The organism is Pseudoclavibacter sp. JSM 162008 (assembly GCF_041366455.1).
Taxonomy (GTDB): domain Bacteria; phylum Actinomycetota; class Actinomycetes; order Actinomycetales; family Microbacteriaceae; genus Pseudoclavibacter.
The window spans coordinates 57318-113696 of sequence record NZ_JBEWYX010000010.1; the positions used below are offsets into that span (position 1 = coordinate 57318).

55 protein-coding genes (2 of these 55 running past the window's edge) are annotated in these 56379 nt (G+C 67.8%); 18 read left to right on the top strand and 37 right to left on the bottom strand.

Features of this window, described 5'->3' with window-relative positions:
- Both typA and ABVF28_RS10110 read right to left on the bottom strand, forming a co-directional pair.
- Positions 1-1121 carry the 5' portion of a translational GTPase TypA gene (gene typA, locus ABVF28_RS10105; protein WP_179556474.1) on the bottom strand. It extends 796 nt beyond the left edge of the window, so the window shows 1121 of its 1917 coding nt (coding positions 1-1121); it begins with the start codon at positions 1119-1121; the stop codon falls past the left edge of the window.
- 107 nt (positions 1122-1228) lie between these two features.
- On the bottom strand, positions 1229-3022 hold the full coding sequence (locus ABVF28_RS10110; RefSeq protein ID WP_371030365.1) for an ABC transporter ATP-binding protein: 1794 nt from the start codon (positions 3020-3022) through the stop codon (positions 1229-1231).
- A 113-nt stretch (positions 3023-3135) separates the two neighbouring features.
- Between ABVF28_RS10110 and ABVF28_RS10115 the strand changes: the two genes are divergently transcribed.
- On the top strand, positions 3136-3741 hold the full coding sequence (locus tag ABVF28_RS10115) for a hypothetical protein (protein WP_179556472.1): 606 nt from the start codon (positions 3136-3138) through the stop codon (positions 3739-3741).
- 44 nt (positions 3742-3785) lie between these two features.
- Here the strand turns inward: ABVF28_RS10115 and ABVF28_RS10120 are convergent, their stop codons facing one another.
- From ABVF28_RS10120 to ABVF28_RS10130, 3 genes are all read right to left on the bottom strand, one after another.
- Positions 3786-4925: an ABC transporter permease gene (locus ABVF28_RS10120; protein ID WP_082805746.1), complete on the bottom strand. Its 1140-nt coding sequence runs from the start codon at positions 4923-4925 to the stop codon at positions 3786-3788.
- Positions 4926-4939: 14 nt separating this feature from the next.
- The gene (locus tag ABVF28_RS10125; protein ID WP_371030366.1) at positions 4940-6514 is read right to left on the bottom strand and encodes an ABC transporter permease; all 1575 of its coding nucleotides are present in this window, start codon (positions 6512-6514) and stop codon (positions 4940-4942) included.
- 154 nt (positions 6515-6668) lie between these two features.
- A complete protein-coding gene (locus ABVF28_RS10130; RefSeq protein ID WP_371030367.1) occupies positions 6669-8537 on the bottom strand; it encodes an ABC transporter family substrate-binding protein in 1869 nt (622 codons plus the stop codon).
- A 187-nt stretch (positions 8538-8724) separates the two neighbouring features.
- Here ABVF28_RS10130 and ABVF28_RS10135 point away from each other — a divergent pair, with 187 nt between their 5' ends.
- Positions 8725-9531, top strand: coding sequence for a CPBP family intramembrane glutamic endopeptidase (locus tag ABVF28_RS10135; RefSeq protein WP_104312306.1), 807 nt, complete (start codon positions 8725-8727; stop codon positions 9529-9531).
- Between the two features lie 22 nt (positions 9532-9553).
- Here the strand turns inward: ABVF28_RS10135 and ABVF28_RS10140 are convergent, their stop codons facing one another.
- The 7 genes from ABVF28_RS10140 to ABVF28_RS10170 all read right to left on the bottom strand — a co-directional run bounded on the left by ABVF28_RS10140 (position 9554) and on the right by ABVF28_RS10170 (position 17743).
- On the bottom strand, positions 9554-10234 hold the full coding sequence (locus ABVF28_RS10140; RefSeq protein ID WP_179556468.1) for a hypothetical protein: 681 nt from the start codon (positions 10232-10234) through the stop codon (positions 9554-9556).
- Between the two features lie 4 nt (positions 10235-10238).
- The gene (gene malQ, locus ABVF28_RS10145) at positions 10239-12371 is read right to left on the bottom strand and encodes a 4-alpha-glucanotransferase (RefSeq protein ID WP_371030368.1); all 2133 of its coding nucleotides are present in this window, start codon (positions 12369-12371) and stop codon (positions 10239-10241) included.
- Entirely contained in the window at positions 12368-12796 is a 429-nt protein-coding gene (locus tag ABVF28_RS10150; protein ID WP_179556466.1) for a Rieske (2Fe-2S) protein, read from the bottom strand. The genes malQ and ABVF28_RS10150 overlap by 4 nt, the downstream gene beginning before the upstream one ends.
- 65 nt (positions 12797-12861) lie before the next feature.
- Positions 12862-14262 carry an MFS transporter gene (locus ABVF28_RS10155; RefSeq protein ID WP_371030369.1) on the bottom strand — a complete coding sequence of 467 codons (1401 nt, stop codon included), beginning with the start codon at positions 14260-14262 and terminating at the stop codon, positions 12862-12864.
- A 119-nt stretch (positions 14263-14381) separates the two neighbouring features.
- Positions 14382-14792, bottom strand: coding sequence for a VOC family protein (locus ABVF28_RS10160; protein WP_371030370.1), 411 nt, complete (start codon positions 14790-14792; stop codon positions 14382-14384).
- A gap of 88 nt (positions 14793-14880) precedes the next feature.
- Positions 14881-16500 carry a cryptochrome/photolyase family protein gene (locus tag ABVF28_RS10165; protein WP_371030371.1) on the bottom strand — a complete coding sequence of 540 codons (1620 nt, stop codon included), beginning with the start codon at positions 16498-16500 and terminating at the stop codon, positions 14881-14883.
- On the bottom strand, positions 16493-17743 hold the full coding sequence (locus tag ABVF28_RS10170) for an NAD(P)/FAD-dependent oxidoreductase (protein ID WP_371030372.1): 1251 nt from the start codon (positions 17741-17743) through the stop codon (positions 16493-16495). The genes ABVF28_RS10165 and ABVF28_RS10170 overlap by 8 nt, the downstream gene beginning before the upstream one ends.
- A gap of 140 nt (positions 17744-17883) precedes the next feature.
- On the opposite strand from ABVF28_RS10170, the gene ABVF28_RS10175 reads away from it, so the two are divergent.
- Positions 17884-18279, top strand: coding sequence for a TraR/DksA C4-type zinc finger protein (locus ABVF28_RS10175; RefSeq protein WP_257023093.1), 396 nt, complete (start codon positions 17884-17886; stop codon positions 18277-18279).
- On the opposite strand, the gene ABVF28_RS10180 is transcribed toward ABVF28_RS10175, so the two are convergent.
- Positions 18273-18632 (bottom strand): DUF2695 domain-containing protein, encoded by a 360-nt coding sequence (locus tag ABVF28_RS10180; protein WP_371030373.1) that lies wholly within the window; start codon positions 18630-18632, stop codon positions 18273-18275. The genes ABVF28_RS10175 and ABVF28_RS10180 overlap by 7 nt on opposite strands.
- Positions 18633-18702: 70 nt before the next feature.
- The gene (locus ABVF28_RS10185; RefSeq protein ID WP_371030374.1) at positions 18703-19101 is read right to left on the bottom strand and encodes a VOC family protein; all 399 of its coding nucleotides are present in this window, start codon (positions 19099-19101) and stop codon (positions 18703-18705) included.
- A gap of 181 nt (positions 19102-19282) precedes the next feature.
- Here ABVF28_RS10185 and ABVF28_RS10190 point away from each other — a divergent pair, with 181 nt between their 5' ends.
- Positions 19283-19720, top strand: coding sequence for a hypothetical protein (locus ABVF28_RS10190; protein WP_371030375.1), 438 nt, complete (start codon positions 19283-19285; stop codon positions 19718-19720).
- Positions 19721-19774: 54 nt separating this feature from the next.
- On the opposite strand, the gene ABVF28_RS10195 is transcribed toward ABVF28_RS10190, so the two are convergent.
- From ABVF28_RS10195 to ABVF28_RS10210, 4 genes are all read right to left on the bottom strand, one after another.
- Positions 19775-20386 carry a dihydrofolate reductase family protein gene (locus tag ABVF28_RS10195; protein WP_371030376.1) on the bottom strand — a complete coding sequence of 204 codons (612 nt, stop codon included), beginning with the start codon at positions 20384-20386 and terminating at the stop codon, positions 19775-19777.
- Positions 20387-20454: 68 nt separating this feature from the next.
- Positions 20455-22224: an HSP90 family protein gene (locus ABVF28_RS10200; protein WP_371030377.1), complete on the bottom strand. Its 1770-nt coding sequence runs from the start codon at positions 22222-22224 to the stop codon at positions 20455-20457.
- Entirely contained in the window at positions 22221-24455 is a 2235-nt protein-coding gene (locus ABVF28_RS10205; RefSeq protein WP_371030378.1) for a hypothetical protein, read from the bottom strand. The genes ABVF28_RS10200 and ABVF28_RS10205 overlap by 4 nt, the downstream gene beginning before the upstream one ends.
- A gap of 126 nt (positions 24456-24581) precedes the next feature.
- Positions 24582-25619 (bottom strand): hypothetical protein, encoded by a 1038-nt coding sequence (locus tag ABVF28_RS10210; protein WP_371030379.1) that lies wholly within the window; start codon positions 25617-25619, stop codon positions 24582-24584.
- A 193-nt stretch (positions 25620-25812) separates the two neighbouring features.
- On the opposite strand from ABVF28_RS10210, the gene ABVF28_RS10215 reads away from it, so the two are divergent.
- Entirely contained in the window at positions 25813-27333 is a 1521-nt protein-coding gene (locus ABVF28_RS10215) for a hypothetical protein (RefSeq protein ID WP_371030380.1), read from the top strand.
- A gap of 213 nt (positions 27334-27546) precedes the next feature.
- Positions 27547-28110 (top strand): hypothetical protein, encoded by a 564-nt coding sequence (locus ABVF28_RS10220; RefSeq protein ID WP_371030381.1) that lies wholly within the window; start codon positions 27547-27549, stop codon positions 28108-28110.
- Between the two features lie 35 nt (positions 28111-28145).
- Here ABVF28_RS10220 and ABVF28_RS10225 read toward each other — a convergent pair whose 3' ends face one another.
- The 7 genes from ABVF28_RS10225 to ABVF28_RS10255 form a co-directional block, all read right to left on the bottom strand.
- The gene (locus ABVF28_RS10225) at positions 28146-28808 is read right to left on the bottom strand and encodes a mismatch-specific DNA-glycosylase (RefSeq protein ID WP_371030382.1); all 663 of its coding nucleotides are present in this window, start codon (positions 28806-28808) and stop codon (positions 28146-28148) included.
- A 65-nt stretch (positions 28809-28873) separates the two neighbouring features.
- Entirely contained in the window at positions 28874-29947 is a 1074-nt protein-coding gene (ychF, locus tag ABVF28_RS10230; RefSeq protein ID WP_371030383.1) for a redox-regulated ATPase YchF, read from the bottom strand.
- A gap of 26 nt (positions 29948-29973) precedes the next feature.
- On the bottom strand, positions 29974-31053 hold the full coding sequence (locus ABVF28_RS10235) for a hypothetical protein (protein ID WP_371030384.1): 1080 nt from the start codon (positions 31051-31053) through the stop codon (positions 29974-29976).
- 2 nt (positions 31054-31055) lie between these two features.
- Entirely contained in the window at positions 31056-32345 is a 1290-nt protein-coding gene (locus ABVF28_RS10240) for a glycosyltransferase family 2 protein (protein WP_371030385.1), read from the bottom strand.
- Positions 32342-33058, bottom strand: a complete 717-nt coding sequence (locus ABVF28_RS10245; protein WP_371030386.1) for an ATP-grasp domain-containing protein — start codon at positions 33056-33058, stop codon at positions 32342-32344. Before ABVF28_RS10245 ends, ABVF28_RS10240 begins: the two co-directional genes overlap by 4 nt.
- A 24-nt stretch (positions 33059-33082) precedes the next feature.
- On the bottom strand, positions 33083-33265 hold the full coding sequence (locus ABVF28_RS10250) for a hypothetical protein (protein ID WP_371030387.1): 183 nt from the start codon (positions 33263-33265) through the stop codon (positions 33083-33085).
- A complete protein-coding gene (locus ABVF28_RS10255; protein WP_104312327.1) occupies positions 33262-34182 on the bottom strand; it encodes a PIG-L deacetylase family protein in 921 nt (306 codons plus the stop codon). Before ABVF28_RS10255 ends, ABVF28_RS10250 begins: the two co-directional genes overlap by 4 nt.
- 201 nt (positions 34183-34383) lie before the next feature.
- Between ABVF28_RS10255 and ABVF28_RS10260 the strand changes: the two genes are divergently transcribed.
- Positions 34384-35013 carry a 3'-5' exonuclease gene (locus tag ABVF28_RS10260; RefSeq protein WP_371030388.1) on the top strand — a complete coding sequence of 210 codons (630 nt, stop codon included), beginning with the start codon at positions 34384-34386 and terminating at the stop codon, positions 35011-35013.
- A 30-nt stretch (positions 35014-35043) separates the two neighbouring features.
- Positions 35044-36276: a DNA recombination protein RmuC gene (locus tag ABVF28_RS10265; protein ID WP_371030389.1), complete on the top strand. Its 1233-nt coding sequence runs from the start codon at positions 35044-35046 to the stop codon at positions 36274-36276.
- Positions 36277-36386: 110 nt separating this feature from the next.
- Here ABVF28_RS10265 and glpX read toward each other — a convergent pair whose 3' ends face one another.
- Complete coding sequence (gene glpX, locus ABVF28_RS10270; RefSeq protein WP_244295971.1) at positions 36387-37319, bottom strand: class II fructose-bisphosphatase; 933 nt, start codon at positions 37317-37319, stop codon at positions 36387-36389.
- A gap of 232 nt (positions 37320-37551) precedes the next feature.
- Here glpX and fbaA point away from each other — a divergent pair, with 232 nt between their 5' ends.
- The 6 genes from fbaA to ABVF28_RS10300 all read left to right on the top strand — a co-directional run bounded on the left by fbaA (position 37552) and on the right by ABVF28_RS10300 (position 42813).
- Positions 37552-38577 (top strand): class II fructose-bisphosphate aldolase, encoded by a 1026-nt coding sequence (fbaA, locus tag ABVF28_RS10275; RefSeq protein WP_104312330.1) that lies wholly within the window; start codon positions 37552-37554, stop codon positions 38575-38577.
- On the top strand, positions 38574-39020 hold the full coding sequence (locus ABVF28_RS10280; protein WP_371030390.1) for a DUF6264 family protein: 447 nt from the start codon (positions 38574-38576) through the stop codon (positions 39018-39020). The genes fbaA and ABVF28_RS10280 overlap by 4 nt, the downstream gene beginning before the upstream one ends.
- A gap of 172 nt (positions 39021-39192) precedes the next feature.
- A complete protein-coding gene (xseA, locus tag ABVF28_RS10285) occupies positions 39193-40473 on the top strand; it encodes an exodeoxyribonuclease VII large subunit (protein ID WP_308807286.1) in 1281 nt (426 codons plus the stop codon).
- A gap of 5 nt (positions 40474-40478) precedes the next feature.
- Positions 40479-40703, top strand: a complete 225-nt coding sequence (locus tag ABVF28_RS10290) for an exodeoxyribonuclease VII small subunit (RefSeq protein WP_371030391.1) — start codon at positions 40479-40481, stop codon at positions 40701-40703.
- Positions 40703-41350, top strand: coding sequence for a DUF4245 domain-containing protein (locus ABVF28_RS10295; protein WP_371030392.1), 648 nt, complete (start codon positions 40703-40705; stop codon positions 41348-41350). Before ABVF28_RS10290 ends, ABVF28_RS10295 begins: the two co-directional genes overlap by 1 nt.
- Before the next feature lie 59 nt (positions 41351-41409).
- A complete protein-coding gene (locus ABVF28_RS10300; protein ID WP_371030393.1) occupies positions 41410-42813 on the top strand; it encodes a class II fumarate hydratase in 1404 nt (467 codons plus the stop codon).
- Between the two features lie 107 nt (positions 42814-42920).
- On the opposite strand, the gene ABVF28_RS10305 is transcribed toward ABVF28_RS10300, so the two are convergent.
- The 3 genes from ABVF28_RS10305 to ABVF28_RS10315 all read right to left on the bottom strand — a co-directional run bounded on the left by ABVF28_RS10305 (position 42921) and on the right by ABVF28_RS10315 (position 46015).
- Entirely contained in the window at positions 42921-43550 is a 630-nt protein-coding gene (locus ABVF28_RS10305; RefSeq protein WP_179556452.1) for a prepilin peptidase, read from the bottom strand.
- A gap of 110 nt (positions 43551-43660) precedes the next feature.
- Entirely contained in the window at positions 43661-44980 is a 1320-nt protein-coding gene (locus ABVF28_RS10310) for a PhoH family protein (protein ID WP_371030421.1), read from the bottom strand.
- A gap of 258 nt (positions 44981-45238) precedes the next feature.
- A complete protein-coding gene (locus tag ABVF28_RS10315) occupies positions 45239-46015 on the bottom strand; it encodes an isoprenyl transferase (RefSeq protein ID WP_371030422.1) in 777 nt (258 codons plus the stop codon).
- Positions 46016-46085: 70 nt separating this feature from the next.
- On the opposite strand from ABVF28_RS10315, the gene ABVF28_RS10320 reads away from it, so the two are divergent.
- Positions 46086-46829: a hemolysin III family protein gene (locus tag ABVF28_RS10320; RefSeq protein ID WP_371030394.1), complete on the top strand. Its 744-nt coding sequence runs from the start codon at positions 46086-46088 to the stop codon at positions 46827-46829.
- A gap of 10 nt (positions 46830-46839) precedes the next feature.
- Here the strand turns inward: ABVF28_RS10320 and ABVF28_RS10325 are convergent, their stop codons facing one another.
- The gene (locus tag ABVF28_RS10325) at positions 46840-47211 is read right to left on the bottom strand and encodes a hypothetical protein (RefSeq protein ID WP_371030395.1); all 372 of its coding nucleotides are present in this window, start codon (positions 47209-47211) and stop codon (positions 46840-46842) included.
- Positions 47208-48104, bottom strand: a complete 897-nt coding sequence (gene mca, locus ABVF28_RS10330; protein ID WP_307852723.1) for a mycothiol conjugate amidase Mca — start codon at positions 48102-48104, stop codon at positions 47208-47210. Before mca ends, ABVF28_RS10325 begins: the two co-directional genes overlap by 4 nt.
- Before the next feature lie 96 nt (positions 48105-48200).
- Between mca and ABVF28_RS10335 the strand changes: the two genes are divergently transcribed.
- Complete coding sequence (locus ABVF28_RS10335) at positions 48201-48656, top strand: DUF4307 domain-containing protein (RefSeq protein ID WP_179556447.1); 456 nt, start codon at positions 48201-48203, stop codon at positions 48654-48656.
- A gap of 67 nt (positions 48657-48723) precedes the next feature.
- A complete protein-coding gene (greA, locus tag ABVF28_RS10340; protein ID WP_104253676.1) occupies positions 48724-49209 on the top strand; it encodes a transcription elongation factor GreA in 486 nt (161 codons plus the stop codon).
- A 91-nt stretch (positions 49210-49300) separates the two neighbouring features.
- Here greA and ilvA read toward each other — a convergent pair whose 3' ends face one another.
- From ilvA to ABVF28_RS10370, 6 genes are all read right to left on the bottom strand, one after another.
- Positions 49301-50548 carry a threonine ammonia-lyase gene (gene ilvA / locus ABVF28_RS10345; RefSeq protein ID WP_179556446.1) on the bottom strand — a complete coding sequence of 416 codons (1248 nt, stop codon included), beginning with the start codon at positions 50546-50548 and terminating at the stop codon, positions 49301-49303.
- Positions 50545-51777: an AI-2E family transporter gene (locus tag ABVF28_RS10350; RefSeq protein ID WP_179556445.1), complete on the bottom strand. Its 1233-nt coding sequence runs from the start codon at positions 51775-51777 to the stop codon at positions 50545-50547. The genes ilvA and ABVF28_RS10350 overlap by 4 nt, the downstream gene beginning before the upstream one ends.
- A gap of 40 nt (positions 51778-51817) precedes the next feature.
- Positions 51818-52387: a LemA family protein gene (locus ABVF28_RS10355; RefSeq protein WP_104312344.1), complete on the bottom strand. Its 570-nt coding sequence runs from the start codon at positions 52385-52387 to the stop codon at positions 51818-51820.
- Between the two features lie 39 nt (positions 52388-52426).
- Complete coding sequence (gene lipA, locus ABVF28_RS10360; protein WP_371030396.1) at positions 52427-53419, bottom strand: lipoyl synthase; 993 nt, start codon at positions 53417-53419, stop codon at positions 52427-52429.
- On the bottom strand, positions 53416-54063 hold the full coding sequence (gene lipB, locus ABVF28_RS10365; RefSeq protein ID WP_371030397.1) for a lipoyl(octanoyl) transferase LipB: 648 nt from the start codon (positions 54061-54063) through the stop codon (positions 53416-53418). Before lipB ends, lipA begins: the two co-directional genes overlap by 4 nt.
- Before the next feature lie 98 nt (positions 54064-54161).
- Positions 54162-54530, bottom strand: a complete 369-nt coding sequence (locus tag ABVF28_RS10370) for a hypothetical protein (protein WP_104312347.1) — start codon at positions 54528-54530, stop codon at positions 54162-54164.
- A 501-nt stretch (positions 54531-55031) separates the two neighbouring features.
- Here ABVF28_RS10370 and ABVF28_RS10375 point away from each other — a divergent pair.
- Positions 55032-56379 carry the 5' portion of an ATP-binding cassette domain-containing protein gene (locus ABVF28_RS10375; protein WP_371030398.1) on the top strand. It continues 131 nt past the right edge of the window, so 1348 of the gene's 1479 nt are visible here — the first part of the coding sequence; the start codon lies at positions 55032-55034; its stop codon lies beyond the right edge, outside the window.

Here is a 56379-nt window from a genome sequence, read left to right on the forward strand (position 1 = left end):
TTGCCGATGAGCTCGCGGTCGAGACGGTCCTTGACCATGCGCGAGGTGAGCTTGTGGCCCTTGACCTTGCCCATGATGGGCGAGGTGTTCGTGCCGATCGTCATCGAGATGGCCGGCTCGTCGACCGTGATGCCGGGGAGCGGGCGGATGTCCTCGGGGTCGGCGATCGTCTCGCCGATCATGATCTCGGGAATGCCGGCGACGGCGACGATGTCACCGGGGCCTGCGGAGTCGGTGGGGACGCGGTCGAGCGCCTTCGTCTCGAGCAGCTCCGTGATGCGCACGTTGTGCACCGAGCCGTCGTTCTTGACCCAGGCCACGTTCTGGCCCTTCTTGAGCGTGCCGTTGAAGACGCGCAGCAGAGCGAGACGTCCGAGGAACGGCGAGCTGTCCAGGTTCGTCACGTGCGCCTGCAGCGGCGCCTCCGGGTCGAAGGCGGGCGGCTGGATGTGCTTGAGGATCGTCTCGAAGAGGGGCTCGAGGTCGTCGTTGTCCGGCAGCTCGCCGTCAGCGGGCTGGTTGTGCGAAGCGGCACCGGCACGCCCGGAGGCGTAGAGGACGGGCAGGTCGAGCAGCGCGTCGATGTCGAGATCCGGTGCTTCGTCGGCCATGTCGGAGGCGAGGCCGAGGAGCAGGTCCTGGCTCTCGGCGACGACCTCGTCGATGCGGGCGTCTGGACGGTCGGTCTTGTTGACGCAGAGGATGACGGGCAGGTTCGCGGCGAGCGCCTTGCGGAGCACGAAGCGAGTCTGTGGGAGGGGCCCCTCGGACGCGTCGACGAGCAGGACGACGCCGTCGACCATCGACAGGCCGCGCTCGACCTCACCGCCGAAGTCGGCGTGGCCGGGGGTGTCGATCACGTTGATCGTGATCGGGCCATCCGTGGCGTGCTTCCCCTTGTACGAGATCGCCGTGTTCTTGGCGAGGATGGTGATGCCCTTTTCACGCTCGAGGTCGTTCGAGTCCATGACTCGGGCCTCGGTCGAGTTGCTGTCGTGCTCGCCAAACGAGCCCGTCTGCTTCAGCATGGCGTCGACGAGGGTCGTCTTGCCGTGGTCGACGTGCGCCACGATGGCGACGTTACGGAGTTCAGAACGGTGGGCGACAGGCACAGCAGTCATTCAGGGGTGCTTTCATTTGAGAAAAGGGCAGTTCATCCTACGTCACGGAGGGCACGCCTCCCGACCAGCGTGAGATGGGCCTCACGCTGGTCGAAGTTTCTACCGGGTCACTGCCCGGATTCGCGCTCCTCGGCTTCCGCCCGCAGCACGTTCTCCTGCTGCTCGCTCGGCGCGTCGGAGACCACGATGTCGTCGCCGAGCACCTCGTTCGTGACCGCACCGGCCGTCGCCCGCTTGAGCGCGGCGCGCTCCTCGCGACGCATCGCCTGCTCGTCAGGGTCGGGAACCGGCACGGCAGCGACGAGACGCTGCGTGTACGGATCCTGGGGTGCGCGCAGGATCTGGTCCGTCGGCCCCTGCTCCACGATCTTGCCGTGGTTCATGACGATCACGCGGTTGGCGAGCTGGTCCACGACGGCGAGGTCGTGGGTCACGAAGAGCACCGCGAACTGCAGGCGCTGCTGGATCTCGACGAGCAGCTCCAGCACGCGCTTCTGCACCGAGACGTCCAGTGCCGACGTCGGCTCGTCGGCGACGAGGAGCTTCGGCTCGAGCGCGAGGGCTCGAGCGATGCCGATGCGCTGACGCTGGCCGCCGGAGAGCTCGTTCGGGTAGCGGTTGCGGAAGGACCGGGGCAGCTCGACCTGGTCGAGCAGCTCGCCGACGCGGGCCTCGATCTCGGCCTTCGTGAGCTTCTTCTCGAGGATGAGCGGCTCGGCGATCGACTGCCCGACGGGCCAGCGGGGGTTGAGCGACGAGCCCGGGTCCTGGAAGACGATGCCGATGTCGCGGCGCACCTTCGCGAGGTCCTGCCGGGAGACGCCGTTGAGCTCGACGCCGTTGAGCTTCATGGAGCCAGCCGCGACCGGCAGCAGGCCGACGACCGCTCGCGCGACCGTGGTCTTGCCGGAGCCGGACTCGCCGACGACGCTGACGATCTCGCCAGGGTAGATCTCGAACGTCGCGTCCTCGACCGCCTTGAACGCTGGGACGCGCCCCTGCTTCGGGTACTCGATGTCGGCGTTCTGCACGACGAGAGCCGGCTCGCCCGTGAACTCGCGCGCGTCCAGCCCGCTCGCCTCCCCCGTGCCGAGGTGCGGCACGGCGTCGAGCAGCGTCTTCGTGTAGGCATGCTGCGGGTTCTTGAAGATCTCGCGCACCGTGCCGCGCTCGACGATCTCTCCACCCTTCATGACGATCACGTTGTCGGCGATGTCGGCGACGACGCCCATGTCGTGCGTGATGATGACGATGGCCGAGTTCAGGCGCTCGTGGAGTGAGCGCATGAGCTCCAGGATCTCGGCCTGGATCGTCACGTCGAGCGCTGTCGTCGGCTCATCCGCGATGAGGAGGTCGGGGTCGCAGCTCAGGGACTGCGCGATCATGGCGCGCTGGCGCTGGCCGCCGGAGAGCTGATGCGGGTACGAGTCGAACGCCTTGGCCGGGTTCGGCATCTCCACGAGGCGAAGCAGCTCGAGCGCACGCTCGCGCGCATCGTTCGGCGTCATCGTCGGGTTGTGGATGCGCAGGGCCTCAGAGATCTGGAAGCCGATCGTGAGCACGGGGTTGAGCGCGGTCATCGGCTCCTGGAAGATGACCGCGATGTCATTGCCACGCGCGCGACGAAGCGTCGACTGCGGGGCGCCGATGAGCTCGGTGCCGTTGAGCTTCGCGCTTCCGGACGTGCGCCCGTTCTTCGGGAGCAGGTCAAGCAGCGTCATCGACGACACCGACTTGCCGGAGCCGGACTCGCCCACGATGGCGAGCACCTCGCCCGGCCGGACCACGTAGTTGATGTCCTTCGCGGCGGGGACCCAGTCTCCGCCGACCCAGAACTCGACGCTCAGGTCCTGCACCTCGAGGATGGGCGTCGTGTCGTCTTTGCGTGAAGTCGTGCTCATGAGCGTGCCTCCCGGTGGGCTGCGGTCGAAGTGCGTGGAGTCTGAGGTGCGAGCGGACCGACTGCCGGTCCGCTCACCGCGGTGGGACGGGATTCGTCTGCGACACTTGGCTCGTGTCCGAGCGAACAGTTCTCCGCCCCCGCATGGGTCTTGTCGTCTACGGCGTCATCGCCGCCATGGCGCTGGTCGCCGTCATCTCCGTGGCGGTGACGCCCGGTGCCGGCCGCCACCTGCTCTCGGTGCTGCCGCTGCCCATCCTGGCGCTCGGCGTCGGCTGGATCACCCTCGTGAGCCCGAGCGTCGTCTTCACCGATGATGCGCTCGAGGTGAACAACCCCCTCAAGAAGACGGTTGTGCCATACGGCCACATCGAGCTCGTCGAGACGACGCGCGGCTTCACCGTCACCACGCCGGAGGGCAAGGTCAGCGCGTGGGCCGCTCCCCCGCCCGACCGGCTCAGCGCCGAGCGAATGGACCCGCGCGACCCGCTCCTGTGGAAGGACCCTCGCCGACTCACCGACGAGTCGCAGAGCATCCGCACGAGCGCCGCTCCCGGCACGTACTCGGGAGACGCGGCCGTGAACCTCACGCACCGCAGGGCCCAGCAGCAGCGTGAGGCCGGAGCCCCGCTCGCCCCGGTCGTGCGCACGCAGAACGTGGCGAACACGGTGGTGCTGATCACCACCCTGCTGGTCGTCGGCGCGCTCTTCGCGTTCTAGCCCCACAGGGGCCAGCGACCCGGCGCGCTCTGCGACGAGGACCGTCACGCATCCGCCTTGCTCGAGTCGCGGTCAGCCGCGTCGCCCTTGGTCGGACGGCCGTCGCGCGAGGTGAGCGTGCGCCACATGCGCGACCAGGTGCCGTTGCCCGGGATCTTGCGCTGACGCGGGTCGAAGGCGTCTCGCAGGCCGTCGCCGATGAAGTTGATGCACAGGGCGATCGCCACGATGAAGGCGCCGGGGAACCAGAACAGCCACGGACGGGTGGCGAACGCGCCCTGGTACTCCTGCACGATCTGGCCGAGCGACACGTCGGGCGGCTGGATGCCGAAGCCCAGGAACGAGAGGTTCGCCTCGAGGATGATGGCGGCGCTCATCAGCAGGGTCGTCGAGACGATCACCACGCCGAGAGCGTTCGGCAGGATGTGGCGGAAGATGATGCGCCGGCCGGAGGCGCCGGCGACGCGCGCAGCGTCCACGAACTCGCGCTCGCGAAGGGTGAGGAACTCGCCGCGAACCAGGCGGGCGAGCGACATCCAGCCGACGAGGCCGAGGACCACGGCGAGCGAGACGGCGCCGTAGGCCCGCAGCACCTCGTTCTGTCCAGCGAGCTGTCCGAGGACGGCGGCGAAGACGAGCGTCGGGATGACGAGGAAGAGGTCGGTGACGCGCATGAGCACGTTGTCGACCCAGCCGCGGTAGTAGCCCGCGATGCCGCCGACGATGATGCCGATGACCGCTGCGAGGATGCCGTAGATGAACATGACCGTCAGCGACTGCTGCGTGCCGCGCATGACGCGGGCGAAGATGTCGCGGCCGATCTCGTCCTGACCGAACGGGTGCGAGCCCCAGTCGAAGAGGCTCACGAAGGTCGGATTGCCGCCATTCACGATCGGCGCGATGGAGTTCCAGTCGTAGGCCCACCAGCCCGAGACCTGGATCTGCGTGAACTTGCCCTCGGAGAAGTCCCACCACGGCACGACGATGCCGACGGACGTGAAGACGAGCAGCACGATGACCAGGAGGACGGCGGTGGACACCATGGCACCCGTGTGGCGCACGAAGCGCCGCCACACGATCTGGCCCTGGCTGAGGCCGATGGTCTCACGCTGCTCGATGGTCAGCTCGTCGCCGGGGCCGTGAGGCTGCGGGGCGGTGATCTCGGTGAAGTTCGGAGTCGTCATAGCTCAGCCCTCTCTCAGCTCAGGCGGATTCGCGGGTCGAGGACGGAGTACAGGATGTCGGCGATCAGGTTGAAGATCACGGTGAGCGCCGCGGTCACGAGGATGTAGCCCATGAGCGGGTTCAGGTCGACGTTGCGCAGCGACTCGGAGAAGATCGATCCCATCGCGCGCCAGCCGAAGATCTGCTCGGTGACGATCGCTCCCGAGATGATGGCGCCGACGTCGGCGGCCACGATCGTGGTGATCGGGATGAGCGAGTTCCGCAGCGCGTGACGCATGACCACGGTGCGCTCGGGGAGGCCCTTCGCGCGTGCCGTGCGGACGTAGTCCTGGTTCATGATCTCGAGCAGGCTGGAGCGCGAGTAGCGGCTGTAGCTCGCGATGGAGATGACCATGATGGCGATCGTCGGCAGCAGGAGGTGCGTGAAGCCGTCCAGCATCTGCAGCCAGATCGACGGGTCGGAGCCGAGCTGCGGGCTGGATGCACCGACGGTCGCGATCGGACGTCCGCCGGTCTGGTCGTAGTAGCCGGACCAGGTCTGCATGACGCGGTCGATGACGAGCAGCAGCGACACGACGAAGCCGACGATGGCGGCGTTGCTCGCCACGTTGCGCTTGTCGAGGCCTCCGAAGTACTTGCCGACGAACCAGGCGATGACCGTGAAGACCACGATGAGGACGATGGGGAACCAGGCGCCGATCTCGTTGGTCATCGCGAACTGCAGCGGGTACCAGAGCGCTCCCCCGACGACCGCGACGGCACCGGTGACGATGAGGTTGCGACGGTGCGAGAGGCCCACCGTGAGCGCGGCGGTCAGCAGCACCGTGGCGAGGCCGAGCACGATGATGAGCACCGTGCCGAGCCCGGGATTGCGGAACCAGTCGAGCAGCTCCATCCCGAACAGGATCGCGATCGTGCCGACGGCACCTGCACCGAACACGGTGGCGCGCGTCTTTGCGGGCCCTCCGATGATCGACATGAAGATGAAGCCCATGATCACGCCGATGAGCAGCAGCAGCGGTATCGGTATCTCGGGGTCCTGCAGGAAGTCGTTGAAGCCGATGGCCATGTACTGCTTGAGCAGCACGGCCACGAAGAATATCGGCAGCGAGTACGTGAGGAACGACAGGAACGTGACCGTGTAGTCGTAGCCGGAGTACTGGCGGAGGGCGGTCGTCACACCGACGGCGACGCCGATGACGACGGCGATGAGCGTCGCGGCCGTGACGAGTTGCAGGGTCTGGCCGACCGCCGAGGCGATGAGCGGGCCGACGTCCTGGTTGGCGATGTTCACGCCCATGGAGAAGTTGTTGCCGAGGAAGCCGAACAGGCCGTTCGGGTCGTCGAAGGTCGGGATGAAGAACCCGAGGATGCCGCCGAGCCACAGGAAGAAGCGGGCGGGCGCTGGCACATCCAGTTGCAGGAGCTCCACGCGCGCGGCGATGAGCTGCTCCTTATTGGGAGCCGTGGACTCCAAGATGTCCGCGAGCGGGTCCTTCGAGATCGCGACGAGGTTGTACACGATGAAGAGCGCGCCCAGCAGGATGAAGATCGACACGAAGAGGCGTCGGAGGGTGAATCTCAGCACAGATGGGTCCTGTTCTGGAAGGGGCATTCGGCCGGGGATGTGGCCGTGAACAGACGAGGCGGGAGTCCCGCAGTCGAGAAGACTACGGTACTCCCGCCGTCGCTAGATCTGACCGCGCAGCGGTCAGCGCGTCGAGAGCTCGACGCTGGTGTGACTACTCAGCGGCTTCCACGGGTGCCCACTCCCAGGCGTTCCAGAAGTACTGGGGTGAGAGGAACCCGGGCTTGACGTTCGCGACCTCGTCGCTCCAGGCGACGACACCGGGGAACTGGAAGATCGGCACGGACCACGAGTTTTCCATGATGATCTTCTCGGCCTCGACGAGCTTGCCCTGAGCCTCGGCGGGGTCGATCGTGACGTCGACGTCCTTGAGGATCTGGTCGAACTCGGGGTCGCTCCAGCCGTAGTAGTTGTTGATGCCGCCCGTGATGTAGTTCGGGGACGGCTCGCCGACACCGAGACCCTCGGACTGCCATCCGAAGAGGGCAGCGTCGTAGGCGTCGGTCTGCGTCGTGAGCACGGTGGACCAGTCCTCGGCGCTCGCGTCGACGATCGTGAAGCCGGCCTTCTCGGCCGAGGCCTTGATGAGCTGCAGCTCCTGCTGACGACGCGGGTTGGTGGATGCCGTCATGAAGCGGACGGAGGGGTTGGCCACGCCAGCCTGCGCGAGGAGGCCCTTGGCCTCTTCGATGGCAGCGTCGTCGCCCGAGTAGCGGGAGACGCCGCTGTCGGCGACCGACTCCTCGTAGCCGTCGGCGCCGGGAAGGAACACGAGCGAGTCGCGCGTGGTCGCATCCGGGGCGATCGGCGTGATGAGCTTCTCGACGATCTCCTGACGCGGGATCGTGAGGAGGAAGGCCTCGCGGATCTGCTGGGCCTTGGCCTCGTCGCCACCGTACGTGGCTGGGTCGAAGACACCGCCGTTGGCGACCTGGAGGTCGACGTGCTCGTAGGTGCCCTCGAGCGAGGACTCCCACTCGATGCCCTCGGTGGCCTCGAGCTGCTGCAGGAGGTCGGTCGTCGGCTGACCGGAGACGATCTGGACCTCACCGTTCTGGAGCGCCTGCACCTGTGCCTGCGGGTCCGGGATGAAGCGGATCGTGATGGTCTCGTAGTGCGGCAGCGGGCCCCACGTGTAGTCCTCGCGGGCCGTGAGCGTCACGTACTGGTTCTCGACCAGATCAGTGATCGTGTACGGGCCGTTGGAGAGGGTCTTCTGCGGCTCCTCCGGCATCGACGTGTAGTCGTAGCCGGTGCGGTAGGCGGAGGCGACCTTGCTCAGGAACTCGCTGTCGTTGTCGTTGACCGCGGTGATGAAGGCATCCTTCGCGGCCTGCGCGTCGTCGTACTCACCCGGGTAGGCGAGCTGGACGGTGCCGTGTGCCGAGATCGCCGTCGTGTCCGGCGCGAACATTGTCTTCCAGTCGGCGTACGGCTGGTCGTAGACGACCGTGAACGACTTGTTGTCGTCGGCGAGCGTCGGAGCCTGCGAGGCGAGGTCGAGCTGCAGACCGGGTGCCGGGTCGGTTCCCCAGTAGACACCGGCGTCCGCGGCCGCGTCGATCGCGTCCTGGTTCGTGACGTTGCCCTCGTCGTCGTACTCGGCCTCTGGCACCTCGCCCGCCTCGCGGTGCGTGGTGTTGGCGGCCCAGGTGAGCAGCAGGTCGGCGCCGTCGAACGGCGTGCCATCGCTCCAGGTGACCGCGTCGTTGACCGTGTACTTGATGGTCAGCGGGTCGGTCGAGACCTCTTCGACCGTGCCGAACTCGGTGTTCTCCACGAGCTCGGGGGTCGGGTCGTAGTCGATGAAGCCATCAGACGTGACGTGGACGATGTTGGCGTTCGCCGCGGCGTTGTTGGCCGAGGTGTTCACGTTGAACGCGAAGAACGGGTCGTTCCATGCAACCGTGATGGCGGAGCCACCGACGATCTCCGGATCGCGATTCGGGGCAGAGCAGCCGGCGAGAACCAACGCGCTTGTGGCGACGACGGCTCCCACGGCGATAACTCGTGATGTCCTCATAGGACCTCCTTGGGGAAACAGGGGCTGTGAACGTCGAACATCCACGAACTCTGTGAATTATCGACAAATACCCGTTGAACCTACGCCCCCTCGCGCGAGGGGTTTCACCAATTCAGGGGATCGTTACTCACACGAAACGGGTCTTGTTCAACTCTTACAAGCCATTCGCCGTTCGTAGACTGCGGACATGTCACATTCGCGCATTGACGTTACGGTCAGCCAGGGTCCGGAGGAACTGGACCGCTCCGCGCGCGCGCGGCTGCGCTGGGAGATCTGGATCGTCCTGGCCCTCGCGATCATCCCGTCGAGCCTGTACGCGATCATCTCCCTCGCGGATCGTGCGACGCGCGCTACTGCGCTCGCCGACCAGACGACGACGCTGAACGCTTCCCGCGACGCGCGGCCACTGTTCGACGCGCTCCTGCAGCTCTCGAGCATCCTCACCGACCTCGTACCCGTCGCTCTGGTGATCTGGCTGCTCTGGACGCCCACCGTCTCCGGCTTCCGGAAGCTGGGCCTGGACACGAGGCAGCCCCTCGGCGACCTCGGGCAGGGCCTTCTGCTGGCCGCCTGCGTCGGCGTGCCCGGCATCGTCTTCTACCTCGCGACCAGGGCACTCGGGCTCACGCTCTCCGTCGAGGCGAGCGCGCAGGAGATCACGTGGTGGACCGTGATCCTGCTCCTGCTCGCGGCGCTGCGTGCCGCGCTTCTGGAGGAGATCGTCGTCGTCGGGTATCTCGCGACCCGCCTGCGCGAGCTGGGGTGGGCGACCTGGCAGATCATCGTCGCGTCCTCGCTCCTCCGCGGCTCCTACCACCTGTACCAGGGGCCCGGGATGGCGCTCGGCAACGTCGCCATGGGCGTGCTGCTCTCCTGGTGGTTCCTCCGGAAGGGGCGCGTGGGCGGCCTCGTCGTCGCGCACTTCATCCTCGACGCCGTCTCGTTCCTCGGCTATCCCCTCGCCGCGGCGCTCCTCCCGCAGCTCTTCACCTGAGACCGGTCGCGGCGCGGGGCCCTCAGACGGTGAGATTCACGAACCGGAACGACTGGTCGCCGTACTCCCAGACGACGTCGAAGCGCTCCTTCGGAACGTCGAACACGACGTACCCGGACTCTGCGCCGACCCCGTACTCGCGCTGCTGCACGGAGCTCCCGATGCAGTCGTCCGCGAGCGAGGCCCCCAGCTTCGAGTCGCCGTTCTTCTCGAACAGGCGAAGGCTGTCGAAGGCGAACACGGGCGCGAACGCGCCCTCCTCATCCTCGGCGCTGAGCGCCCCGTATCCCTCGACCTGCAGCTGGATCGCGACGTAGCTGCCGCCGGCCTTCGGAGCATCCTCTTCGAGACACCGAACGTCGAAGGCCACACCCGCGATGGTGAAGCGGCCGACGGGTTCGCCACTCGCGCCGAGCACCGTCGCCCACTGGCCCCTCGTGAACCTGAGCTCGCCGTCGACAGGCTTCGGGTTCTCGTTCTCCGCGACTCGTGGCGCGGCCACGACCTGCACGTTGATCGGGGTGACCGTCGGCGTCGGCGTCTGGGTGACGCCCGGGGTGGCGATGACGGCCACCGCATCAGCGGATTCGCGCGTCGCGGCCACCGGCGGAACGCACGCCGCGAGCAGCAGCGACGCACCGAGCGCCGACGCCAGGAGGAGGCCGCGGACACCCCGTGGCCGCCACCCGCCGGAGAGCCTCACCGCGCTACTCGGTTCTCCCCGACGCCGCCGCGATCCGGGCGGCGAGCGGCGAGCCCAGGAGCGCTTCGAGCGAGACCAGCCTGCCCTCGGCATCCGTCATGGGCACTCGCCAGTTCGGATACTCGTCGGCGGTCCCCGGCTGATTCACGCCGCGGCGGTCACCCGCGAGATCGGACACGCCGACACCGAACAGCTGGGCAGCCGAACCGGCAAGGTACTCGTGCAGCGCCACGACGATGTCCTCGTTGCTCGGCTCCTCCCCCACCAGGCCAGCTCGCCGGAGTCGGTCGACGACCTTCGAGATCGTCTCGGTCTCCTCGGCCCGCGCCTCCTCGACCGAACCTTCGAGCAGCCCGAGGCGCTCTCGAACGTCGAGGTGCTCGAGCGCGAGGAACCCAGCCGTCGGCGGGAGGTCGTGCGTCGTCACCGTCGCGAGACAGGCGCGCCGGTAGTCCTCAGGGGCCAGCGGGACCCCATCGTCCGACCATTCGAACCACAGGACGGAGGCACCGAGCATGCCGCGCTCGGCCAGCGCATCCCTGGCCTCCGGCGGAACCGTGCCGAGGTCCTCGCCGATCACCACGGCGCCCGCTCGCTGCGCCTCGAGCGCGAGGATGCCCAGCATGGCCTCTGCGTCGGTGCGCACGAAGCAGCCATCCTTCGCGGTGTTGCCCTCCGGGATCCACCACAGGCGGAAGAAGCCCAGGATGTGGTCGATGCGCACAGCGCCAGCGTTGCGGAAGACGGCGCGCAGCATGTCCCGGTACGGCGCGTAGCCGAGCTCGGCCAGCATGTCGGGGCGCCACGGCGGCTGCGACCAGTTCTGCCCGAACTGGTTGTACTGGTCGGCCGGCACGCCGACCGTCACGCCGCGGGCCATCGCCGCCCCGAACGACCACGCATCAGCTCCACCGGCGTGCACACCGACGGGCAGATCGTGCACGATGCCGATCGACATGCCGGCCGACCTCGCATCGGATTGCACCTGCTTCGCCTGCGCTTCCAGGAGACACTGCAGCCAGACGTAGAACTCGGCATCTTCGGCGTGAGCGGCCGCGAACTCGAGCACGTCGGCACCGTTCGCGGTGGCCAGCTCGCTCGGCCAGTTGCGAGCATCTCGCCCATGCACGCGCGAGATGGCGCAGAAGACGCCGAACCGCTCGAGCGGCTCCCCCGCCTCCTTGCGGAACTCCGTGAAGTCGTCGTCGATCACATTCGCGGACTGCCAGACGTCGAAGAGCGCGCGGAGTGCTGGTTCCTTCAGCGCCCAGGCGGCGTCACGATCGATGCTGTCGACGCCGTTGCCCAGGATCGCCTCGCCCGCAAGGCGCGAGAGCAGCTCCACCGTGTCGGCCGGCACCTCGGTGCGCTGCGCGACGAAGGCGGCCGCCCAGTCGACGGTGAGGATCAGGGGGTCGCCGAACTGCCGTGAGGTCGGCAGGTACGGAGACGGCTCCATGGGAGACACCGGAGGGTTCGCGTTGAGGGGGTTGACGAGCACGAAGTCCGCGTCACGCTGCGCACCCCAGGCCGTCAACGTGGCGAGGTCCCGGAGGTCGCCGATCCCCCAGGACGTGGTCGAGCGAAGCTGGTAGAGCTGGGTGAACAGCCCCCACGAGCGCTCGTCTGGCCAGGGCGTCCTCGTCGGCACGACGATCAGCGTGCCAGCAGGCGCATGCTCCGAGAGGTCGTCCCCGACCTTCGCGACGACCTCGTGCCAGCCCGTCGGCAGGTCCGCGGGCAGCGCGAACGTCGCGCGACCGATCAGCGCACCGTCGAGGTCCTTCGGATCGACCCAGTTCTCGACCTGCTGCAGGCTGCGAGTCGACCCGTCTTCGAGGAGCACGTCGACCTGGACGGCGCTCCCGTGAGGAACGTGGACGAAGATCGTGGCGTCGCTGCCCTCCCGCACCGTCGTGCAGGACGGCACCACTCGACGCCACGGCCGGTTCTCGAACTCGCGGGCCGAGGCGGCGACGTCCTCGTCGGTGGATGCCGGGAGACCGAGGGCGCCGAGGACCGCCGCGAGCGTCTCGGGCGCGACCTGCTCCTTCTCGCCCCGCCAGCCCCAGTACTCGACCTCGAGACCCGCGTCCGTCGCGAGATCGCGGATCGCGGTCAGATTGGTGATGCTCACGAGTATTCGACCTCAGTTTCGGTGACGGTGATGGTGCGAGGGGTGAGCGGCCGGTCCGCCGGTCCGGCGACCGGCTCCCCGGTCCTCGTGTCGTAGTGGCTCGAATGGCAGGGGCAGATGATGTGCTCCGCGGTCACCGTGGCGACCGGGCACCCCTGGTGCGTGCAGATCGAGCTGAAGCCGAAGTACTCACCCGCGGCGGGCTGGGTGATGACCGTCTCGGTGTCCGCGATGACGACCCCGCCTCCGACCGGGACGTCGCCGACGGGCACGGCGCCGCTCACCGTCGACGTGGCATCCGCATCCTGTCCACCGGCGTCGTCGCCTCCGCACGCGGCAAGCAGCGCCGCCGTCGCGATTCCGCCGCCGACAGCCGCGCTTCCCCGTATGACCCCGCGTCGTGAAGGATCTCGTCGTTCGCTCACACGTCAAGGCTAGTCGGCGCGTGGCTGAGCGGGCCGCGGCGCGCGCGAGCCACTCCCCGCGTCGACTACTCCTCGAGTTCCCGCCCCATGAGCTCCGGCAGGGTGAATGCGGCACCGGCGGCGAGCAGGAACGCCGCGGCGAACACGCCGAAGACGAGCACGCTGCCACCACCCGCGAGCATGATGGGCACCAGCAGCGGCGCGATGATCGACGCGATGCGGCCGAAGCCCGCGGCCGCCCCGGTTCCCGACGCGCGCAGCCTCGTCGGATAGAGCTCGGGGCCGATCGCGTAGAGCGCTCCCCACGCGCCGAGGTTGAAGAAGGACAGGCACATGCCCGCGGCGAGGATCGCGCCCTCGGTCGTCGCGAAGCCGAACCAGAACGCGGCACACGCGGAACCGAGCAGGAAGATGGCGAGCGTCGCACGCCGGCCGATGCGCTCGATGAGGAAGGCCGCGACGAAGTAGCCGGGCAGCTGCGCCAGCGTGATGATGAGCGTGAACTCGAACGACTTCACAAGGGTGAAACCCTGGCCGACGAGGAGGCTCGGAATCCAGATGAACGCGCCGTAGTAGCTGAGGTTGATGCAGAACCACACGGCCCACAGGGCGGCCGTCCGTCGGCGCAGCGACGGCGCCCAGAGGTCGCGCCATCGTGCCCGCTGGGAGTCCGGTGACACGGATGCTCGCGCTGCGGAGTGTCCGCGGTCAGACGCGTCGATACCCGCCGCTGGGGGCGCATCGACGCGAGCCGACTCCTCGAACTGCCGGACCGCTCGCTCGGCCTCCGCGTACCTGCCCTTGCTCTCCAGGAAGCGGACGGATTCGGGGAGCCCGAACCGCACGACCACCGCGTAGACGGCAGGCAGGAGGCCCGTCAGGAGGGCCCAGCGCCATCCATCCGCCGACAGCGGGATGATGAAGGCCCCGATGAGGGCGGCGCCGATCCAGCCGACAGCCCAGAACGCCTCGAGCAGCACGACGACCCGTCCGCGGATGCGCTTCGGCGCGTACTCGCTCACGAGCGTCGAGGCGACGGGAAGCTCGGCGCCGAGCCCCAGACCGACGATGAAGCGCAGCACCATGAGCGCGCCCACCGACGCCGCGAGCGCGGAGGCACCCGTGGCGAGACCGTAGATGAGGAGGGTCGCCGCGAACACCTGACGCCGCCCGAGCTTGTCGGCGAGCAGTCCGCCGACGCTCGCGCCGATCGCCATGCCGACGAAGCCGATCGAGGCGATGAACGACAGCGTCGTCGCGTCGAGGCTCCACTGCACCGCGAGCGCGGCCATGACGAACGAGACGAGGCTCACGTCCATGGCGTCGAGCGCCCAGCCGATGCCGGACCCGAACAGGAGCTTGCGGTGCCTGCCGGTGAACGGGAGGCGATCGAGGCGCTGATTGCGCGTGGGCGCCGCCTGCTCTGTCGCTGCGGCGTGGCGGTCAGCCGGGGTGCGCTCGGTCATGTGCGTATCCAAGGGTGCGGGGTGGAGGGGACGACTAACCGTGCCAGACAGGAAACGGCTCCACCAGCCCCGCTGCCGCATTGCGCAACGGAGGCCCGCGGAGCAGCGCTCTCTGCGAGTCAGGCCTCAGGGGACGCCATGTAGAAGACCTCCCACAGGTGGCCGTCGAGGTCGTCGAACGCTGAGCCGTACATCCCGAACTCGTTCGCCTCAGCCGGACGGTGGATTCTGCCCCCACCAGCCTCCGCCTTGGCCGTGATCTCGTCGACTTCCTCGGTGCTGCCGAGGAGGAGCGCTGTCGTGCTCTCGTGTCGGTTTCTGCCCACGATGGTCTCCGCGCCCTCCGGCAGGAAGCCCTGGAAGCGCTCGGTCTGCAGCAGCATGATCGCGACCTGGTCGTTGACGACGACGCAGCTGGTGCTGTCGTCGGAGAACATCGGGTTGATGGTGAAGCCAAGTCCGACGTAGAAGTCGGTTGCCGCCTTGACGTCGGCGACGGGCAGGTTCGGGAAGACCATGGCTACGCCCATGATGGGCTCCTTTGCACTCGAGACATGTGACGACGGATTACGCGTCGTAGCCCGATCATAGGAGTCCGAGCAGTCCACCGGAAGCGCGTCACGTGGCGTCGCGGGTCGTCCCGATCACGAGCGGGGTTTCGTCGGGGTCCTGCAGGAGTCCCTGCGCTCGAGCACGGTGTCGTGCGAGCGTCTCCGGCTCCATGTTCTGGAGGAGCGCGATCGTCATCTGGGTGCGCGGGTTGCGGGCGAAGACCGCCCGGTGGTGGGCGACGAAGTCCCAGTACAGGGCATCCCAGGCTTCAGTCCACGCCCCCGAAGGAAGGTCGGACATCTTCCGCAGGTAGTTGCTGCCGGAGACGTAGGGCTTGGTGGTCACCGTCTCGCCGGCCGCGAACTGGCTCATGGCGTAGACGTTCGGCACCATGACCCAGTCGTAGGCGTCCACGAACTGCTCCATGAACCACCGGTAGACGTCGTCCGGGTGGATGCGGAGCAGTGACATCGCGTTGCCGAGCACCATGAGGCGTTCGATGTGGTGGGCGTACCCGGTCGCGAGGACGCGACGGATGACGAGGTCGACGGGGTCCAGTCCGGTGCTGGCGGTCCACCATCCGCGCCCCAGGCGATTCGTGTGTCCGAGGACGTTCGATGTCCGGAGTTCCCGGCCACGGAGCCGGTAGGTGGCCCGCATGTACTCCCTCCACCCGATCACCTGACGCACGAAGCCCTCGAGGGAGGCGAGGGGTGTGTCCGCGCGGGCGCTCGAGAGCGTCATCTGCAGCACCTCGCGCGGGTCGAGCAGACCGATGTTGAGTGCTGGCGTGAGCAGGCTGTGGTTGAGGAAGGGATGCTCCGCGGAGATCGCGTCCTCGTACGGGCCGAAGTCGTCGAGGCGCGTGCGGACGAATTCTCGGAGGTGCTCGCGCGCCTCGTCCGCGGTCGTCGGCCAGGCGAACGTCGTCGGGTCGCCCGGGGCGTGGGGGAACTCCTCACGAACCCAGGCGACGGCGAGTTCGACCTGTTCCTTCCCTTCGTCGCGGCCATTTGATGGCGGGGCGGGAGACATGAGTGCGTCCAGGTCGAAGGCGCCCTGGGGATGCACGCTCGGGTGTCCGCGGAAGCGCGAGACCGTCGGCGGCACGTATCCCCTCGGCACGCGCTTGCGGTTGTCCGCATCGAACGACCAGCGGCCGCCGCATGGGCCGTCGCCGTCGAGGAGGAGGCCGAGTCTGCGACGCTGCCAGATGTAGAACTCGTGCATGCGTGATTCGTTGTGCGCGAACCAGGAGTCCAGCTGCGCCCGGTCGGTGAGGAAGTTCGGCGTCTCGAGTTCGTCGTCCGCAGCCGCGGCGTAGCCCCCTGCGGCCAGTGCCCGGGTCAGGTCGCGTTCAAGCCAGTCGTCGACGACGTCGAACCACGTCACCCGGGTCGGCGAGTGTCGGCGGACGAGCGCGGCCACCTGCTGGCCGGAGGGAGCAGCCGCGTCGCTCTCCAGGTACTCGACGACGTGCCCTGCAACGCGGAGACGCTGCGCGAACCGGGACATGGATGCTCGGTGCAGGACCAGCTTGTGCGAGTGGAAGGCGTATTGGCGGAAGAGGAGATCGTGTTCGATGAGCACGAACACGGTTCCGGTCGGCTCGGCGAAGTGCGCCTCGAACAGCTGGTGAGGCAGGACGAGCCGCAGCTTCCGCCCTGCCGCTCTCGGTTCAGCCAAGGAGCTCGACGGTGGCGTCTGCGGCCCGGTCTCCGGCGACCAGCGCACCTTGGATGGACCCTGTCTCGCGGTGGTCGCCCGTCACGATGAGCCGCTCTCCGACTCGCTCCGGCCCGCGGTCGACGAGGGGCGGTGGCTGGGCGGGGAGGGTGTGCGGGATGACGTGGTGCGCGAGCACCTCCCAGCCGTCGGTGGTCGTGCCGTACAGACGGGCGAGGTCGCGTCTGACGTCCGCTTCGCTCGCGAGTCCGTCCAGGTGGTCGAGGAGGGTGGTCGCCTGCACGAGGTGCTGTCCGGCCGGGGCATACGAAGGGGCCACCTCCGAGATGACGGCGGTGTTCCAGATCGGCCCGGCCGGCCCGCCGCCGATGTTCGAGGCATCCAGAAGGAGGAACGGCCCGGTTCGCGGCGTCCCCGTGGCCCGGAACCACCATGTTGTCAGGCCGTGCGTCTTCGGAGCCGCCTGGCCGGTCAGCGCAGGGAGGTCGTTCGGGGCGACCGCGACGATCGCGGCTCGGGCGAGGATCGTCCCGCGGTCGTTGACGACCCGCACGCCACCCCCGGTCTCGGTCACCTCCCGCGCGGCGGTGCCGAGCCGGACGGGTTCGTGCAGCGAGGCGGCGATCTGGGCGGGCAGTGCGCGCATCCCGTCGGCGGGGAGCCCTGGCGCGCCGAGCGCGAAGTAGCGGACGAGCTGCTTGACGTGGTTCGCCGAGCTGCCTCCGCTGCTGTCGGCCAGGACTCCGGCGAGGAACGTGTCGAGCAGGTCGAGTCGGAGCCGCCCGGTGAGGCCCGCATCGTCGAATGAGGCGCTGAGCGTCGTATCCGGCCCAGCAGCCTGCGGGTCTGGCTGTGCAAGCGTCGGGCCGAGCCAGCGTGCGAGGGCCAGGACATCGGAGACCGGCACGTGCCCGCTGAGCAGCGTCTGCAACGCGAACCGCGGATGGCGGAGCGGGTGCGCGAGCGTCGACGTCCGCTCCCGCGAACGGACGATGGCCCCGACCCCGAAGCGCTTGAGGTCGAGCGCAGCGAGGTCCACGGAGGCGCGCAACGCCGGGTAAGCGGGGTTGAGGACCTGGAAGCCGCGGTCGCAGAGGAAGCCGTCGATGGCGTCCGTGCCGACTCTGCCGCCGACCTCGTCCTCCGACTCGAGGACAACGACGCTGCGCCCGCGCTCCTCGAGGCTCCGCGCGGCCCTGAGGCCGGCGAGCCCTGCTCCGATGACGACGACGTCCGTGTCCATATGGCTCCGTTCGATGGGCTTCGCTCGACTGGTCCGTCAGTCTGCGGGAGCAACCCGGGCCGTCCCTGAGCGCGGGCTCGCGAACGCTGGTGGGCGCGGTCCTCGGCAGGCCGGGGTGCTGGTGGCGCAGAATGGCCCGCATGCACGGCATTCATGAGATGGAGGAGTCCGACTCCCCCGCCACGCACGCGAAGCGACTGGCCTCGCTCCGCGCGGACGCCGTCGACCGCGTCACCAGTACGTCCGCGGCACTGCGGGCGCTTGTCCAGGACCGCTCCTCGCTCAACGACGACGACGAGCACGACCCCGACGGCGCTCCGCTGTCGGCCGAGTGGTCCCGCCTTGCCGGGCAGGTGGACGCGGCGCAGTCGGAACTCAGGCAGATCGAGGCAGCGCTTCTGCGCCTCGAAGAGGGCCGCTACGGCGTCTGCTCGACGTGCGGCCAGCGCATCCCGAACATCAGGCTGCGGGTTCGTCCCTTCGCGGAGCACTGCGTCTCCTGCGCAGAGCAACGGCGAGGCCGCGGCCGTCAGTAGGCGGATCGGCGCTCTCTCCACCACAGCCTGCACGGCTGCGTGGAACCTCGCCGAACGCCGAGGCAAGGCGGCAGCGTCTCCGGCTCACCCCCGCACGCGTCGTAGGCGTTGAGGAAGATCTCGCAGTCGCAGTACGCGCCCAGTCGGTCGAGGCGCTCGAGGAGTGCGGTCGCTCGCGGGGCCGCGCGTTCCTGGTACCACTGCGAGAAGCGGTGAGCGCCGTCGCAGCCGAACTCGTCGAGCTGCACGGCGACGTAGCACAGCAGGCATTCGCGCGGCCCGGGTTCGAGCAGGTCGTTCGCCATCGTCTGGACGAGGGTCTCGGCTTCTTGGTCGATTCGCTGATCTGTCATGACCTGATCTTGGACCGGACCACCGACAATCTCTGTCGTAGTGCGCACGTCCACAGCACGCCGCCGCGATTCAGCTCTCGCGAGACGAGAGCACGCAGAACTCGTTGCCCTCCGGGTCGCGCAGGACAACCCAGTTGACGTCGTCGCCCTGCCCGACGTCGGCGCGGTTGGCGCCCCTCGCGATCAAGCCGTCGACATGGGCGACCTGGCTCTCGTGCAGCGGAGCCGCGAGGTCGATGTGGAGCCTGTTCTTCACGGTCTTGTCGTCGCCGACCGGGACGAAGACCAGTCCGGGGCCGACCCGCTCGAAGGGCACCCCAGGGTTGTCCTCATCGAGCCACTTCGGGATGATGACCGCCTCGTCGCCGTCCTCGAAGGAGACCTGCCAGTCGAGCGTCTCCGCCCACCAGGCCGCAAGAGCGCGATGATCTCTCGAATCGATGACGGTCGAATACCAGCGAAGTCCCATGTGCGCCTCCTCAGACTCGCCCATCCTCGGCGACCGAGCTGGGGATTCGCGCCACCCGGCCCGAGACGACCTCGAACTCGCGAGCTCGAGGAGACCGAGCAGGTTCGGAGAAGCATCCCCGCGCCAGGGGTCGTACCGTAGTCGTGATTCACCTGCTCACGACTGAACGAAGGAAGCTGCCATGGCGGAGAAGACGACCGGACTCTCGAAGGACGAGCGCGAGGCGGTCAAGCAGCGTGCCGCGGAGCTGCGCGCCGAGCAGAAGGCGGGCAAGAACCGGGCCGCGGGCGACGCGGCTATCCAGAAGGCGATCGCGGAGATGACCGACGAGGACAAGGCGCTCGCCGAGGGCGTCGACCGCATCGTGAAGGACGTCGCCCCGCAGCTCATGCCGAAGACCTGGTACGGCTTCCCCGCCTACACCGACGCAGACGGCAAGGTCGTCGTGTTCTTCAAAGCGGCATCGAAGTTCACGACTCGGTACGCAACGCTCGGCTTCGAGGAGGCCGCGAAGCTCGATGACGGCGACCTCTGGGTGACGTCGTTCGCGCTCATCACGCTGACGCCGGAGACTGAGCAGACCATCGCCGATTACGTGCGCAGGGCCGCGGGCGCGTAAGAGCGACGGAGTCGGACTCGGGCCAGGCAGCAGCCTCCCGCCTGGCCCGCTCTCTCAGCCGTGTGCGGCTCTGCGGTACCGGATGTGCGTGGCGAGCGGTGAGTGCAGCACCTCGACCGGTTCGTACCCGAACGTCTCGACGCCGTCGAACATCCGCTCGCCGCCACCGAGCAGCACGGGCGCGATGTCGAGGGCGAGCTCGTCGATGACGCCGGCCTGCAGTGCCTGTCCGACCGTGGAGGCGCCACCGGCGATGTCGACGCCGTTGCCGTCCGCGACGGACAGGGCCCGGGCGAAGGCGGCGTCGAACCCGTCGGTCACGAAGTGGAAGGTCGTGCCGCCTTCCATCTCGATTGGCTCGCGGGCGTGATGCGTGAGCACGAACACCGGCGCATGGTACGGGGGCTCATCGCCCCACCATCCTCGCCACTCTCCATCCCATTCGCCGCGAATCGGGCCGAACATGTTCCGGCCCATGACGTAGGCGCCTCGGGGCCGCATGAGCCAGCTGGCCGCGACCTCGTCGGCGTCGGTCGCGCGCGGATCCCCCATGTGCCACGTGTGGAGGCCGTGCCCTCCCCGGCCGAGGGGATGCCCGCGGCTCTGCTCGGGGCCGGCGACGAAGCCGTCCAGGGAGATGGACATGTGGCACGTGGTGTCGGACATTCGGGGCCCTCCGTTGGACGCGAGATCAGATCGTGACCGCCGACCCTACTCCCGATTCAGCCCGGGCATCACTCCCCGCCACCCGCCGCCGTGATCAGGGTGTGCAACGTGCTGCTGAGCAGTTCACCGTGCCGTTCGTCGAGCGTCTGGCCGGCCCGAAGGAGGCCGATGACATAGAGCCCGCTGATGGCTTCCGCCCGCAATCGCTCGTCGCGCACGCGCACGAGGGAGCGCACCGCGTCGCTCGTGATGTTCATGACGAGCCGCGGTCGCGCAGGCGACGCCTCAGGCTCGCTGAGCAACCCCGCCCAAGGGTCTGCCTCAGCACCTTCATCCGCCAGCTGACTCAAGTGGTCATCGCCGGCGGCCACGAACAGGGAAGGCGTGGAGGCAGGCGCGAACGCCCGCAGATCGAGGTCAACGCCGAGCCGTTCGAGGACTGCACGGGCGTGCACCTCGAACCCGCGGGCCTCCGCGCCACCCTCGCGCGGTTCCGGGAGGGAGTCGAGGAACGCGTGCGGGTCGAACGCGCGCACGCGCGCCGTATGCCCGCGGCGCTCACGCACCTTGCGGAGGATCTCGCTGCCGTAGACATAGGAGCCGTTGACGAGCAGCGATCGCTTCGCGCGCAGGAGCGGGGCGAACGCGATGAAGTCGGTCATCGACGTCGTGTACCGCACATCGTCCGAGAGGCGCAGGATCTGCGCGAGCGTCATCGTGCCTTCGCTGGTCTCCCAGGGCACGTGGCCGATCACGAGGTCGAGCATGTCGTCATCGCCCGCCGCCATGGTGAGGATGCCCTTCGCGTGGACGTCCATGAATCGGTCGAAGCCGACCGGGTCGCTCAGCGCGAAGTGCTCGATCCCCTGCCTGAGCTGCGTCCCGATCTGCGCTTTCACGTCGCCGATCGCCGGCGAGTCCTGCAGGGATTCTCGGGAGGCGGTCAGGGCGAGGTCGCCGCCCTCGACGGCGAGTCGCACGAAGTAGGCCCAGTTCGGAGCCAGCTGCACGTTGTCGTCGGCGACGAACATGCCGTGAGAGTAGACGGTGTCACCGTGTCGGTTCCCGACCCGCCCCGGGCTGTCCGAGATGAAGGCCACCCCGACCACACCGGCCGTGGGCACGTCGATGGGAAGCACGGCGAGGGGCGCGAAGCCGAGCTCGCGATGACACCAGGCGGTCGCCTCGAGGCCGGAGCCTCTCCATGGCGGCGTCCGGGTGCTGACGATCTCGGACTGCGCGTGCGCACCGGTCTGCAGCTTGACGGGCAGCTCGAGCAAGCTCGCGAAACGCTCAGCGAGCAGTTGCACCCGCACCGGTTCGACCCACTCCCGGTCGTCGGCGCGCGCCTGCACTCGCACCTCGGTGCCGGCGTCCGGGAGAGGCGTCTGGGCGCTGGTGATCGTGAATGTGCCATCAGAGTTCCCGACCCAGCTCAGCGTCGGCGCGTCGGCCGAACGGGCGCTGCGCGACCGCACCTCGATGCGATCGGCGATGAGGAAGCACGACAGCAGCCCGATGCCGAACTGGCCCAGGTACTGACGACGCACTCGCGTGAAGTCGCTCCGCTTGCTCGAGGCGCCGATGGTCGCGAGCACCGACCGCATCTCCTCCTCGGTCAGCCCGATGCCGGAGTCGCGGACCAGCACGGCCCCGCCGTCTTCGATCTCGATCGCGATCTCCCGAGGGGCGGACGGATCGGATTCGCTTCTGGCCACCACCGCGTCCCTGGCGTTCTGGATCAGCTCGCGGAGGTACACGCGCGGGCTGGAGTACAGGTGGTGGGACAGGATGTCGACGATGCCGCGCAGGTCGACTCGGAAGCTCTCCCCGCTCATGCGGACACCCCGAAGGAGGTGTCGCCCGGGAACCATCGGTCCCGCACCCAGGTGCTCCACCCGTCATCCCCGTTCCGGGTGTCCAGACCGCGGGTGAGGTCCGCGACCCGCGAACGGAGTCTCGGGCCCCGCGGGTCGTCAGGGGATGTGGCGAGCAGCGCGCTGCCGCAGGCGGCGAGGACCATGAGCTCGCTTGGCGACTCGTCGACCTCATCGAGCAGCGCATCGATGATCCGTCCGAAGTCGGCACCGGGTGCGGCTATCCCCTCGAGCAGCACCCATCCGGGTAACGGCCCGAACTGTGAGACATCCCCGTCGACGCTCTCCAGGAGCCGAACAAGCTCGGCTGAGGCCGCCCTGTCTCCGGAACGGGCATCCAGCCAGCACAGCCACGCAGTCGCGGCTCGAATCTGCTCGGCATCCCCGATCGCGAGGACGCGTTTGGCCGTCGCCGCCGCGAAGGCGGGCTCGACCAGGGCGGTCAGCCGAACGACTTCGAGGTCGACCGTGACCCGGTCGAGCAGCTTCTCCTCTGCTGCCAGCTCGTGCTGCACCTGCTCGACGGCCGCGCGCAGGGCCGAGCCATCGTCGCGGTGGGCGGCAATCTCCGCGCGCGCGAGCGAGAGATGCGCGAGTGGGCCACCGGTGACCTCCCGCAGGCGAGTCTCGGTCTGGATGAGCTCCTCGATCTCCGACCACGCGACGTCGGGCGATGCGACTGCCTGTTCGACGGTCACCGCGAAGAACCGCTCGCCGATAGCCTGGAAGGCGTCCTCGATGGCGTCGGGCGCGCGCAGGAGCTCGGTCTGCGAACTGCGGAAGTCGCGAACGAGCGTGGCGATCCTGCCCTGCTGACCCGCCCTGAGACCGTGGAGCAACGGCACGCAGTAGCGGGTCGACGCGCACTTGAGCTGCTCCGAGCGCGCCGCGAGGGAGGCCGCGAGGGCGTCGGCTTCTTCGGGCGTCTCGGCGGAGAGCAGCTCCATCGTGTCGCCGAGGTGCGCGACGTAGCGGTGCTTGATGGAGATGGGCGGGTCCTCGGAGCTCACCGACGCCGTGCGAGGCAGCCAGCCCGCGGCGAGAATCGTCTCGGCTCGTTCTTCCACATCGCCCCAGACCTCCGGGTCATCGACGAGGGTGGGCCGTGGATGGGTGGGGAGCCCCGCCCACCAGAATGTCTCGAGTTCGCGAGAGTGCACGTCGGTGCCGCCACGCCGGTCCAAGGCGGCGGCGGACTGCTCGGCCAGCGCCCTCAGCAGCTTGCCCTCCTCCCCGATCGGGTCGGCGAGGATGCGGCTGCGCGCGACGGCGGCTGTCGCCTCCCAGTCACTCCCCTCGAGGTGCAGGTTGCGGAGGGTGTGGTCGACGGAAGCGAGCACTGCATCCGGCCGCTCTTCCAGGACGGGGATGAGGAACTCGGCGACACCGTCTCGAGCGAGCCGGGCGGATCCGACCTCGGCGAGCAACTGGTCGGCGATGAGGTTCGCGTCCGCTCGCCGACCCGCGCGAACGTAGAAGAAGGCGAGCATGATGAGCAGCGGCAAGGCGTTCACCGCCTCGGAACGCGCCTCGTCGAACGCGCGAGGGTCGATCTCGAGCATCCGCAACCGCTGCTCGAGCGTCTCCGTCGCGCGCGGCAGATCGAAGCGGGCCACCAGAGGCAGCTCCATCTGGATGACGCCGGAGTCATCCGGACGCCATTCGACGCTGTTCTCTGATCGCCAGCGCTGAATCCAGTCGAGCGTCGCCTCGGACTCGCCCCTGGCGGCAGAGACCGTGGCTCGCGCCACGTAGACGCCGACGATGTCGGCACCCCGCTGCCGGATCTGCTGCTCGACGAGATCGATGGCACGGGTGATCTGCTCGAGCGGCACGACCGGGTCGTCGACGAGCGTCATGCTCGCCGTCGCGATGGAGTTGAGCATGCGGTTCACGTTCTCAGGTGCGATGAGGTCGCCGTGGCGGTGGATGACCTGCATGAGGCGCACGTAGGCGTCGAGCGCTCGGACTCCCAACCCCGCCTTGACGAGGGTCGTGTACTGGCCGAGCCGCGCGCTCGCGATGAGGTGGGGGAACTCAGCTCGTTCGCAGTCCTCGATGAACTCATCCCAGACCTCGAGCTTGCCTTCGTCCTCTGGCAGGTCCCAGATAGCGGAGCTGCGCTCGAAGAGACTCTGGATGCGTTCCTGCTGCTCGTCGTCGAGCGTGCCTATCTCTGAATACGCGATCATCGTGGGCCTCCTCTGGGGACGTGTCCTCGCGACGACCCTACCCAGGCCGTGCTGAAGATGCCCGTCGCCGTCGACCGAGTGCTCCTGGATGACGAGGCCCTCGCGTGCTGCTCACAGAAGGACGGCTCAGTCGGCACGGTCGACCTGCACGTCGCGCCGCGCGAGCGCCCTGCGTGCGCGGGGCCCGAGGAGACCGCCGATGTCGTCCACTCGCCGGAGGTTCGTGAACGGCGCGAGGTCGTGGTCGGTGATCGTTGCGATGTCGAAGCTGCTGTCCTCCCCATCCCACTGCGGAATCAGCTGCGCGTAGATTTCATTGCCTCCGTCGAGGACGAGCTCCTCGACCTTCCCTGCTACGCGCGTAGGGATCGGATACCTGCGCAGCCAGGCGCGCACGGAAGGGATCATGGTGTCGTAATACGCGTCCGGATCGAAGTTCTTCGCTCCTTGATCCTGAGCGAAGTCGTACAGGTTGAAGCGCGGACCGAGCACCCGCTGAACGAACATGAGCTCGTTGAGGATCGCGAGACGGAACGGGAACGACTTCAGCGGGAGTGTCGGCTCCTCGAGCACCGGAAGCTTCCATTTCCCGGACGGCTTCTTCACCGGCGGCACGGGCCTGTACGACGCGATGATCTCCGTGACCGGAGCGTGCGCTGACCGGACCATGTCCGCCAGCTCGGCGGTCTGCTGTCTGGCGAAGCGCTCCCGGGCCTCCATCGCGTGGAGCTCTCGCAGCTCGGTGGCGTTCAGGAGCAGGACGAGCTCCCAATCCCCGACCCTGAACCGAAGCATCAGGTACGCCTTCCGGAGCTCCGCATCCGGGGCTGCTGCGATCGGCGACTGCCCCTCGATGGTGAACGCACCCGTGTAGGCACCAGACGGGCGGTAGAGACTCGCCGATTCGTCGCGCTTCGCCTCTCTGCGCGCATCGGTCGCCAGGGTCACGGAGACGCCCGTCGCCACTTCGCCGTCCTTCGTGGACGCGCGCACGCCGACGTCGTCCCAGACGACCCAGGTGGTGCTCCCGTTCGGTGGAAGGGTGCGCGGTGAACCCAGCGCGTCCGTCAGGGCTCGGACGCTCTGCGCGTCGACGGGCACGCCGTCGATGCGCAGCCCGTCCCGCGAGACATCGATGCTCGGCATGTTCACGTCTCTGCTCATGACCACCACTTCCTCGAGGCTCAACCGACGCCACCAGTATGCGAGGCGGCACGCGTGTGCCCGAGCAGCGTTCCGTGCCGATTCGGCGACCGGCACCGGCGGTGCTTGAGGGCACCGTCGACAAGCATCCGGGTACCGTTGCTGCTGTCAGTGCGCTGCCCCTGCCCTGGCAGACCGGATTGGCGGACCCCGAGTGTCGAAGCGCAGAAGCAGATCGAAGGCGGCAGGGCGGGACTCGCGGTGCTTCGTGCAGGTCAGGAGCCAGCCGAGCCTCGGCGTCGAGACGTCGACCGGAACCACCTGGGTCGGCGTCGACCAGCAGGTCGGGCACGGCTCCGCGGATGCGCTCTTCGAGCTCACCGCCCAGCAGTACGTCGGGGAGCTGCTCTGGGACTCGGTCAAGCCAGGGTTCGTCGGCGAGTGCTGGTCCGGCAAGCACGACGACCTCAGGCTCTTCGACCCCCGTGGCGGGTCCTGGTACCCCGAGCAGTGGGTCCCCGCGAGGAGCCGCATGTTCCCTCCCCGCGTCGACGGGGAGATCTGGCACCACGTGGACGCCCTGGGTGAGGCGCTGGATTCGGAACGCGCGACGGTCTCGCGGGCGCTCGCGGGCGGGACGGAGGACGTGACCGTGGATGCCGGGCGCGTCGCAGGCATCCGCTTCACGCTGAGCGGGGACCCCGCCTATCCGCGACCGGCTGGCCTCATCGCCGGGCTCTGTGCCGGGGCGAGTCGAGCTCAGGTGTCGGCGGTGCTGGGCGCTCCCGCCGAGGCAGACTCGGACGTGCACGGCCTCGAGGGTGATCTCGTGCGCGTCCGCTACGACGCTGAGGGTCTTGCCGAGGTCCTCCTCGAGCGTCCCGAGCCGCGTCCGCTGCCGGACGGGCCGTTGAAGCCCGTCTTCGGGATGCTCGGCGAGCCGGAGGGTGGCTTCGCGTGGACGCGCGGGAGCGAGCTGCTCGGGGAGGTCCGTCGGCGCTGGGCCGTGTCGTCGGGGTTCCCGAGGCGCCTCCTCGAGCTCGACAGCGGCGCGGAGGTGCAGGTCGAAGACGCCCGCGTGCTGAGCGTTCGACTCCGTCCCTCCCCTGAGTCGGACGCTCCACCGCCGGTCGGTGTGACGGCGCTCCCGCGTGGTCCGCGCTACCCGCGGACACGGGAGGAGGCACGCCACACGCTTGGTGCACCGCTGTCGACGACCGGCCGGATGGAGCTCCGACGGTTCGGCGCCTGCGATCTGATGACGGAGTACAGCTCGGCCGAAGCCGACGCGGCGGTGATCGAGCTGACGGCGCTCCCTGTCGGGGTGAGCGTGTCGCACCGCATCCACCGGTGGCGTTCCGGCGAGTTCACGATGTTCCTCGACGCCCTCGGCCTGCCGGAAGAGCATCCGCTGGTGCTGGCGGTCGGCCGGCTCGACGGGGTCGACCTCTCGTTCCGCGATGGCTGTCTCGAGAGTGTCGAGATCGGTGGCGCAGGCTCCCAGGCCGAGCGCTTCGCCGCGTTCGTCGACGGGACTCCCGCCAGTCCGACGCGGAAGGACCTCCCGTTCGGAGTGCCGACCTACATCGGCGAGCACGACGATCTGCGCGACTTCGAGCAGGGCTGGATCCACGTGCACGCACGAGACGGCGTGCACATCACGACCATCGCGGTGAGCCTGGAGCAGCCGGAAGACATCGACGTCCACCTCTGGCTGCCGCACCGCGACCGCTGAGGCAAGCGGCCGTCGGTCGCTGCGCATCTCACCTCCTGCGATCGGGATGCGGCAGCTGCTCCACTGTCCACCGGTCTTCCTGGTCGAGCCAGGCCTGCGTCCGTGCATCATGGTGCTCGTTCATGGCGACGAGCGTATGCGCTCAGACGGACGCCCCGACCGGCCTTTGGATGAGTCGCTTGCGTCGCGAAGAAGGCCGCGATACTGCTCCGCATGGGAATTCGCTACTACGGCTGGCCGCTCCGCACGCAGGCTGATTTCGAGCGGGCCGTCGACGACCCGTGTGCAACGAGCTACGCTCTCGATCGGCGTGAGGCCGCCATCGATGACGAGAACTGCGTCGGTCTCGACAAGGGGTTCAGAGTCCTTCTGGACTACTTCCTGCGGGACTGGATGCCGGGGCCGTCCGCCGACAGCCTGCTCGAAGTCGCCGGACCGCCGGGGTCCTCCGCGCTCGCGACGATGGCCACCCCCGATCGCTGTCATTGCATCGACGAGCGTCAGATCAACGTCCTCCCACGAGCCGGGGCGCTGCTCCTGCTCGGAGACGTCCTCTACTCCGACGGGTACGCGAGCTGGAAGCCGTACTACGGCATCGTGCCGGCGGAGTATGTGCGCCTCGCGGCCGACGACTACGCGCGTGTCGACCTCGCCGAGCTCGAGAAGGCTTGCGGGGAGGCGGACGGTCTGTACTGCAGTGGCCTCTTCGAGCCATTCCGGGAGGCGATCCAACGGTTCGCCAACGAGGGCGCCGGCTTCTTCTACTCGATCCGCTAGCGACGACTGGTAGTCACCGACGAGGTGTCGGAGCGTCATTCAGGTGGCAGCGAATCCCAGACCTCTCGCCATTTGGCCGCGAGCGTGTCGATCGTCTCATGCGCGTTCAGCCCGCTCGGCTGAGGAACGACCCAGAGGTCGACGCCTTCAGGCCAACCGTCGATCGCGAGCACATCCTGCCGTCCGAGCACCGCCCTGGGCAGCGCGTATGCGGTTCGGAAGGCGGTGATACCCGCAACGGCCACCGCGTCCGGACGCATCTCCCGCACACGTTCGACGAGTCGCCACCCGCCGGTCTGCAACTCTAAGCGCGAGAGCTCGTCAGCTCGCACCGTGGCTCGACCGACCAGGTTCGTGATCGCGATGCCGCGGCGCAGCAGGGACTGCTCGTCGTCGGCTGAGAGTCCGCGCGAGGCGTCGACGACGTGGTCCGTGAATCCAGCTCGGTGCAACGAGGGCCAGAATCGGTTGCCCGGCCGAGCGAACGGGGCGTTGACCGCCGCCGTCCACAGCCCCGGGTTGACGCCCACGATGAGGAGACGGACTGTTGCGAGATCGACGGGGAGAATGTCGTCCACGGCATCGGCGTCGCTGCCCTGGAACGCGGCAAGCTCGGAAGTCAGAGGCTTCCGACCACCAAGCGGCGACTCCCGACGCTCCCTGGCAGGGACGGGCGCGAAAACGGGCGCGTCACTCACTGCAGTTCCTTCCATCGACGGTCCGAGGCTGGTCTGCACGAATCAGACGGTGGACGCTGCCACCGCTACACGTTGAAGCGGAACTCGACGACGTCGCCGTCCTGCATGACGTAGTCCTTGCCCTCCATGCGGGCCTTGCCCTTGGCGCGAGCCTCGGCGGTGGAGCCGGTCTCGACGAGGTCATCGAACGAGATGACCTCGGCCTTGATGAAGCCGCGCTCGAAGTCGGTGTGGATGACGCCGGCCGCAGCCGGGGCCTTCCAGCCCTTGCGGATCGTCCACGCGCGCGACTCCTTTGGGCCGGCGGTGAGGTACGTCTGCAGGCCGAGCGTGTCGAAGCCGATGCGCGCGAGCTGGCTGAGGCCCGACTCGTCCTGGCCGAGCGACGCGAGCAGCTCTGCCGCTTCTTCGGGGTCCAGGTCGATGAGCTCCGACTCGGTCTGCGCGTCGAGGAAGATCGCCTTCGCGGGTGCGACGAGCGCGGCCAGCTCGGCGAGCTTCTCCTCGCTGCTCAGCGCGGCCTCGTCGATGTTGAAGACGAAGATCATGGGCTTGGCCGTCAGCAGACCGAGCTCCTTGACGGGCTCGAGATCGATCTTCGTCGACGAGAGCAGCGTGCCCTCGTCGAGCGCCGCCTTGGCCTCCTTCGCCGCCTCGAGCACGGACGAGTCAAGACGCTTCTGCTTGACCTCCTTCTCGAAGCGCGGCAGCGCCTTCTCGATGGTCTGCAGATCGGCGAGGATCAGCTCGGTGTTGATCGTCTCCATGTCGCTGGCCGGCTCGACCTTGCCGTCGACATGCACCACGTCGCCGTCTTCGAAGCCGCGCACGACCTGCACGATCGCATCCGCTTCACGGATGTTCGCGAGGAACTGGTTGCCGAGGCCCTCCCCCTCGCTCGCACCGCGCACGATGCCGGCGATGTCGACGAACGACACCGCTGCGGGGAGGATGCGCTCCGACCCGAAGATCTCGGCCAGCACCTTCAGGCGAGCGTCGGGCAGCTCGACGACCCCCACATTCGGCTCGATCGTCGCGAACGGGTAGTTCGCCGCGAGAACCTGGTTCTTCGTGAGTGCGTTGAAAAGGGTCGATTTGCCGACGTTGGGCAGGCCGACGATGCCAAGAGTAAGAGCCACGAGGGTCTATCGTACGGGGCCGAGCGTCATTCGGCACTCCAGACCGACGCGAGCGCGTCCCAGTGCGCTCGCGTCATGAGCGAGCGCGGCGTGACGGCGACACTCGTCACCCCGTAGCTCGCGGAAGCGCGAACCCCTGCCCCGAAATCAGCCGGATCGAGCAACACGTCCCCGTCGTCGGTCCACAGCCCCACTGACATCGTCACCATCGTCGGATCGATACCCGCGTCACGGAACGCGCGCGTCAGGGTGGTCGAGTCATCGCCAGACGCACCGCTCATGCCGAAGTAGTTCCAGACGATGAGCCGGTCGACGGCCCCCGCGAGCACCGAGAGGTCGTGGCCGCTCTCGGCGCGTCCGGAGACCGGGTCTTCCCACGACGTGCGCACATCCAGCGCCAGCTCACTGCCGGCCGCGTTCGCCGCCGCACGTGCACGGGATGCGAGCTGGGCGATCACCTGCGACCGCCACGCGCCGATCGACGGATGCCCGGTATCGATCGCACCGTCTGCGTCTCGTGGCCAGTCGGCTGCGCCGAACATCGACATGTACAGTTCGCGGTCGTCATCGCCGAATGTGGACCCATCGAACATGATCTCCGTGAGCGTGACCTCGTCAGCGTCGTAGGTCCTGGCGACGTACCCGACCATCTCGACGAGCCGGTCCCCCACCGGTCCGTCCGCGAGCGCAGACGCGGACGAGAAGGATTCCGACCGCTGGCCAGATGCGTCGACCCCTGCGAGCTCGGGGTCAGCGGCGATGAGCTCGGGGATGAGGGCATCGATCGTCAGCACGATCCGTCGAGGTGTCCCGTCCGGCTGGGTGCCGACCTCATCGATCGCACGCTGCACGTAGTCGGTTCCGGTCTCTTCGACGAGAGACGAGTTGCGATCCGCATGCTTCGCCCACGGGAAGGCCGACCACTCGACACGCCCCACTGCGAGGTGCACGGCGTTCGCGTTCACAGATTCGAGGTCGTCTCGGACCGCCGACCAATCCGTGTCGGCGTTGGCGACGTCCTCGAAGCCGAGGCTCACCGCCCGCACCTCCGGGTAGATGATCTGCGAGTCGTCGGCACATGCGGTGAGGCCCAAGAGCGAGACCACGGTCAGGACGCAGAGAGCGGCGCGGCGACGCGCTCCGTGCTGGTGCGGGACACGACCCCGGTTCGTTCGAGCTTGTTCCATCGTTGTGGGGCCTTTCGGAGTTCCAGGGAGAGCGCCCGCACGAACACCACGCTCATGAGCGAGGAGTAGACGGGCCACAGCACCAGGGTCCACGCGAACCGCAGATCACCCCAGGCGCGGTTGAGCGCGACAGCGACGAGCAGGAAGAGGACCGCGACCGGGAGTCCGAGCCAGAGCACGAGCTGCCACGCATCCGAGGCAACGGCCGAACTGTCGCCGAGCATGACGGCAAGAATGAGCAGGGGCACGATCAGCAGCTGGGCGATCGGCACGACGATCGACGTGGCGACCAGATAGATCAAGGAAAGGCCGAAGATCCCGAAGCGGGGATTCCCGATCATGTCAGCGTGCTTCCCGCAGGTCTGCAGCAAGCCTCGACCCCACCGCACTCGCTGTCGCCACAATCCCCTGATCGTCGACGGGCTCTCGGCGAAGACGACCGCTCTCGGTGCGAACGCAACTCGGAACCCGGCGCGGTAGATGCGCCAGGTGAGCTCGAGATCCTCCCCAAGTGTGTCCTCGGCGAGCAGCCCACTGCGTTCGAGCACGTCGCGACGGAACGCGCCGATGTTGCCGGAGACGATCGGGAGGCACCGCAGCACGTGCAGGGCACGGCGCACGAGGCCCGTGCCCACGTGGCTGATCACGGCGAGGAACCGCGTCTGGACACGATCGAGGTTGACGGGCCGATCGTCCCCGCAGACAGCCCCGACCGACGGATCCGTGAAGGCTTCGATCATGCTCGCGATGGCATTCTCACCGAATACTCCGTCGGCATCACTCAACAGCAGGACTTCGCCCCGCGCAGCCTTGATGCCGACGTTCAGCGCAGACCCCTTGCCGCCGTTGGCTTTGGTCAGCGCGGTGACCCCTGGATACTCGGCCGCGAGCTCCTGCATCCGCGCGAACGTCGAGTCCGTAGATCCGTCGTCGACCAGGATGATCTCGAACGCTGGATAGTTCGAACGCGCCAGCGACCGAACGCAGTTCTCGAGCACATTCGCCTCGTTGAAAGCGGGCACGACAACGCTCACGAACGGTGCGCTCGCCCCGAAGATCGTCGTTTCGGAATGACGCGGTCGATGGCGACGACGGCGACTCGCCGAGACCTCGTAGGCCACCGCGAGCGGCAGGTAGACCAGCTTCAGCCCCCCGAGCACGAGGATGAGCGTGCCGAGGATCAGGAGCGGCCAGAAGAGCCACGGGGTCATGCAGGGTCCAGTTGCTCCACCAAGGACGCCCAGTCGGCGAGCACCGAGGCGAGCAGCTCGGGAGCGTGCTCTGAATTGGCCCCGAAGCGCGCGTTGACCTCGAGCACGACGGGCACGCCACGCTCATCGCGCCGGATGTCCAGGTCGACGGGCCCCACGAGTCCGAGCCTCGTGACGGCCGACTCTGCCAGCCACGCGACATCGACGGCCTCGTGCGCGGCAAGCCGCGTCGTCTCGACGGCGTTCCCGATGCGGCCCTCCTTCATGACGGTCTTCTCCAGCACCACGACGCTGGTTTCTCCGGTCCGAGGTGAGCGGTAGACCTGGGGCGCGTATTCGATGCCGGGCGCGAAGGCCTGGATGAGGCTTCGGGCGTCCACACCACCCCAGTCGTCGCGGGCGTCTTCGATGAGGCGAACGCCTCTGCCTCCGCGGGACACGCGTGGTTTCACGATGACCGGGCCATTGAACGCATCGAGTGCGCTCTGCGCGGTGGCGTGCTCGGCACCACCCGTGAACTTCGGCACGGCGACGCCGGCAGCGTCAAGGGCCCACATGGTGAAGAGCTTGTCCTCGCAGAGCGTGGTCGCAGCGGGTGGCGAGACGACGACCGCTGGCTCCCGCTCACCTTCTCCGAGCAGGTGCGCGATTCCAGCGATCCGAACGAGCTCTTCTGACACCGTCGGAATGACGACGTCGGCTCGCGTCTGCACGACGAGCTCTCGAAGCGCCGGAGCTTAGTCCGGCGAGTCCGCCCGCGGTACCTGCACCGTCATGGAGAAGTTCTCGTCCGACAGAGCGGTGATGTCGGTACCGATCGCGAAGATCTCGAGACCGTTGGCGCGCAGAGAAGCGAGCTGCCGTCCGAGCGCCTTCCCCGCGGGGCCTCCGGCCCCGGTGACCAAGACTGTCCTCATCATGAGAAGCGTCCTCCTGTGTTCTGCAGATATCGCACGAGCTCGAACCCTTCCGCGTGATCGCACTTAGCCTGCGCCCCTCGGAAGGCCGCTATCCCGCGCACCCGATTCGAGGTCATGTACGGCTTCCCTGCCTGGTCGCGGTGCGTCTGCACCGCCTTGACTTTGACGTCGATGAACGCGTCGATGTCGACGAACATCGACGGGTTGAACTGCCGCGTGACCGAGGGAGACTCGAAGCAGAGGATGGACGACGCCTGCCTCCCCGCTCGAACGACTGCACGGTGCACCGCCTGGTGGTCCTGGTGGTGGTCGTGCTCCGAGTGCGTGAGGATCACCGTCGGCGCGAAGGACGCGATCGCGCTCTCGATCGCGCGGATCATGCTGCCGTTCGCGTCGGCCAGCTGCGTGTCCGGGAAGTCGTGCACCGTGACATCGTCGACACCGAGCATCGCCGCCCCGGCGTGCGCCTCGAGGATGCGCGCCGACGGATCGCCGCCCCGCTGACCACGACTCATCACGAGGACCTTGACCTGGTGTCCGCCATCGACGTACGACGCGACAGTGCCGCCGCACGCGAGCTCCAGGTCATCCGGATGCGCCCCGACCACGAGGACGCGCTTCGGCTGCACGACCGACGGCCTCCTGGCGTGCACGGCCTCGATGAAGACGACGAGCAGCCCCGCGAGCAGGCACAGCGCGACTGTTCCCAGCACCTCCAGCTGCGTCGGCGCGTGATCGTCACCCTGAGCGTGGAAGATCAGGAAGAAGTAGGCGAAGCCGAGCAAGCTCGCGAACAGGAGCAGCATCCAGCGCACCGGTGGCCCGACCTCCGCTGACACCAGGGCCCTGTCCATGCGCACGGCCACGTAGAGGATGAGCCCCAGACACGCTGAAGCCCCGAGGACCGCAACGATCATGGAGATTCCTTCTTCTTCCTGCACAGAGGCGAACGCCCCTGCATCTCATCGGGGTGCTATTCCGGTGTGGGAATCCTACGGCGGCTTGCCCGCACGCCTTTCTTCGTGATCCCGCAATATCAGGTTAGTAGTCCATGAAGTTAGTCCAGCATCTTCCCACTCTCCGTCCGGGAGCGGTCGAATACGGCGCAGCGTGCGAGCATGGACGACGTGACCATCGACTTCACGGCGATCGATTTCGAGACCGCCAACGGCTCCCCCGCCTCGGCGTGCGCGGTCGGTCTGGTCCGAGTCCGCGACGGGCGGATCGCCGATCGTGCGACCTGGCTCATCCGACCGCCGAGCGCTCACGATGAGTTCCGCCCGTTCAACGTGCAGCTGCACGGCATCAGCCGGGAGATGACCCGCGGGGCCCAACCCTGGGAGCGACAGCTGCCGGCGCTGCTCGCCTTCCTCGGCGACGACGTGCTCGTGGCACACAACGCGAGGTTCGACATCGGCGTGCTGCTGGCGACGAGCCTCGCGACGCAGGCAGCATTGCCGGCCCTGCGCTACTTCTGCTCCCTCCGACTGGCGCGCCGAAGCTACGAGCTGCACTCGTATCGTCTCCCGGTTGCCGCCGAAGCCGCAGGGTTCCGGACACTGGTCCACCACGACCCTGTTTCGGATGCAGAGGCGAGCGCGGCAATCGTCATCGACAGCGCACGGCGGTTCGGCGCTCCGGACCTCGCCTCATTGGCAGCGAGCCGTGACGTCGCCATCGAGCGGATCGAACTCGATCAGGAGCGGGAACGCGCGGCGACACTCACTGCGGCGGCCACCTTCGCCTGAAATGTCGGTGGCACCTGCGAGGGTGGACGCATGGATCTTCTTCTCCTCGCCATCGGGCTCTTCCTCGGCCTCGTCGTCGGCTTCGCCGTCGCCGCGATGCGCGGCGCAGCACAGCGTCAGCAGCTCGCAGCTGAGCTGGCCGGTGCGAGCGCGCGAGCCGAAGCAGCAGACGAGGCGCGTGCGACCGCGGAGCATCACCTCGAGGGGGTTCTCGCGCGTGAGCGAGCGCAGCTCGAGGCGCGACGGTCGAAGGAGGTCGGTGAGCAGCAGGTGCTCACGGCCCTCGCCCCGGTGAACAAGCAGCTCGAGCTCATGCGCCGGGCCGTCGCGTCCATCGAGGAGCAGCGGCTCCAGCAGCATGGCGAGCTCAGCGAGCAGCTCCGCAACCAGCACGAGGCAGACGAACGCCTCAGGGCGACGACCGACTCGCTCGCCTCCGCGCTCCAGTCCAACCAGGCGCGCGGCGTATGGGGCGAGGCGCAGCTTCGCAACATCGTCGAGGCCTCGGGGATGCTCGAACGGGTCGACTTCGACACGCAGGTGAGCGTCAGCGGCGAGCAGGGAGCGCGTCGCCCCGACATGCTCGTGCACCTCCCGGGAGACAAGCACCTCGTCATCGACGCGAAGGCACCGATGGCCAAGTACTTGGCAGCGAGCCAGCTCAGCGAGCTCGGCGACGAGGAGGAGACCAGCAGACGGCGGACCCTCCTGGGCGAACACGCGAAAACGCTCAGGGCGCACGTCACGACGCTCGCCGCTCGCGGCTACCCCGGTGCGGTCTCGGGATCGCCCGAGCTCGTGATCGCGTTCGTGCCGAGCGAGTCGGCGCTCTCGGCCGCCGTCGCCGCCGATCCCTCGCTGCTCGAGGACGCCATCCACCGTGGCGTCGCGGTCACGTCGCCGGTCTCGCTGTGGGCCACGCTCCGTGCCATCGCATACGCCTGGCAGCAGGACGTCCTCGAAGACCGTGCACACGAGATCTTCGAGCTGAGCACGCAACTCCACGCGCGCCTCGGCACCCTCGCGACCCACATCGACAAGCTCGGTCGGTCACTCGCAGGGGCGACGACCAGCTACAACGCGTTCCTCGGCTCGCTCGAGACGCGCGTGCTGCCAACGGCCCGGAAACTCGACGCGCTCAACATCGGCTCGCCGATCTCGACCCCGCGGCCGGTCGAGGACCAGCTCCGCGGGCTCACGGCGCCAGAACTGACCGAACCCACGCTGTCCGGAGCGGCAGAGAGCGCGCCAAGCGGGCGCTGACGCGCACCCCAAGTCGCCCGGACGAGACATCGTTGCCCCCGGGTGCTTCACCGGCCTGGTGTCGGGCGGAGCATCCGAAGAACAGCGAATGTGTCAGAGAGACACCCGGGTCAGAGCCACTTATCGGCGAGGTGCTCAGCCGTGACTCTGCGGACCGTGCCCGAACGCGAACGGAGCACAACCGAATCCGTCATGATGCGGTTGCCGACCCGGCGGACACCCGCGCACAGACCACCGTCAGTCACACCCGTGGCCACGAAGTAGGTGTTCTCCGTGCGGACCAGATCGTCCTGCGTGAGCACCGCATCCAGATCGTGTCCAGCAGCGATCGCCCGCTCACGCTCCTCAGCATTGCGCGGGTACCAGCGGCCTTGGAGCACGCCGCCCAGGGCCTTGATCGCGCAGGCGGTGATGATGCCCTCCGGCGTTCCGCCGATGCCGACGCACATGTCGATGCGCCCGGTGCCCCGCGCCGCGTTGATGCCGCCAGCTACATCACCGTCGAGCATGAGCTGCGTCCCTGCTCCGGCCTCGCGGATCTCGTTGATGAGCTCTTCGTGGCGAGGTCGATCGAGCACAGCGATGACCATGTCCTCGACCGGCTTGTTCTTCGCCTTCGACAGCGCGCGGATGTTCTCGCCGATCGGGCGAGCGAGATCGATGACACCGACCCCCTCGGGGCCGGTCACGATCTTCTCCATGTAGAAGAGATCCTTCGGGTTGTACATCGAACCGCGGTCAGCCACGGCGATGACGCTCAACGCGTTCTGGCGCCCGGCGGCGGTCAAGCTCGTCCCGTCGATCGGGTCGACCGCGATGTCGCAGTCAGGGCCCTGACCGTTGCCGACCTGCTCGCCGTTGAACAGCATCGGGGCTTCATCCTTCTCACCCTCGCCGATGACGACCACGCCGGCGAAGTCGACGGTCGAAAGGAATTTGCGCATGGCATCGACCGCGGCGCCATCGGCAGCGTTCTTGTCGCCTCGCCCGATGAACGGCGTCGCTCGGATGGCAGCGGCCTCGGTTGCGCGCACCAACTCCATAGCGAGGTTGCGGTCCGGGTTCGCAAAGAGCTGCCCGTGCTCAGGAGTCGGAGTGGCGGAAGTCGAGGTCACAGGGGTCCCTTTCGCTGGCGTTGTGGACGTTCTCGCCGAGCAATCACACGACACCATCGCTCCGCGCTATCCAGTTCCCAACCCTAGTACGCGCGCTCGGAGAAAGTCGGCGGCCCTGGCTAGACTTCACGCGTAAGTTCCAAGCGCTGAAGGAGCACACATGCCCATCGCAACACCGGACCAGTACGCCGAGATGCTGAACCGAGCCAAGGAAGGCGGCTTCGCGTACCCCGCGATTAACGTCTCCAGCTCGTCGACCATCAACTCCGTCCTCCAGGGTCTCACCGAAGCCGGCTCTGACGGCATCCTCCAGGTCACGACGGGGGGCGCCGACTACTTCGCCGGCCAGTCCGTGAAGGCACGCGCCTCCGGCGCGCTGGCCATGGCCGCATTCGCACACGAGGTCGCGAAGAACTACCCCATCACGGTCGCACTCCACACCGACCACTGCCCGAAGGATGCGCTCGACGGATTCGTCTACCCGCTCCTCGAGGCATCCGCCGAGCAGATCAAGCGCGGCGGCGAGCCGATCTTCCAGTCGCACATGTGGGACGGCTCAGCTGTGCCGCTCGCTGAGAACCTCGAGATCGCCTCGAAGATCCTCAAGCTCACCCAGGCCAACAACCAGATCCTCGAGGTCGAGATCGGTGTCGTCGGCGGCGAAGAAGATGGCGTCGCGCACGAGATCAACGAGCACCTGTACACGACGCTCGATGACGCGATCGCGACCGTCGAAGCCCTCGGTCTCGGCGACCGTGGCCGCTACATGGCTGCGCTCACGTTCGGCAACGTCCACGGCGTCTACAAGCCCGGCAACGTCAAGCTCCGTCCTGAACTCCTCGCGGAGATCCAGGCGGGCCTGGCTGAGAAGTACGGCACCGGAGCCAAGCCGCTCGACCTCGTCTTCCACGGCGGCTCGGGATCCACCGACGAAGAGATCGCCGAGGCAGTGCGCAACGGCGTCATCAAGATGAACATCGACACGGACACGCAGTACGCGTTCAGCCGCTCGGTCGCCGACACGGTGCTCAAGAACTACGACGGCTTCCTCAAGATCGACGGGGAAGTCGGTAACAAGAAGGTCTACGACCCCCGCTCGTGGGGCAAGAAGGCCGAGTCCGCCATGGCGGCTCGCGTCGTCGAGGCCACCAAGCAGCTCGGCTCGTTCGGTCACTCAGCGGCGTGAGTGTGACGCCGGGAGCCGAGCAGCAGGACACGGTGCAGGAAGCGAAACGCAAGAACGACCGCTTCCTCGGCATCGGGTTCCTGGTGCTCGGCCTCGTCGCCACGATCCTGAACATGACGACGTTCACGGAGAACTCGCTGGCGGGCCAGATGGCCCTGCTCTACGAGGACTTCGGGATCAGCGACTACGTCCGGCCTGAAGGACTCGGCGTGTTGTCCACGACGGCGATCCTCGTGCTTCCCGCAATCTACGCGCTCACGCTGTACCTCACGCTCATCCGCTGGAAAGCAGGCAAGCGCGCCATGTGGATTCCCATCATCGGCGCCGTCGTCACCCTGATCACGATCTTCGGCCTCACGTTGACTGCGATCCTGCTTCACGGAGAGCTGCTCCAGGCGCTCTCGAGCGGCGCACTGCCAACCGCGACGCCGACGTCCACCTGACGCGACACGCCCGGCAGCCACCGAAGAGCGCGGTGGCGCTCTCCACAGGCACGAGAACTCGGCCCTGGCACGCGATATCCTCGATATCGCAAGCCAGGGCCGAGTTTCTCGGTCCTGATGCGCAGTCCCGATCGCATCCGCGCGGGACAGCCCAGATCTCCGAAAGAGGCACGTGGTCGTCATCCAGCCCCCGAAGTCGACACCGGATGCACCCTGGCCGGTCAGCGTCGTCTCCGAACTCGTTCGAGACTGGATCGCGCGCCTCGGCTCCGTCTGGATCGAGGGCGAGCTCACCGGCTGGAGCATCCGAGGCGGGCACGCCTACGGCAAGATCAAGGACCTCGACGCGGACGCCACGCTCTCGGTGACCGCCTGGCGCAGCGTCGTCCAGCGTCTCGACGGCGAGTTCAAGCAAGGCGACCGCGTCATCGCGAGCGTCAAACCAGACTTCTGGGTCAAAGGCGGCACGCTCTCGATGCAAGTCTCCGACCTGCGGCACGTCGGACTCGGCGACCTCCTCGAACGGCTCGAACGGCTCCGCAAGCAGCTGGCCGCCGAGGGCCTCTTCGCCGATGGCCGCAAGCAGGCTCTCCCCTTCCTGCCCGGCACCATCGGACTCATCACGGGGCGAGAGTCCGACGCTGAGAAGGACGTGCGACGCAACTCGGAGCTCCGCTGGCCAGCAGTGCAGTTCCGCACGATCCACACCTCCGTGCAGGGCGAGCGCACGGTCGCCGAGGTCTCGGCCGCATTGCTGCAGCTCGACGCAGACCCAGAGGTCGATGTCATCATCGTCGCGCGAGGCGGTGGCGACTTCCAGCACCTCCTCCCCTTCAGCGACGAGAGCCTCGTGCGGCTCGTCTCCGAGCTCTCGACACCCGTCGTCAGCGCCATCGGCCACGAAGCCGATCGACCGATCCTCGACGATGTCGCCGATCTCCGAGCCTCCACCCCGACGGACGCCGCCAAGCGGGTCGTGCCAGACGTGGCGGAGGAACTCGCCGGAGTCCAGCAGGCAAGGTCCCGAATCCTGCAACGCATCGTCGACCGCGTTCGCAGCGAGTCGAATGCCCTCGAGTCCCTCGTGTCTCGCCCGGCGCTCGCCAACCCGTCCTGGATCATCGACCAGCGCGGCGAGGAGCTCATGCGCGCCTCGCAGCGCGGCGAAGAGCTCATCACCCGTCGCCTCGACCGAGAACAGGACAAGCTCGAGTCGCTGGCCCGCCATCTGCGCGGCCTCTCCCCGCAGGGCACGCTCGAGCGCGGATACTCGATCGTCGAGCGCGTCGACGGCGCCGCTCGCACACTCGTCACGGCCTGGCAGGACGCCCCAGCATCCGCCGAGCTCCGTATCCGCACGGCTGACGGCCGCATCACGGCCTCGTCCCTCGGCGGCGAGCCCATCATCACGACCGGCGCCTCGAATGGCGCAACGGAGGCGAACGTAGAATGACCACCATGCAGGAACAGTCCGACATCGCAGAGCTCAGCTACGAGCAGGCACGCGACGAGCTCATCTCCGTCGTGAGCCAGCTCGAACAGGGCAGTGCCTCGCTCGAGGCCTCACTCAAGCTCTGGGAGCGCGGCGAGCAGCTCGCGGCGCACTGCGAGTCGTGGCTGCTCGGCGCACGCAAACGCCTCGAGGCGGCACGCCGGCGCACCGACGACACCGACGAGTCCTGATGGCCAAGCAGAAGCAACCCGCGATCGTCGCGGAGCTCGGTCGCCCCGAGACTCCGGAAGAGACCTTCGCGCGGAAGGCCGAGTCCTCGCGCCTGTACCGCAAGCGCAAGACGATCAACAATCTCGTCTACTCGCTCCTCGTCTCGCTCGGCCTCGTTGTCTTCATCGTCGCCATCGTTCCGCGCAACGAGACGCCGGTGTCCTTCGACGTCGACTTCGCCTCGGAGGCCGAGAGCGCGCAGGGCGACTTCGCCGAGCCGCTCGTCGTGCCGCAGGTCCCGGCAGACTGGACCGCGAACGAGGCCGAGATCCGCACGAGCGCCGACGGCGTGAGCGAGTGGTACATCGGCTTCCTCGTCGGCCCGAAGGATGCCCCGACGGAGTACGTGGGGCTGAGCCAGGGCATCGGCGTCAACCCGACCTGGTTGCTCGACGCAACGCGCGAGCGCACGCCGACGGGCACCGTGCAGGTCGGCGGCCTCGACTGGATCGAGTACGACGCGACGAACCTGAGCCCGGAGGACGCCGGCAACCGTGCCTACATGCTCGTCCACGAGCAGGGCGACCAGGCCTACCTCGTCTACGGCAACAACAAGCCGGAGACCGTCACGAAACTGGCAGAGCTCGTCGCTGCCGACCTCGGCTGAGGCCAGTACTCGGTAGGCTGGCCTCTACAGAGATCGGCTACCTGGAAAGGTCACACAACGTGGTGGAAAATCAAGACGAGTACCGCATCGAGCACGACACGATGGGCGAGGTCCGCGTTCCCAAGAACGCCCTCTACGCTGCGCAGACTCAGCGCGCCGTCGAGAACTTCCCCATCTCCGGTGCGGGCCTCGAACCGGGCCAGATCATCGCCCTCGCACGCATCAAGCGCGCCGCCGCGATCGTGAACGCCAAGCTCGGCATCATCGAGCAGCCCGTGGCCGACGCCATCGTGGCCGCCGCACAGCAGATCATCGACGGAGAGCACCTCGATCAGTTCCCGATCGACGTCTACCAGACCGGCTCTGGCACCTCGTCGAACATGAACATCAACGAGGTCCTCGCGACCCTCGCCACACGAGGCCTCGGGGAGACCGTTCACCCGAACGACCACGTGAACGCCTCGCAGTCGTCGAATGACGTGTTCCCGACGTCGGTGCACGTCGCCGTCACGGACGCGCTGCTCAACAACCTCGTCCCCGGTCTCGAGCACCTCGCTGAAGCCCTCGAGCGCAAAGCCCAGCAGTGGGCGACCACCGTGAAGGCCGGCCGCACGCACCTCATGGATGCGACCCCGGTCACGCTCGGCCAGGAGTTCGCCGGCTACGCCAGGCAGATCCGCCTCGGCATCGAGCGCGTGCAGTCGACGATCTCACGCGTCGCCGAAGTCCCCCTCGGTGGAACCGCGACGGGCACCGGCATCAACACCCCGGCCGGGTTCTCGCAGCAGGTCATCGCCGAGCTGGCCGAGAACTCGAAGCTCCCCCTCACCGAGGCGCTCGACCACTTCGAGGCACAGGGCGCGCGTGACGGCCTCGTCGAAGCCTCGGGCGCGCTGCGGACGATCGCGGTGAGCCTCATCAAGATCAACAACGACCTCCGCTGGATGGGATCCGGGCCGAACACGGGCCTCGGCGAGATCCTGATCCCCGACCTGCAGCCGGGCTCCTCGATCATGCCGGGCAAGGTCAACCCGGTCGTGCCAGAGGCGGTCCTCATGGTGGCATCGCGCGTCATCGGCAACGACGCGGCCATCGTCTTCGGAGGAGCCTCTGGTTCGTTCGAGCTGAACGTGCAGATCCCCGTCATGGGAACCGCGCTGCTCGAGTCCATCCGTCTCCTCGCGAACAGCGTCCGCGTGCTCGCTGACAAGACCGTCGATGGCCTCGTCGCCAACGAAGAGCGCGCTCGCGCCCTGGCCGAGTCCTCCCCGTCGATCGTCACTCCGCTCAACCGCATCATCGGGTACGAGGCCGCCGCGAAGATCGCGAAGTACTCCGTTGCCAACAAGGTCACCGTCCGCCAGGCCGTCATCGACCTCGGCTACGTCGAGCGTGGCGACATCACGGAAGAGCAGCTCGACGAGAAGCTCGACGTGCTCAGCATGACCTCGCCGAACCTGTAAGCGCGCGTCTGCGCAGCAATGACCCGCCGTGGCGACACGGCGGGTCATTGCTGTCATCCCCCGGTGCTGTCCTCAAGCGGGCGGGCGCCGTCGCAAGCGCGTGGCGGTCACACCGGCCCGGACACGGCCAGCCACGTCACGGGGAGCCAGTAACCGGCGAGCAGCGCCGGCCCGAGCGCGATGCTCCGCCGCCGATCGCGGGTGCAGGCGAGCACGACGATGCTCTGCAGTCCCCCGAACAGGACGGCGAGGAAGACAAGGAGAGCGGCGAGGGACGGGTGCACCAGAGCCGCCGCGGCCGCGAGGACGGCCCCGAGTTTCACGTCGCCCATGCCCAGCCCGCCGAGCACGGAGCAGAGCAGGAGCACAGCTCCGACCAGCACGCCGATGACGATCGCCACCAGGTCGAGGCTCCCGGTGAGGAGCCAGTCGAGGCAGCACGCGAGGAGCAGGCCAAGCGCGGCGAACACCACGAGCGGATTCGGCAGTCGGTGCTCCCTCACGTCAGTGACGACGAGACGGGGCGTGACGATCGCGAGCGCGACCATCACCGGGAGCTCGCCGAGCCGCCCCGCAACCGCCGCGGCGACCGCCACGCCGACCAGGGCGCCAACGCACAGCAACTCCCCGAAGCTCCACCGCCGTGACGAAGAGGCCGGGCCCCGCGCTCCCCCGTGTTCGCGCGCGGAGCCCAGCCTCGTCACGGCAGAAGAGCTCCCCCTTGCTCTCTCTGCCATGCCAGAACGCTAGTCACCACACTCGTGCCGCGCAGAAGTTATCCACAGGATCGAGGGCGTGGGCGCTGCCCGAAGTGCAATCCGGGCAGTCCCCGCGCCCGTCCGCAGCGTCACACCTCGTAGTCACCCAGCAGCTCGGTGACCAGCGCGGCGATGTCGCTGCGCTCGGACCTCGTCAGCGTCATGTGGGCGAAGAGCTTGTGCCCCTTGAGCGTCTCGATCACCGAGGCGACGCCATCATGCCGACCGACGCGCAGATTGTCGCGCTGAGCGACATCGTGGGTGAGCACCACGCGCGAGTTCTTGCCGATGCGCGAGAGCATCGTGAGCAGCACGTTCCGTTCGAGCGACTGCGCCTCATCCACGATCACGAAGGCGTCGTGGAGCGACCGCCCGCGGATGTGCGTGAGAGGGAGGATCTCGAGCATGCCACGATCCATGACCTCGTCGATGACGTTCTCGGAGACGATCGCCGACAGGGCGTCGTAGACCGCCTGCCCCCAAGGGTTCATCTTCTCGCCCTGGTCGCCGGGCAGGAAGCCGAGCTCCTGCCCGCCCACCGCGAAGAGCGGGCGGAAGACCATGATCTTCCGGTGCAGCCCGCGTTCGAGGACTGACTCGAGGCCCGCGGCCAGGGCGAGGGCACTCTTCCCAGTACCCGCGCGTCCGCCGAGCGACACGATGCCGATCGACTGATCGAGGAGCAGGTCGATGGCGAGACGCTGCTCCGCCGAACGCCCGTGCACGCCGAACACATCCAGATCGCCCCGCACAAGTCGGACGGCGCCCTTCCCCGACACGCGTCCGAGCGCGGAGCCGCGATCCGAGTGGATCACGAGGCTCGTGTTGACGGGCAGCTCGTCGACGGCCCCGGTCGCGACCGTCTCGTCGGTGTACAGCGTGTCGAGCTCGTCCGCCCCGAGCGAGATCTCGGCGACCCCCGTGTAGCCGGTGTCGCGAGCCAACTCGGCCCGATACTCCTCAGCGGCGAGGCCGATCGCCGACGCCTTGACGCGCATCGGCAGGTCCTTGGAGACGACGGTGACCGCGAGCCCCTCGCCAGCCAGGTTCTGCGCGACCGCCAGGATGCGCGTGTCGTTGTCTCCGAGCTGCATCCCGCTGGGCAGCACGCTCATGTTCGAGTGGTTGAGCTCGACTCGCAACGTGCCTCCGGCCTCCCCGATGGCGATCGGGAAGTCGAGGCGCTCATGCTTGATGCGCAGCTCATCGAGGAACCGGAGCGCCTGGCGTGCGAAGTACCCGATCTCCGGGTCGTGCCGCTTCTTCTCGAGCTCCGTGATGACGACGACGGGAATGACGACGGCATGCTCCGCGAAACGGAACAGGGCCCTCGGATCGCTGAGGAGCACCGACGTGTCGAGCACGTAGGTGCGGGTCGAGGTCGCGGTGTCGGGAACCGCGACGTGCACGGCGCTCCCTTCCTCGTTCTCGAGGTGGTCGGTGTTGCGCTGTGCGGGTGTCACGGCAGTTCCGCTCCTTCGCCAAGCTCTCGCTCGTCGTTGGGTTACGTTCCGACCACAGGGGCACTCGGTAGGGTGAAACGAACTTCGGGAACCTGTGGCCGTTTCGATCAGGCACCGTACCTGATGGCATTAACGTACGACGATGCCGCGCACGCCACGCGCAGGCGAACGTTAAATCTTGGCTCGTGTCTGGGAGCGCGGCCGCTACTGTCCGTAGCGGCGTTGGCGCGAAGCGAAGTCGCGCAGGGCGCGCAGGAAATCGACCTCTCGTAGGTCCGGCCCGAGCGCCTCGACGAAGTAGAACTCCGAGTGGGCCGACTGCCACAGCATGAAGTCGCTGAGCCGCTGCTCACCCGAGGTGCGGATCACGAGGTCGGGGTCTGGCTGCCCGCCTGTGTAGAGGTGCTCCGCGATGAGATCGGGGGTGAGGATGTCCGCGAGTGCGGCGACATCGCCCCCGTCTGCTGCGTGCGCTCGCACGATCCGCCGCATCGCGTCGACGATCTCGCTGCGGCCTCCGTACCCCACGGCAAGGTTCACGTGCATGCCACGGCGCTGGGCCGTGTCGCGCTGCAGGCGCTCGAGCGTCGCCCCGAGCCCGGCTGGGAGATGCTCCGAGGACCCCGCGTGGTGCACTCGCCAGCGCGCGTTGTCGGCGATCTGCACCGCGAGCTTCTCGATGATGTCGATGAGGGCGTCGAGCTCCTCGCTGCTGCGGTTCTTGAGGTTGTCGTTCGAGAGCAGGTAGAGCGTGACGACCTGCACTCCCTCCCGGTCGCACCAGGCGAGGAACTCCATCATCTTGGCCGCGCCCGCCGCGTGCCCCTGCGCGGCGTCGCGCAGGCCGAGCTGCCTGGCCCAGCGCCGGTTGCCGTCGATGATCATCGCGACGTGCTTCGGCTTGGGACGTCCGTGCAGAGATCGACGCAGACGCCTCGTGTACAGCCCGTACAGGAAGCTCCGCAAGCTGGTGGGAATCATCGACATGGTTCAGCCAACGTACCGGACCCCGGGTCGGATACACGTGCACGAGGCCGCGTAGAGTTCGAGGGTGGCTTCAGAACATCACGCAGACGATGAACTCGACCCGGGGCCGGAGCCTACGGTGCACCTGCCGGTGCTCGAGGCAGAGTCGGGAGCTCCCGTCGTGGAGGCGAAACCGTCCTGGCGCGGCTGGGTGCACGCCGGCACGCTTCCCGTGTCGGTCGTTGCCGGCATCGTGCTCATCGTGCTCGCCGAGGGCACCACCGCGAAGCTCGCCTGCGCGCTCTACGCGCTCTGCTCGTGGCTGCTGTTCGGCATCTCAGCGCTCTACCACCGCTTCAACTGGAGCGAGAAGGCTCGTGTCGCGCTCAAGCGCTTCGACCACGCCAACATCTTCCTGCTCATCTCGGGGACGTACGCGCCCATCGCGCTCGTCGCCTTGCCACCGGAGAAGGGGTGGCCGCTGTTCGCAGTCGTCTGGGTCGCCGCGCTGCTCGGCATCTGCTTCCGCGTGTTCTGGATCGGCGCGCCGCGCTGGCTCTACGTGGCGCTGTACATCGCACTCGGGTGGGCGGCCGTCGCGTACCTCGGCGATATCGCGGCTGTCAACGTGGCGACGGTGGTGCTCATCGTCGTCGGAGGTCTCTTCTACACCGTCGGCGCGGTCTTCTACGCGCTCAGGCGTCCGAACTTCTGGCCGGGCCATTTCGGCTTCCACGAGCTGTTCCATGTCTTCACGGTGCTCGCGTTCCTGAGCCAGTGGACGGGCATCCTGCTGCTGTGCATCGACCCGCCGGTCTTCACCGGCTGACCGGACGGACCTAGTCGGCGATCTTCTTCTCGCCTGCGGCCTGCTCTGCGTCCGGTGCGGCCTGTCCGTCCGGGTGGGCATCTCCCGTCGCCACGGCGCCCGAGCCTGCCGGCCCCGCAGCGGCCGCAGCGTCCGCGGCCTTGCCCGCAGCGACCTCGGCCTGCAGCTGCTCGCGGATGCGCGCTCTCGCCTGGACGCGGCTCGTCCGGCGGATGAGGTCCATCACGAGCAGTCCGGTCGCGACCGCGACGAAGATGAAGACGAAGAAGCCGAGCGGGCCCGGGGTCACGTCATCCGGGTTGAAAGGCAGTTCCTCCCCCGGCGTCGGCGCGGTCGCGGCGAGTGTCAGCATCCAGGTCTGGGCCTGCGCGACGAGCATCACGCGGAAGCCCCCGGGGAGCGCTGCTTGTCGTCATTGCGCTCGTCGACACCGCTGAACAGGTCGGTCTCCGGCGTCGGCGCATCAACGCGTGAGTCCACCAGCTCGAAGTCGTCGTACGGGTAGGCCGCCGCCTCGATGTCGCGTGGAATCGCGAAGAAGCCACTATCCGGCGCCACCTGGCTGGCGTGCGAACGCAGGGCCGAGTCGCGGGCGTCGAAGAACTCGTCGATCTGGATCTGGGTCGTGACGTTGCTGGGCTTGTCGCGCATCCAGGCGAGCATCTGCTCGAGGCGCTCGAGGAGCGGCGACTCCGGGTCGAGTCCCTTGATGTGCTGCAGGAGGCTGTCCGCCCGCTTGCCGTTCATGGTGCGGTCGTAGTAGAGCTTCGAGATGCGCCAGGGTGCGCCGAGCTCGGGGTGCGAGGCGAGTCCGGACTCGCGCCAGACGCGCATGGAGACGTCATGCGTGCGGATGTGGTCTGGGTGCGGGTAGCCGCCATTCTCGTCGTACGTGACGAGCACGTGCGGGCGGAACTCACGGACGAGGCGCAGCAGCGGCCGCGCGGAGATGTCGAGTGGGATGCTCGCGAACGAGTTCACGGGCAGCGAGCCGTCTTCCGACGCCATCCCGGAGTCGACGTACCCGAGCCAGCGGTGCTCGACGCCGAGGAACTCCTGCGCGGCGGCCATCTCGACGCGGCGGAGGCCCGCGAGGTCACGCTGCGCGTGGAAGACGGATTCGAGCCCCGGGTTGAGGATGTCGCCAGCCTCGCCACCGGTGCAGCTGACCACCATGACCTCGGCACCCCTCGCACGGTACGCGGCGTAGGTCGCTGCACCCTTGCTGGACTCGTCATCGGGATGGGCGTGGACCGCCATCAGTCGAAGTGTCACTGGTCTCCTCGTGGAACGTTAACCTAGGTAGAGAGCCTATCTCGCGCGGCCGCCAGTTTCTGGCCGTGCACGCCCTCCCGCCGAGAGGAACCCCCAGTGTCAGCTGAACGCGAAACCGTCGCCGCGGCCACCCCCGCAGCCGACCTCGCATCCCGCGCTGATCTCGTCGATCGATATGGCGCGCGCGCCCCCCGCTCCGAGAAGAAGCCGGAACGCTGGATCTGGATGGTGGTCGGCATCTTCGTCATCGCGGTCGTCGCATTCTGGGCGACGACGACCGTCGGCCCGGTCTCCTCCTCGGCGATCCGCGCCGACACCGTCCGGTTCTCCATCCTGGACGACGCGAACGTGAGCTTCGACTACCGCATCACGGCCCCGGCAGGCACCGAGGTGACCTGCGCCATCGAGATCCGCGACGAGCAGCAGGCAGTCGTCGGCTGGGACGTCGTGGACGTCCCACCCACCGACGAGGCGTCCCAAGTGCTGAATGTCCAGGTCCGGACGACGAAGGCCGGCACGACGGCTTTGGTGAAGGAATGCTGGTTGCCGTAGAATGGTGACTGAGGCCCTGACTCGCGTCAGGGCTTTGGTCGTATCCGGCTGCACAAGGAGTTCCAGCATGGCTAACCCATCGGTGACCTGGCTCACCCAGGAGACGTATGACCGGCTCAAGGCGGAGCTCGACGAGCTCGCCGTGAACGGTCGTGAAGAGATCGCCAAGCGCATCGAAGAGGCGCGCGAAGACGGCGACCTCAAGGAGAACGCCGGCTACCACGCGGCGAAGGACGAGCAGGGCAAGATCGAGGCCCGCATCAACCAGCTCGAGACGATGCTGAAGAACTCCGAGGTCCGCGAAGCGCCGGAAGCATCCGGCATCGTCGAGACCGGAACGGTCGTGACGGCCAAGATCGGCGGCAAGGAGCAGAAGTTCCTCCTCGGCAGCCGCGAGATGGCCTCGCAGACGCAGCTGCGCGTGTACTCGGGTGAGAGCCCGCTCGGGGCTTCCATCCTGGGCCTCGCAGTCGGCGCATCCACCAGCTACGAGGCGCCGAACGGCAACTCCATCGACGTCGAGATCGTCGAGGTCGAGACCTTCCACCCGTAGGCGCCAGCCGCAGCGCGCACGCGGTGCAGCAGAAGAGGACCTCCCGTGGGAGGTCCTCTTCTGTGTCAGGGCTGCGCGCCGGATGCTCGGGTCACGGCATCGGAGCCGCGTCCCGGCTCGTGCGCGGCTGGTAGCCGAGCGCGCGAAGCGCATCCATCACCTGATGGGAGTGCTCGGTGCCGCGCGTCTCGACGGAGACCTCGAGCTCGACGTGGCTCACCTGCAGGCCCTTGTTGTGGCGTGTGTGCAGGACTTCGACCACGTTCGCGTTGACCTCGCTGATGGTCTTCGCGATGAGCGCGAGCTGACCCGGAACGTCCTGCAGCTCGATGACGAGCTTCAGGTAGCGATCGGATGCGGCGAGGCCGCGGCTCAGCACCTTCTCGAGCATGAGCGGGTCGATGTTGCCGCCCGAGAGGATCGCGACGGTCGTGCCCGCGTCCTTGATCTTGCCGGCGAGGATCGCCGCGACGGCAGTCGCCCCGGCTGGCTCGGCGACGAGCTTGGCGCGCTCGACGAGCAGCAGGATCGCCCGCGAGATGTCGTCCTCGGAGACCGTGACCACCTCATCCACGAGGTTGCGGACGACCTCGAACGTGATGTCCCCTGGCACGTCGACGGCGATGCCGTCGGCGATCGTCGGTCGCGCCTGGATCTTCACCGGGTAGCCCGCCTCGAGTGAGACCGGGAAGGGCGCGGAGTTCGCGGCCTGCACGCCGATGATGCGGATCGGCCGACCACGCTGCTCGCCGAGGAGCGACGCCGCGACGCTGACGCCCGAGATGAGGCCGCCCCCGCCGATGGGCACGATGATCGTGTCGACGTCGGGTGCCTGCTCGAGGATGTCGAGCGCGAGCGTGGCCTGCCCCGTGATGATGTCGGCGTGGTCGTACGGGTGGATGAACTCCGCTCCCGTGTCGACCGCGAACTGCTTCGCAGCGACCAGAGCGTCGGCGACGTTGACACCGGTCAGGACCACGTCGGCGCCGTATCCGCGCGTGGCCTGCAGCTTGGGGAGGGGCACGCCTACTGGCATGAAGATGGTCGCCTTGATGCCGAGCTCTCGCGCAGCGAACGCGACGCCCTGCGCATGGTTTCCTGCCGAGGCCGCCACGACTCCGCGAGACCGCTGCTCCTCGCTCAGCTGCGAGAGGCGGTACGTGGCGCCGCGGATCTTGTACGACCCGGTGCGCTGCATGTTCTCGCACTTGAGCAGCACAGGCGAGCCGAGCTTCTCCGACAGGAAGCGTGCCGAGTCGATGGGCGTCTGCGAGATGACCTGCCGCACGATTTCGCGTGCCGCGACGATCTGGTCCAGCGTGATGATGGGAGCGGTCATACCGTGCTTGCCTTCTGTTCGCGCTGCGACTTCTCGCGCTGCGGTGTTGGGGGCTTGGTGAGCTTGGTCGGGTCGGGTTCGTCTCGCCAGGAGCCCCGCGAGATGTACTGGACCATGACCTTGCCCGCGGCGACGAGCGGGACCGCGAAGACGGCACCGGCGATGCCGCCGAAGATGGTTCCGGCGCTCACCGACAGCAGCACGGCGAGCGGATGCAGCTTGACGGCGCTGCCCATGATCAGCGGCTGCAGGATGTGCGACTCGATCTGCATGACGGCGACGACGACGATCAGCATGATGAGGGCGTTGAGGAAGCCGTTGTACGCCAGGGCGACCGCGACGGCGATCGTGCCCGCCGAGATCGCTCCGATGTAGGGCACGAACGAGGCGAGGAACACGATGACGCCGATCGGCAGCGCGAACGGCACCTGGAGGATGACGGCGCCCAGGTAGATGCCGACAGCATCGATGAGGGCGACCAGCACCTGCACGCGCACGTAGTGGCCCACGGAGATCCACCCACGCTGCCCCGCTCCGTCGATGGCGGCGCGCGCCTTCTTCGGGAAGATCGACACGATGAAGAGCCAGATGCTGCGACCGTCGAGCAGGTAGAAGATCAGCGCGAACGCGGTGACGAGCGTCCCCGCGAGGAAGGCGGCGACGTTCGACCCGACCGAGACCGCTTGCGACGCGATGGAGTTGACGTTCGACTGCACCCAGCCGACGATCTCGCTCAGCCCCGCATCGACCTGTTCCTCGGTGACGTGCAGCGGGGAGTCCCTGAGGAACTGCAGGGCCAGCTGGTATTGCGCCTCGAGCTTTCCGAGGTCGAGGTTGAACCCCTGCGCGAACTGGCTGATGACCAGCGTGATGAGGGTGCCGATGGCGACCAGCAGCACGATGAGCGACAGGATGAGCGCGGCCCAGCGCGGCAGCCCGCTCCCCACCAGCCACTTCATGAGTGGGGCCAGCAGCGATGCGAGCAGCGCGGCCACGAGCAGGGGGATGACGAGCAGCGACGCCTGGGTCACGAGCCAGCCGAGCGGGATGAGTGCGAGCAGGATGGCCACGCTGCGCCAGGCCCAGGCGGCGCCGATGCGAAGACCGCGTGGGACGAGTTCGTCTTCGCTCTCGTTGCGCAGCGCTGGCGAGGGGTTCTGCGCCAGTGTGGAGCCGGTTCTCGCCGAGGCCGCCGTGGCGGTCGTCTCGTCGAGGTCTCGTTCGGTCATAGGCTCAATACTAGGAGCGCCCGCGGGCGCGTCGGTGCCACTAGAACTGCACCCGAGGGGGCTGCGAGATGGCGGCACGGTCGGCCACCTCGAAGAACGAGCGCTGCTCGTAATGGAGCGGGCCGGCGACGAGATTGTTGGGGAACACCTTGACCTTGGTGTTGTACTCGCGAACGCCTCCGTTGTAGAAGCGACGCGATGCCTGAATGCGGTTCTCCACGTCGACGAGGTCGGACTGCAGCTGCAGGAACTCCCGACTCGCCTGCAGCTGTGGGTAGGCCTCTGCGGCGGCGAAGAGACCGCGGAGCGCGCCCTGCACCCCGTTCTCTGCGGCGCTCACTTCTTCAGGGGTCTGCGCCTGCGAGCTGACCTGACGCGCCTCGGCGAACGCGGCGAAGGCCTTGTCCTCGTGCGTCGCGAACGTCCGCACGCTGCTCTCGAGCTGCGGCAGGAGCTCCTCGCGGGCAACGAGCTGCGCGGTGATGTCAGTCCAGGCTGCATCCACGCGCGTCTGCAGCCGCTTCAACGCGCGGCTCGTGGCGACCGCGTACACGGCGATGGCAATGACGATGAGGAGCACGGCTCCGACGGCGATCCAGACTTCGAGCATGCCGGAATGGTATCCCGCATCGACTGCGAGGCGGCGGGGTCAGCTCACCGCCTGAGCGAATTCACTGGACGCCGACTCCGCGAGGTGCCGCAGGTGCTCGGGGATGGGCATCCCCCGGCGCCGAGCAGCCTGCGCCCACAGGCGCCCCGCACGGTACGAGGACCGCACGAGCGGGCCGGCCAGGACGCCGAGGAAGCCGATCTCCTCGGCGACCGATTTCAGCTCGACGAACTCCTGCGGCTTCACCCACCGGGCCACCGGCAGGTGTCGTGGGCTGGGGCGCAGGTACTGCGTGAGCGTGATGATGTCGCAGCCGGCTTCGCGGAGGTCGGCGAGCGCCTGCTCGATCTCATGGCGCTCCTCCCCCATGCCGAGGATCAGATTGGACTTCGTGACGAGGCCCGCGTTCCTCGCCTGGGTGATGACGCCGAGCGACCGCTCATAGCGGAACGCGGGGCGGATGCGCTTGAAGATCCGCGGCACGGTCTCGACGTTGTGTGCGAACACCTCCGGCCGCGACGAGAAGACCTCCGCGAGCAGCTCCGGGTTTCCGGAGAAGTCCGTCGCGAGGATCTCGACGCCTGTTGCCGGGTTGTCGGCGTGGATGCGCCGCACGGTCTCCGCATGAAGCCATGCACCTTCGTCAGGCAGGTCATCTCGCGCGACGCCCGTCACCGTCGCGTAGCGAAGCCCCATCGCGGTCACCGATTCAGCGACCCTCCGCGGCTCGTCGGTGTCGTACTCAGCTGGCTTGCCCGTGTCGATCTGGCAGAAGTCGCACCGGCGCGTGCACTGCGATCCCCCGATGAGGAACGTGGCTTCTCTGTCTTCCCAGCACTCGTAGATGTTGGGGCAGCCTGCCTCCTGGCAGACCGTGTGCAGGCCGCCCTCCTTCACAAGCTCGGAGACCCTCGTGAACTCGGGCCCCATCCTGGCTCTCGTCTTGATCCACTCCGGCTTGCGCTCGATCGGCGTCGCCGCGTTGCGCGCCTCGACACGGAGCAGCTTCCGCCCCTCGGGCTTGATCGTCATGCCGCGACCTCGTTTCGGATGACGAGGTGCTCGGTGAGCAGCTCGGCGACTCGTGGGGCGATCTCAGCCGGCGTGACCACCCGTCCGAGCTCCACGCTCAGGGAGGTGACGCCTGCGTCGCTGATCCCGCACGGCACGATGCGCTGGAACGGCTCGAGCTCGTTCGAGCAGTTCAGGGCGAAGCCGTGCATGGTGCACGCCTCGACCACGCGGACGCCGATCGAGGCGATCTTCCGAGGTGCATCCTCAGGTCCCACCCAAACTCCCGACCGTCCGGCCACTTGGCGGCCGACGACGCCGAGTTCGCCGATCAGCTCGATGAGCGCCACCTCGAGCCGACGGACGTGCGCCACGACATCGATCGGCTCCGGAAGCCGCACGATCGGATACCCGACGAGCTGGCCCGGCCCGTGCCAGGTCAGACGGCCGCCCCTGTCTGCATCAACGACCGGTGTCCCGTCCACGGGACGCTCACTGGCCCGTGTCAGCCGCCCGGCGGTGTAGACGCTCGGGTGCTCGAGCAGGACGACCGTGTCAGCGCGCGAACCGGCGACCCGCTCGGCGTGCAGCGCGCGCTGCATCCCGAACGCCTCGGCGTACTCGACGGCCTCTGGCCCGAATCCCGGTGTCAGCACATGCATCATGGCACCAGTGTCGCATATTGTGGACGCAGTACAAGAACGTTGCTCGGCGCAAAGAGGGGCGACCATTGGTCACCCCTCCGCGCGCCCGTCGCCGGCCGTCACACCGCGATCTGCGACGAGACCGCTTTCAGCTTGTGCCGCGCCAGCGCCAGGTTCGCGCTCGTACGGCTCAGCACGAGGTAGATGAACAGGCCGTTCGACCCCTGCGTGTTGAGCACGTTGATCAGGTGGTACTGCGAGCTCAGCGTGATCAGGATGTCGTCGATCTCGTCGGTGACGCCGAGCTCGCTCATCGTCGCGAGCTTCGCCCGCACGACGTTGGAGTTGCCGGCGGCCGCGATGCCGAGGTCGAAGGACGGATTGCCGCCCTGCGCGAGCGCCATGCCGCTGGCATAGTCGACGATCGCAGCGCCGGTGGCGCCCTCGATGCTGAGCAGCTGCCTGATGGCTTCGTCGAGTGAACTCATGTGGTGTTTCCCCTTTGCGTTTCGAGTCGCCGACTCCACACCTTCAGGAACGGCAGGCGAAAGATCGTCCTGCGTTATCGTCCATTCCGAAGCAGTTTCGTCGTCCGACTCCCCCTTGCCGACCAGATTCCCCAACGCATCCGAGCCATCGTTCATGCGTCCCGGAGAATGCTCCGCAGCAGTCGCAGCTCCAGACCCGGCCGTGACATCCGCGGCAGCCAGGCCCAGGAAGCGCCGCCACCATGGCAGTGAATCGGGTGTCCGCACGTCAAACCTCAGCCGCATCGAAGATCCAGTCGGTGTTGGCTGCCGACGGCAGCCGACATGACCATAACGTACACCTGGACCCCAGAAACACGCGGCAGAGGTCAGCGATCGTATAGATTTGGCTCGTCCGAGTTCGCAGTTCGCTGCGGAGGGGGCGGACGAACGGCGCGTTGTCGATCCCAGAATCACGCGTCGCAGAGCTATCGAGGGGGAACGATGGACACTCTTGTGCATATGACTGATGCGACCGCTTCGTACGGCAACCGGCACGTACTTCGAGACATCGACCTCACCCTGTACCGAGGTCAGATCGTCGGCCTGATCGGGGTCAACGGGGCCGGGAAGAGCACGCTCGTCAACACGCTCGTCGGACGACACCAGCTCGATTCCGGAACCATGATTCTCGGCGACGAGCCGTACGCGCCGGAGTCGCTCGACGAAGCGCAGGCATGCGGAGTCGGCGTCATCACGCAGAACGCGGAACCGCCGACCGGCTTGACGGTTGCGCAGGCGCTCTTCCGGAACACCTACCGGGCGGGCGAAGCGCACGAGGAGGTCCTCGAACGCGCGACCGAGCTGCTCGACCAGACCGGTGCCGAGCTGGACCTCTGCGCCATGGTCAGCGAGCTCGATCGTGGTCGACGCGCGCTCGTCGAGGTCGTGCGCATGCTCGCCGAGGAGGCACAGCTCGTGGTGATCGACGAGGTGGCCGTCACGCTCGCAGATCACGAGATCGCGCTGCTCCACCGGGTCCTGCGCCAGCTTGCCGGGCAAGGACGCGGCATCCTCTACATCACGCACCGGATGGACGAGGTGCAGTCCATCGTCGACCGTGTTCTCGTGCTCCGCGAGGGCAGGATCGCCATCGACACCCCCATCGCGGGACTCAGCTCGGAAGAGCTCACGATCATGCTCCTGGGCGAGCTGCCGGAATCCGATGCGACGCTCGCGGTCGCCGCCGATGACGCTCATCGCGCGGCACTCGCTGCCTTCGGCGTCGGAGACGGCCAGCTTCTGCACGGCGTCGATCTGCATGTCCGCCAAGGCGAGGTCGTCGGCATCACCGGCACACACGACTCGGGCGTCCGCCAGCTCATCGAGATCCTCGGCGGCGCCCAGCACCCCGGGCAAGGTCACGTGGAGCTGTTCGGCGAGCCGGTCGATCTGACGGAGTCAGGGGCCGCGGAAGCGCACGGAGTGAGCTTCCTCCCGGACGCCGTTCCCTCGTTCGACTCGGACCGGAGCCTCAGCCAGGGCGTCGACCCGGCCGACAGCTCGCTCAGCGCCGAGATCACGCGGGCTCGGAAGATGATCGACCTGGTGCACCGTCTGCGCATCAATACGACGAACATCCACGCCGCGCTCGATGAGCTCTCCGGCGGCGATCAGCAGAAAGCCGAGTTCATCCGCGCCGTGGAACGCGGCGGCAGCGTCCTGGTGCTGGCGCACCCGACGCAGGGCGTCGACGTCGGTGCCAGACGGTCCGTGTTCGCGTTCCTCCACAGCCTCGCCGAGACCGGCACCGCGGTGGTGTTCCTCGGCACCGACATGACGGAGCTCCTGCAGTGGAGCCACCGGGTCG

Bases quoted from the DNA above. Each gene is read 5' to 3' on its own strand.
- glpX (WP_244295971.1), bottom strand. From the start codon at position 37,319: ATGGAGTTGGTGCGCGCAACCGAGGCCGCTGCCATCCGAGCGACGCCG.
- lipB (WP_371030397.1), bottom strand. From the start codon at position 54,063: ATGATGCATGTGCTGACACCGGGATTCGGGCCAGAGGCCGTCGAGTAC.
- ABVF28_RS10205 (WP_371030378.1), bottom strand. From the start codon at position 24,455: ATGATCGCGTATTCAGAGATAGGCACGCTCGACGACGAGCAGCAGGAA.
- ABVF28_RS10185 (WP_371030374.1), bottom strand. From the start codon at position 19,101: ATGGGACTTCGCTGGTATTCGACCGTCATCGATTCGAGAGATCATCGC.
- ABVF28_RS10265 (WP_371030389.1), top strand. From the start codon at position 35,044: ATGGATCTTCTTCTCCTCGCCATCGGGCTCTTCCTCGGCCTCGTCGTC.
- greA (WP_104253676.1), top strand. From the start codon at position 48,724: ATGGCTAACCCATCGGTGACCTGGCTCACCCAGGAGACGTATGACCGG.
- ABVF28_RS10160 (WP_371030370.1), bottom strand. From the start codon at position 14,792: ATGGGCGTAGCCATGGTCTTCCCGAACCTGCCCGTCGCCGACGTCAAG.
- ABVF28_RS10290 (WP_371030391.1), top strand. From the start codon at position 40,479: ATGCAGGAACAGTCCGACATCGCAGAGCTCAGCTACGAGCAGGCACGC.
- ABVF28_RS10195 (WP_371030376.1), bottom strand. From the start codon at position 20,386: ATGTCCGACACCACGTGCCACATGTCCATCTCCCTGGACGGCTTCGTC.
- ABVF28_RS10250 (WP_371030387.1), bottom strand. From the start codon at position 33,265: ATGATGAGGACAGTCTTGGTCACCGGGGCCGGAGGCCCCGCGGGGAAG.
- ABVF28_RS10255 (WP_104312327.1), bottom strand. From the start codon at position 34,182: ATGATCGTTGCGGTCCTCGGGGCTTCAGCGTGTCTGGGGCTCATCCTC.
- ABVF28_RS10200 (WP_371030377.1), bottom strand. From the start codon at position 22,224: ATGAGCGGGGAGAGCTTCCGAGTCGACCTGCGCGGCATCGTCGACATC.
- ABVF28_RS10370 (WP_104312347.1), bottom strand. From the start codon at position 54,530: ATGAGTTCACTCGACGAAGCCATCAGGCAGCTGCTCAGCATCGAGGGC.
- ABVF28_RS10315 (WP_371030422.1), bottom strand. From the start codon at position 46,015: ATGATTCCCACCAGCTTGCGGAGCTTCCTGTACGGGCTGTACACGAGG.
- ABVF28_RS10180 (WP_371030373.1), bottom strand. From the start codon at position 18,632: ATGACAGATCAGCGAATCGACCAAGAAGCCGAGACCCTCGTCCAGACG.
- ABVF28_RS10355 (WP_104312344.1), bottom strand. From the start codon at position 52,387: ATGCTCGAAGTCTGGATCGCCGTCGGAGCCGTGCTCCTCATCGTCATT.
- ABVF28_RS10175 (WP_257023093.1), top strand. From the start codon at position 17,884: ATGCACGGCATTCATGAGATGGAGGAGTCCGACTCCCCCGCCACGCAC.
- ABVF28_RS10130 (WP_371030367.1), bottom strand. From the start codon at position 8,537: ATGAGGACATCACGAGTTATCGCCGTGGGAGCCGTCGTCGCCACAAGC.
- lipA (WP_371030396.1), bottom strand. From the start codon at position 53,419: ATGACGATCAAGCCCGAGGGGCGGAAGCTGCTCCGTGTCGAGGCGCGC.
- ABVF28_RS10155 (WP_371030369.1), bottom strand. From the start codon at position 14,262: ATGACCGAGCGCACCCCGGCTGACCGCCACGCCGCAGCGACAGAGCAG.
- ABVF28_RS10295 (WP_371030392.1), top strand. From the start codon at position 40,703: ATGGCCAAGCAGAAGCAACCCGCGATCGTCGCGGAGCTCGGTCGCCCC.
- ABVF28_RS10120 (WP_082805746.1), bottom strand. From the start codon at position 4,925: ATGACGACTCCGAACTTCACCGAGATCACCGCCCCGCAGCCTCACGGC.
- ABVF28_RS10135 (WP_104312306.1), top strand. From the start codon at position 8,725: ATGTCACATTCGCGCATTGACGTTACGGTCAGCCAGGGTCCGGAGGAA.
- ABVF28_RS10170 (WP_371030372.1), bottom strand. From the start codon at position 17,743: ATGGACACGGACGTCGTCGTCATCGGAGCAGGGCTCGCCGGCCTCAGG.
- ilvA (WP_179556446.1), bottom strand. From the start codon at position 50,548: ATGACCGCTCCCATCATCACGCTGGACCAGATCGTCGCGGCACGCGAA.
- ABVF28_RS10220 (WP_371030381.1), top strand. From the start codon at position 27,547: ATGGGAATTCGCTACTACGGCTGGCCGCTCCGCACGCAGGCTGATTTC.
- ABVF28_RS10350 (WP_179556445.1), bottom strand. From the start codon at position 51,777: ATGACCGAACGAGACCTCGACGAGACGACCGCCACGGCGGCCTCGGCG.
- ABVF28_RS10190 (WP_371030375.1), top strand. From the start codon at position 19,283: ATGGCGGAGAAGACGACCGGACTCTCGAAGGACGAGCGCGAGGCGGTC.
- ABVF28_RS10240 (WP_371030385.1), bottom strand. From the start codon at position 32,345: ATGACCCCGTGGCTCTTCTGGCCGCTCCTGATCCTCGGCACGCTCATC.
- ABVF28_RS10305 (WP_179556452.1), bottom strand. From the start codon at position 43,550: ATGGCAGAGAGAGCAAGGGGGAGCTCTTCTGCCGTGACGAGGCTGGGC.
- fbaA (WP_104312330.1), top strand. From the start codon at position 37,552: ATGCCCATCGCAACACCGGACCAGTACGCCGAGATGCTGAACCGAGCC.
- ABVF28_RS10210 (WP_371030379.1), bottom strand. From the start codon at position 25,619: ATGAGCAGAGACGTGAACATGCCGAGCATCGATGTCTCGCGGGACGGG.
- ABVF28_RS10110 (WP_371030365.1), bottom strand. From the start codon at position 3,022: ATGAGCACGACTTCACGCAAAGACGACACGACGCCCATCCTCGAGGTG.
- ABVF28_RS10260 (WP_371030388.1), top strand. From the start codon at position 34,384: ATGGACGACGTGACCATCGACTTCACGGCGATCGATTTCGAGACCGCC.